This is a genomic window from Brucella pecoris (assembly GCF_006376675.1).
Taxonomy (GTDB): domain Bacteria; phylum Pseudomonadota; class Alphaproteobacteria; order Rhizobiales; family Rhizobiaceae; genus Brucella; species Brucella pecoris.
The window spans coordinates 399,867-457,537 of the sequence record NZ_VEWK01000003.1 but is presented as its reverse complement, the minus strand read 5'-3'; the positions used below and the strand labels follow the sequence as shown (position 1 = coordinate 457,537).

Below are 57,671 nucleotides of genomic sequence, written 5' to 3'. Positions count from 1 at the left end.
TTCCGGTCGCGGCACGGGTGGTATGCGCTTTGGTGCCTCGGAGAAAGCCGATTCGCTCTTCCATGCTGCACAGCGCCATTCGGTCCGTGTTCGTGTTTTGAAGACAGCTCTTCCGGTCGCCGCGATTATCGTGGGAGCCGTTTTCTCGTGGTACACGTTTCTTGCAACGCCGAACACGCCCATAAAGGTGGAAGTGAATAACGGCGGTGAAAGCGGCAAGCTTGTCATGACGAGCCCGCACCTTAATGGATACACCAAGGACAATCGTCCCTATTCGATGACCGCTTCCAAGGCGACGCAGGATGCGAAGAACAGCGGCGCGATTTCGCTTGAAGGTATCTCAGCCGAGCTGCCGGTCGGTGAAAAGGGCACTGCTAAGGTCGAGGCAACGTCGGGTGTTTACGACAATGCCAACGGACGTTTGCAACTTGATAAGGACTTTACTGTTACGACGGATGACGGTTTACGTGCAGTGCTGCGTTCTGCGGACGTAAACCTCAAGAGTGGGCAGATCACGACCGACAAGCCCGTCGATATCCGCAGCGGCAGCACGCATATTCTGGCCGACAGCATGCAGGTCAAGGACAACGGCAAAGTTCTGATTTTCGAGAACAAGGTTCGAATGACCGTTGACGGCAGCGTTGTTTCGCCCAACAAGGCTCCCTGAAAAGGGTCTTTGATTTGAGAATAGGGGAAGCGTTCGAGCCGATTTATATCTGTGCGGACGCTTGAGCGCATTCTGAATCCGGTTTTCGGATCGAAATGTGCTCGAAAACAAATTGTTAGAGCGTGATTTTGATGCAATCAGAATGCTACACGCTCTAAGCTGCTTTTTTGATCGCATTTTGCGATGCCAAATGTTCCCATTTGGTCGCAAAGTGCTTAAAGTTGCGTCTGACCGCATATCGGCCCAGGGATGGCCGAATGCTTCGGGGAGCTGAAATATATGAAACGCGAGACGGGCAAGATGAACAAGGGTACGATGGCCCGCACTTTGCGGATGGGATTTGCGGTTCTGGCGCTCGGCCTAGCCGCGGCTCCGACAGCCTCTCTGGCTCAGGAAGGCGCAGCCGTAAACGGTCTGAAGCTTTCCAACAGCAAGGCGCCCGTCAAGATTGACGCTGACAAGTTGGAAATGCGCGACAAGGAAGGCATTGCCATATTCACCGGCAATGTTGCCGTTTCGCAGGGCGACGCCCTGCTGAAGGCAGGTCAAATGACGGTCTACTACAACAAGGCCAAGAAAGACGGAGAGGCACAAGCCCCGGAACCGGCAAGTGCTGGTGTGGGTGGCCTCGATTCATCGAGCATTGATCACATCGACATCTCGGGGAAAGTTTATCTCAAGTCCGGTACGCAGGTCGCAACCGGTGATACCGGCCGTTACGACGCGAAAAACCAGGTGATGGTTCTTCAGGGGCAGAAAGTGGTCCTGACCGATGGCGACAATATTGTGACCGGCTGCAAGCTGACGGCGCATCTCGATACAGGCCGCGCCAATGTCGAAAGCTGCAAGGGGCAGACCAAGGGTCGCGTATCGATCATCATGGCCCCGAAAGATCAACAGCAGGGCGGCGCCGCGCCCAAGCAGAACTGACCGGAGCAGGCGTGGGATTGTTCTGGAACAAGAAGGCCGACGGGCCGCAAACCGCATCGCAAACTATGAACGCACCATCCGATGTTGCAGGGGGCATGCCCGATCAACCGGGTAAATCAACACGTCTCAAGGGCACGCTGGTAGCACGCGGTCTTTGCAAGAGCTATCGCGGTCGGCAGGTCGTCAATGGCGTATCGTTCGGTGTGCGCGCCGGCGAGGCGGTCGGCATTCTGGGCCCCAATGGCGCAGGCAAGACGACGTGCTTCTATATGGTGACCGGTCTCGTTCCGGCCGACGCCGGTTCCATCGAGATCGACGGTTTCGACGTCACGTCGATGCCGATGTATCGTCGTTCTCGTCTCGGTATCGGCTATCTGCCGCAGGAAGCGTCCATTTTTCGCGGCCTTTCGGTTGAGAACAACATCAAGGCCGTGCTGGAAGTGGTGGAGAAGGATCGTTCCAAGCGTGCCTCCGAGCTGGATGCGCTGCTGGAAGAGTTCCATATTGCCCATCTGCGCAAGGCACCAGCCATTTCTCTTTCCGGTGGTGAACGCCGTCGCCTCGAAATTGCGCGTGCGCTTGCCTCGCGTCCGAACTTCATGCTGCTTGATGAACCCTTTGCTGGTGTCGACCCGATTGCCGTTTCGGATATCCAGCAGCTCGTTCGCCATCTGACGAGCCGTGGCATCGGCGTTCTGATTACCGACCATAATGTGCGTGAAACGCTCGGCCTTATCGATCGCGCCTACATTATTCACGCCGGTCAGGTGCTGACGCATGGCCGTCCCGCTGAAATCGTTGCCAATCCCGACGTGCGCAGACTCTATCTCGGCGACCAATTCACACTTTGATATCCAGGCATTTTCAGATTGTCAGATATTTTCTGGAAATGCCTTCTTGCTGCCGGTTCAGCCCTGCAATGTTTTGTACAAAGTTGCAGAACGCGCCGTTTAGGCGCGACTTTTTTCCCTTTCAGGCCAAATTCCGCACATTCTGAATTGACAAGCAAGGTTCATACCAGTTTTCATTGAAGTGAACTTTCAGCTTGAAATGGCTGTAAGCGGGACGGCTTATTCTTCTGCGTCGGCTCGGGGCTGATGTTGATGTAATGCCGTTGGAAGTTGAATGAGGCTGTCAAAAGGTAGCTTGGTGTTGACCATGTGCTCCGCAGTTATTGGCAGGGATTAACTGGGGGATAATAACGCGTCGCATGGCTCTGTCGCCCAAGCTCGATTTCCGTCAATCCCAATCGCTGGTGATGACACCCCAGCTAATGCAGTCGATCAAGCTGCTGCAGATGACGCATGTCGAGCTGGAACAGTTTCTCGACGTTGAAATCGAGAAAAATCCGCTGCTGGATCGAATTGAGGCAGCAAATGATGATTTTGCGGGCGTTGATCCTGCACGAGACAGTACCGACACCGACGGGGATGAAGCCGCGTCGGACGATCTATCGGATAGCGACTGGTTCAAAACGGATGTTTCGGATGACGCCGAGGATCTCTCATCCACTTTCGATAGCTCGCTGGAAAACATCTTTCCAGATGATCCGGGGCGCTTTGACGAGATCGGTCCCGATCTTGCGGCTCAATGGAAATCGTCGGTCGGCGACGGATATGTTTCAGGCAGCGGTTACGACATTGATCAGGTTACAGCCAGCCGGGTCTCGCTGAACGAACATGTGACAGAACAGATTTCGCTGTCTTTTCCCAGAGCAGCGGAACGGTTTATTGCGTCAGCGCTTGCTGACGCGCTGGATGAGAGCGGCTATCTGCGTATCGATATAGTTGCACTGGCCCAGAACCTGGGTGTGGAAACGGTTGAGATCGAGCGTATTCTTGGAGTAATGCAAACCTTTGATCCACCTGGACTTTTTGCCCGTGACTTGCGAGAATGCCTGGCAATACAGTTACGTCTCAAGGATAGGTTCGATCCGGCCATGGAAGCGTTGATCGACCATCTCGATCTTCTGGCGCGACGAGACTTCGCGACGCTCAAGAAGCTGTGTGGTGTCGATCAAGCCGACATTCTTGATATGCTGACTGAAATCCGCATGCTCGACCCCAAGCCTGGTACATTGTTTGAGATATCCGTGGCCGATGCCATTGTGCCGGATGCGCTCGTGACACCGTCGCGCGACGGTGGCTGGGCTATTGAGCTGAATGCAGCAGCAATGCCGCGCCTCATCGTCAACAACGAATATTATGCCGAGGTGAGTACCTCGGTAAAAGCTGAGGAAAAGGCGTTTCTCTCGGACTGCATGCAGACTGCGAACTGGCTCGTACGCAGCCTCGACCAGCGTGCGCGCACTATCCTCAAGGTCACACAGGAAATCGTCCGACAGCAGGACGGGTTTCTGCGCCATGGGGTGACTCATTTAAAGCCTCTTAATCTGCGCACAGTCGCGGATGCGGTCGGCATGCATGAATCGACAATCAGCCGTGTGACCGCGAACAAGTTCATGGCCACGCCACGGGGCGTGTTTGAATTGCGCTATTTCTTCACTGCGTCGATCGCCTCTTCCGAGGGCGGCGACGCCCATTCGTCGGAAAGCGTGCGCCATCGTATCCGCCAGATGATCGACGCCGAAAAGCCGGACGATGTACTTTCCGATGATGCCATTGTGGATGCCTTGAAGAAGGACGGTGTGGATATCGCGCGAAGAACGGTCGCAAAATATCGGGAATCGATGAATATTGCTTCATCAGTTCAGCGCAGGCGTGAAAAGAAGGCAAGACTGTCGGCCTCTTGATTGCTTAGAGCGCCGTGCGTCCTATGGGACGCACAAAGGACGCTCTAATCTATTGAATCTACGCATCGTGCTTTCCGAAAATCGATTCCGATTTTCGGGCCGATGCGGTAGCCAGGGCAACTCCACCGATTGCGCTGCGAAGGGGTTGTTTTAAATTACAGATTGTACCTCTGGAGCTTCATTCGCGTATTCGAATACGGAGAGATGCTCTAAAATTTTGGATCTGCAACACTGCTCTTTCAGAAAAATTCGATCTCGATTTGTGGAAAGAGCGGCATTGCAAGACGATCAACTGGCAGGAGGACCAATTGACAAGCGCCAATTCACCCAATAGAAGCCCCGCTCGCGCTGCGGCACATGCTAGGAAGCCCTGGTTTCCTGGGGTCGACGACAGGTTGTCAGCGTGCCGTTGGCGTGATGTTGGCAAAAACACCCGGTGTTTTTGCAAGAAAGACGCGTCGAAGCAGAGTGAGGGCATGTCTCCCAAACGTGGAACCGGCATTGGGGATAAAGGCATGGATAGGGCGTTTCCAGCGAATGTGTTTTTGCAGGTAACGCTTGATAATTTGACTGTAATTTCGGGAAGAAATTGCGGTTGTTCATATGCTTGAAGGAAGGGCAATGTGAGGTTCCGGAAAAATCCGGGCAACGGACCGGCTACTGGGGCGTTACGTAAAAGAGCGATGTGCGGCAACCATCCCGTTAAGGGGCTATCTATGGGAACGGCCACGACTTCGGAGGCTTTCTGGAAGGTGTTTCAACGCCTCGCCGGAGAGTGCGCTTGGGAAGTGTGCTTGCACCACAAATTAGTTGGAAAACGCACAGGACGAAAAGCATCTTTGATGCTGGTTCGCTTTGCGCTTCGCTCGCCTTGTGATTAGACTGGGTCCTGTGGTGTAACGCAAATGAGGTGTGCCAAATGACTCTGCGTGTATCTGGAAAGCATATGGACGTCGGTGAAGCTTTCACAACCCGGATCGTTGATCGGGTGAATGAAGCTGTCGGCAAATATTTCGATCATGGCTTTTCCGGACAGGTTACGGTCACCAAGTCCGGTTCGCGTTACAGTGCGGATTGCACTTTGCACCTCGATAGCGGTGCAACCCTGCAAAGCACTGGCGACGCGCAGGATCCGCAGTTGGCTTTTGAAGCGGCTGCAGACAAGATCGAAACCCGCCTTCGCCGCTACAAGCGCCGTCTGAAGTCGCGCCCGGCTACGCAGCCCGATGCGATCTATGACGACGTTGCATATCGTGTTATGGCACCGCTGTCGGAGGAAGAGGAGGATCTTCCGGCGGATTATGCACCAACTATCGTTGCGGAATCGTCCGTCGCTCTGCGCACCATGTCGGTGGCGTCGGCGGTCGTGGAACTGGATCTGATCGAGAACCCGGTTCTGGTATTCCGCAATGCCGGCAATGATGAAGTTAATATCGTCTACCGTCGCGCGGACGGCAATATCGGCTGGGTCGATCCATCGATGGTCACCCGCCAGGCCGCGCCACGCGCCTGACGGCAAACCTGAAGCGCACGCAGCGGATCGCGATTAGGCGGCCGCGTGCGCTTCCCAAAACCGGGCTTCAAAGGCCTGATTGAAGAAGGAACGGAGAGAATGGATCTTAGTGATCTGATTCAGCCCGGGGCGATTATCCCGGCGCTGAAAGCCAGCTCCAAAAAACAGCTTTTGCAGATTTTATCTGAGAAGGCTGCGGAACTGACCGGTCTCCCTGAGCGTGAAGTTTTCGAAACAATTCTCCAGCGTGAGCGCCTCGGTTCTACCGGGGTAGGCAATGGCGTTGCCATTCCACACGGCAAGCTGGCGAATATCAACAAAATAGCCGGAATCTTCGCTCGTCTGGAAACACCGGTCGATTTCGAGGCGCTGGACGATCAACCCGTCGATCTTGTTTTTCTGCTTCTCGCGCCGGAAAATGCCGGTGCGGATCATCTGAAGGCACTTTCGCGCATAGCCCGCATGCTGCGCGATGCCGACACTGTTGCCAAATTGCGCGGCACACATGACGCGCAGGCACTTTATTCATTCCTGACCGCTCAGCCGGCTTCCAACGCCGCCTGAGTTCAAAGAGTTTCTCGTAAACAAAACCGCCGTTCAGCTCGAACGGCGGTTTTGTTTGTTTGCTCGCAGAAACGATTTGCAGGGAAGAGAAACAGTGCAAGCAGAAACATATTCTGCCTCAAGACAACTCGCTATATTTGCGTGCGCCACAATCTTCCACACTGATTTCGTATGCGCGCGATACCGGCGATGGCCGGTATCGCATTAAACCTTAATGCAGCATCACCGTGCGCAGTTCATGGTCTTGAGCACCCTGTAGCGCGGTGGCACGAACATCGGAAAGGACGATTGGCTCACCGTTGGCGCCAAAAAGCGCCCAGAGTTCCAGGCCCGGCTCGATCGGTGGGAGGGCAGGGAAGCTGCGGGCAAGCTCATCAGAACGGATCTTGCGTACGTAGGCAACTTCACCTTCGCCGAGATGGGCGAATTCATTTTCGGTGAAAATATGTCTGTTCATGGTCTTAGCCTCCATTTCGTCGGCATGTCATTTGCGACCACGCCGCATCAGAGCTTCACTTCTTCAATATAGCTGTATTGTGCTGAACAAAAACTGAACAAGTTCAGTCCTTCACCGCTATGTTGATTCGTTTAACCAGTCGTTCGGGTTCTGGGCGGTCGAGATCGATGGCCAGAAGACCATTCTTCAGATCGCAACCAAGAACCCTCATACCGTCTGCCAGAACGAAAACGCGCTGGAATTGTCGGGCAGCGATGCCGCGATGCAGAAATTCGCGTTCGGTATCGTCGGTCTGGCGTCCGCGGATGACGAGCTGATTGTCTTCCGTCATGACTTCGAGGTCTTCGCTGGCAAAACCGGCCACCGCCAAAGTGATGCGCAGACGTTCGGAACCCGTCTCGCCGCGCAGGCGTTCGATATTATAGGGCGGATAACCGTCGCCGGATTTAGCAATCCGTTCCAGCGTCTTTTCCATCGTGTCGAATCCGAGCAGCAAAGGGCTCGAAAACGGTGTCATTCTTGTCATTGCATCAGTCCTTGATGAGAAGCGACCGTTAAGAAGAGAACCCTGACGGCGTATCTCTTCGCTAACTGATATGGCTTGTGAAAAGCCTGACTTCAAGGGCCAATCCGGATTCCCTCGTTGCAGCCTAGAACGAAGTACGGATGCGATATACCCGGAAATATTAGGAGTATTGCTATCGACGTGCCTCGGCGAGCGCTGTACCGAAAGCCGTCGCAAAGCTTTCACGATCATCCGGGGTAAGGAAGCTTCCGATCGCGACACTCTTTTCACGGCTCTCGATGCTCATGCCGGTAATTCCGATATCCGGTTTCCGCGCGACCTTGAACCGTGTCCAGAATGGATTGAAGCGATGCACGGTCATCTTGCCGGAGGCAGCGTATTTGCGAACATGCAAGACTGAGCGCGACACGGAGATTTCCTCGCGAGCGCGGGCTGCACGGTAATTCCAACGAAAGGCCAGATAAATCAGCAGCACGTCCAGACCGAAAAAGCCGAAGATCGGCCAGGCACCAATGGACCAGAAAAGAATACCGACGCACATCCAGCAGCCGATCAGGGCGCTCATCAAGATGGTAAAACCAGTCCGCCCCAGTGAACGATAGGGGGTGAGCAGGGCTTCGAAAATAGGTTTGTCGAACCGGTCAGGTTCCGCGCCGTCTGGATGATGCATAGCATTCAAGTCATCTGGCAGATTGTCCGCATCGTCTCGAGGGGGCTGCGTCAAGCTGCTGATTGTTTTGTCGATAGGGAAACCATTATAGAGGCGGAATGGAAAAGGCCAAAATCAAATCGCCTGTGAACGCTTCTCCCGCTGCCCGCCCTCAACGTCGGGTGCGTGGTACGCTTTATACGGCGGATGAAATTCATGAGATATTTCGCCGTTTCTCGATCCAGAGGCCGGAGCCCAAGGGTGAGCTTGAGCATGTGAATGCGTTCACACTTCTTGTTGCCGTGGTTTTGTCGGCACAGGCCACGGATGCGGGAGTTAACAAGGCGACGCGCGGGCTCTTTGCAATTGCCGATACGCCGCAGAAAATGCTGGCGCTCGGCGAAGAAAAGGTCGGTGACTACATTCGCACCATCGGTCTTTGGCGCAACAAGGCAAAGAACGTCATTCTCCTGTCTGAAGCCTTGATCCGCGATTATGGCGCTGAAGTGCCGGGGGACCGGGAGGAACTGGTGAAGCTGCCGGGTGTTGGCCGCAAGACGGCCAATGTGGTGCTGAATATGGCTTTCGGCCAGCCGACCATGGCAGTGGATACGCATATTCTGCGTATTGGAAACCGGATCGGTCTTGCGCCCGGCAAAACGCCGGAGGCCGTGGAAGCCATCCTCGTCCGGGTTATCCCGGCGGAATACATGCTTCACGCACACCACTGGCTGATCCTGCATGGGCGTTATGTTTGCAAGGCGCGCAAGCCGGAATGCGAGAAATGCGTGATTGCGGATATCTGCAAGTATCCGGCGAAAACCTGTGATGTCCCTGCGCCGCTTATCCTCTTGCCGCCGCAGGCGTGAGCCGGGCCTCGCGCTGCGAGACCGCCTTGTGAAGATGAACCATCATGGTTGCGGCAAAGAGCGGCGTCAGAAGATTGACGATGGGGATCGCCATAAAGCCCGCAATCAGCAGCCCGGCCAGAAAAACCGTTACGCCATAATGCGACCGTAGCGCCTTCGCCTCGGCCTCGGATCGATAGCGCATGGCTGCAAATTCGAAAAACTCCCGCCCGAGCAGATAGGCATTGATGACGAAGAAGGCGATCAGATTGACGCCGGGTATGAAGAGCATCAACAGCGCGACAATGTTGCCGAGGATGACGATGCCGAGAAACTTAAGCGAAACGAGGATGGAGCGACCGGTCGGCAATGGTGTGCCGAGGGGATCGTTCGGATAGTCTTCGCGCTCGACTACATCGGCCACGTCGTCGAGAAAGAGGCCCGCCACAAGCGCCGTGACGGGTGCGATCATCAATGCGAGCACGAGCGCCAGACCGAGGCCGGCGACAATGGCGGCAACGATACCGAGCCAGCCAGCCCATTCCGGCATGCCAGGCAGTATTTGTTCCATCCACGGCCAGGCAAAAGCAAAGAAGATTTGACGGACTGCGGCCCAAAGGCCGGTCAGAAGCAACAGTGTCAATCCGAGCGTCTTCCAGAAAACCGAACGCAACTCTGGTGTGGTCAGACGTTTCAGGGCTTTCAAGGCAGCATCTAAGATCATTTTCGACCCAGTTCTGAGTGTGGACGAAGACGGAAATAGGTATGTCTCCACCTTGGCGCAAGCTGCACTACCCACAATGCGGGAGGCGTGCAGGGTAGCCAAAGGGGTTGCAAACGGCTAAACCCGCACCCGAATATCTATCCGATCGTATCATGCTAAAGATAGATAGCTGGCGCCAAAGCCTCCTCCCGCCAAATAGTTGGGTGGGCTGGAGAATTGAAAAAAAGGGAGCTTCTCGCGCTCATGGCCACATTCGACGTTCTTTGCATCGGCAATGCCATTGTCGATATTATTTCGCGCACTGATGACTCTTTTCTGGAAACGAACGGTATCGTCAAAGGCGCGATGAACCTGATCGATGCGGAGCGTGCGGAATTGCTCTATAGCCGGATTGCGGGCCCGGCGACGGAAATGTCGGGTGGCAGTGCCGGAAATACGGCAGCAGGCGTAGCAAGCCTCGGCGGGCGCTCGGCCTATTTCGGCAAGGTGGCGACCGATCATCTGGGGCGTGTTTTTGCGCATGATATCCGTTCACAGGGCGTCGCCTTCGACACGCGCCCGCTGGAAAAAGGGTCACCGACCGCTCGCTCCATGATTTTCGTGACGCCGGATGGCGAGCGCTCGATGAATACCTATCTCGGCGCCTGCGTTGAGCTGGGACCGGAGGACGTCGAAACCTCGAAGGTATCCGATGCGAAGGTAACCTATTTCGAAGGCTATCTGTGGGATCCGCCGCGTGCCAAGGAAGCTATCGTCATGGCATCGAAAATCGCGCACGAGAAGAATCGCCAGATGGCGATGACGCTTTCTGATCCGTTTTGTGTCGACCGGTATCGCGAGGAGTTTCTGGAACTCATGCGCTCGCGCACCGTCGATATGGTCTTTGCCAATGAGGAAGAGGCCAAGTCGTTGTATAAGACGAAATCGCTTGAAACGGCGATTGCCGCCATGCGCATGGATTGTGCGCTTTCGATTGTCACCCGTTCCGAAAAAGGCGCGATCGTCGTCACGCCGGACCAGACCTTGACTGTTCCTGCCATCGAAATCGATACGCTGGTCGATACGACCGGAGCTGGTGATCTTTACGCAGCCGGTTTCCTTTATGGCTACACGAATGAGCGTTCGCTTGAAGATTGCGCTCGTCTTGGTTCGCTGGCGGCGGGTCTCATCATTCAGCAGATGGGACCGCGTCCGCAGCTCAGCTTGCAGGCTGCTGCGAGCCAGGCTGGTCTCGTATAAGGTTTACTCCGGCCTGATGATCCGGTCGCGCTGGAGCTCTTCTTCCGTGCGTCCGGGTCGGCTTTTATAAACGGGCAGCGTCCAGCCGAAATAAAGTGCGCCCCCGCGAATGACAAACGCGGTCAAAGCTGCGGCGATTGCACATATGGCTGGTTCAAGCTGCAGCCAGGCAAGCAGAACATAAAGACACGCACCAGCGAGCGACGCCGTGACATAAATTTCACGGCGCATCAGCACGGAAGGTTCGCCAGCCACCATATCGCGCAGTATGCCGCCAAGCGTGGCAGTGGAAATACCGGTCACGATAGCGACGGATGGCCCGAAACCGAGCGCGAGCCCCTTGGCCGCACCCAGTACCGTATAAGCCGCCATGCCGATGGCATCGAGCCAGAGAAGGACGCGGTAGCGCGACTCGACCATATGAGCCGTGAAATAAACGAAGATGGCTGCCAATGTACCCGCAAGCAGATAAGTGGGTTCGACAACCCAGAAAACCGGCGCGCCGAGTACAAGATCACGCAGCGTTCCGCCACCAATGCCGGTGATATTGGCAAGGAACAAAAAACCGATAATGTCGAGTTGGCGGCGCGAAGCGGCAAGAGCGCCGGTCGCAGCGAAAACGAAAACGCCTGCGAAGTTCAAAAACTCAGGAATCGTCACGCTGCCGGTCTCCTCCATACATCCAGTGACAATTTTTCACCGGTTCGCTGCAATAGCAATATGCACTTCATTGCAAATTGGACCGTAGATATGAAAAGAGCGGCAGACAAAGCCGCCGCTCCAGGTTCATCAGTTATTACTGAAATCAGGCATTGCCCTCAGAAACAGCTCCGCCATTATCGACGGCTATCTTCGGGCCTCCCTTTGACACACCGACCATAGCGGGGCGCAGAACCCGGTCGCCAATGGCGTAACCAGCCTGCACAACCTGCACGACTGTGTTGTTCGGCAGATCTGGATTTGGCACTTCGAACATGGCCTGATGGAAGTTCGGGTCGAACTTCTGGCCTTCCGGCTCCAGCTTGGTGACGCCGTGGCGTTCCAGAGCTTGCAGCATGGCGCGTTCGGTCATCTCGACGCCTTCCGCCAGAGACTTCAGGCTGGCGTCAGTTGCCAGCGCATCGGCAGGAATAGCCTCGAGTGCACGGCGCAGATTGTCGGAAACCGACAACATGTCACGTGCGAAATTGGTCACGGCATAGGTGCGTGCATCCTGCACATCACGCTGGGTGCGCTTGCGTAGATTTTCCATCTCTGCCGCAGCGCGCAATAGCTGGTCCTTCAGTTCGCCGTTGTCTGCTTCGAGCGCGAGAAGCCGGTTTGTGGTTTCATCAGCCGCGTTTTCCGCTTCGTCTTCCGCAACCTCGGCGCTGGCTTCCGCCTTGCGCGCTTTCAGGAAATCGGCGGCAGCCCGATTCAGCGCCTCACGATCCCTTGGATTGTTGATGTCGCGCTGCTCAAGATCGGGGTTCTGGGTTTTGTTCTTTTCGTCAGACATAATGCTTCTTCCGTCTTGAATATCTTCTGGGGCGGATATCGAGTTTCATACCATTAAAATCAAGGCTTAATTTCTGCTGACCCGGTAAGATTGACATCTCACCGCAACAGCCTGGACACGATCTGCGCCGTATAGTCCACCATCGGAACGATACGTGCGTAATTGAGACGGGTCGGGCCAATGACGCCGAGCGCCCCAACCACCCGTTGTTCGCTGTCGCGATAGGGCGCGACCACCAGCGACGAGCCTGACAGCGAAAACAGCTTGTTTTCCGAGCCGATGAAAATGCGCACACCCGAACCGGTTTCGGCCAAATCCAGAAGCTGGACCATGCCGTCCTTGGTTTCCAGATCGTCGAAGAGATGGCGCAGACGCTCGATATCTTCCTGGGCGTGAATGTTTTCCAGAAGATTGGCGCGGCCGCGCACGATCAGCCGTGACGGCTGGTCAGAGCCGGTACCGCCCCAGACGGCAAGGCCCTGTTCGACAAGTTCCTGTGAAAGCTGGTCCAGCTCCTGACGGGTTTCCTCCATCAGCACCTTCAGCTCGGCCTTGGCTTCGGAAAGCGTATGGCCGTGAATATGGGCGTTGAGGAAATTCGAGGCTTCGACCAGTTGCGATGCGCTGATGCCGACCGGCAGATTGATGACGCGGTTTTCCACATCGCCATTCTGCATCACCAGCACGGCAAGCGCACGGGTCGGCTCCAGCCGCACGAATTCGATATGCTTGAGCGCGCCTTCCGTCTTGGTAGCGAGCACGAGGCCGGCGCCACGCGAAAGGCCCGACAGAACCTGACTTGCCTCGGTCAGCACACTTTCGACCGAATTGCTGTTGCCGGCGGCGCGCACCTGCGCCTCGATGGACGAGCGTTCCCCTGGCGCCAGATCGCCGACTTCCATAAAGGCATCAACGAAAAAGCGCAGGCCGATTTGCGTCGGCAGACGGCCCGCCGATATATGCGGCGCATAGATCAGGCCCAGATGCTCCAGATCGCTCATCACATTGCGAATGGTGGCAGGCGAGAGCGAATGCGGCAGCAGGCGGGACAGATTGCGGGACCCGACCGGATCGCCGTCGTTGAGATAGCTCTCGACGACCAGCCGGAAAATTTCGCGCGACCGTTGGTCGAGCGAATTCAGAAGCTGATGTTCAGGCGATTTCATCATGATATGGCGGCGAACCTGTTGATTGGTTGCCCTAAATATAAGGTTGCTGCGCGAAGCGTCAAAGCCTTTAGCTTCACACTGGCATTCCTCTCAACACTTCTCGACATGTCTTTGGGCTATCGAAGCGCAAAATTCCTTTCTATTTGCGCTCGGGGAGCCTAAAAAGCCGCACGGAAAACTTTGAATCCCAAAAAACTCGATCAAGGAATTTGATATATGCGTCCATCCAAGCGTGCTGTCGACGAAATGCGCGCCGTCTCTTTCGAGCGCGGCATCTCCAAACATGCGGAAGGCTCCTGCCTGGTCAAATTCGGCGATACGCATGTTCTGTGCACGGCAAGCCTTGAGGAAAAGGTGCCGGGCTGGATGCGCAACACCGGCAAGGGCTGGGTCACGGCGGAATACGGCATGCTGCCGCGTTCGACTGGCGACCGCATGCGCCGCGAAGCCGCCGCTGGCAAACAGGGCGGACGCACGCAGGAAATCCAGCGTTTGATCGGACGCAGCCTGCGCGCCGTCGTGGACATGCAGGCGCTTGGCGAAGTACAGATCACGGTGGACTGCGATGTCATTCAGGCCGATGGCGGCACGCGTACGGCAGCCATCACCGGCGGCTGGGTGGCGTTGCATGAATGCCTGAGCTGGATGGAAGCGCGCCAGATGGTGCGGGTCGAGAAGGTGCTGAAGGACCATGTCGCCGCCATTTCCTGCGGCATCTATGAAGGTGCACCGGTTCTCGATCTGGACTATGCGGAAGATTCCGTCGCGCAGACCGACAGCAATTTCGTCATGACCGGCACGGGCGGCATCGTTGAAATTCAGGGCACCGCCGAAGGCACGCCTTTCTCGGAAGAAGAGTTCCTGAACCTGATGAAGCTGGCGCGCAGCGGTGTCGATCGCCTCGTGTCGTTGCAGAAGATGGCGGTAGCTTAAGAGCCCGAATCAAAAAAGCGTATTTGCAGCCGCACAGGACGACTTTTGGAACAGGCTCTGATAGGACAGTGTCCGCTCCATCTGAATGAGGAGACCTGATCCATGCGCGCTGCACGTATTCTTGAAACGGCACTCTATGTTCGCGACGTCGCGGAAGCGGTAAAATTCTATCGCAACACGATGGGGCTGGAACCGGTAGGCCAGATCAGCGAGCGCAACGCTTTCTTCCGCTGCGGCGAGGGCATTTTGCTGCTCTTCAAGGCGGAAGAAACCTTGAAGCCGCCTTTGCCCGGCCACTTGCCTGTGCCGCCGCATGGCACGACGGGGCCGGGTCATGTATGTTTTGCCGCAAGCCGCGCTGAGATCGAGGGCTGGCGGGAACATCTGGAAAGGCATGGCGTCGCCATTGAGGCCGATTTTGATTGGCCTAATGGCGCACATTCGATTTATTTCCGCGATCCGTCCGGCAATTCGCTGGAGATTGCCGAACCCAAACTATGGAATTGAAAATGAGAACGCTGGAAAAGGGCAAGCTGATTGTCGCCTCGCACAATGCGGGCAAGCTGAAGGAATTCGACGGGCTGATCGGCCCGTTTGGTTTCGATGTCAGCTCTGTTGCCGCTCTTGGCCTGCCGGAGCCGGACGAGACCGGCACCACGTTTGAGGAAAACGCCTATATTAAGGCCCTTGCAGCGGCTGAAGCCACCGGGTTGCCCGCATTGTCCGACGATTCCGGCCTGATGGTCGATGCGCTGGACGGCGAGCCCGGCGTCTACACCGCCAACTGGGCCGAGACCGAAGACGGCACGCGTGATTTCGACATGGCGATGCGCAAGGTCGAAGATCTTTTGCAGGAAAAGGGTGCCACGGGCCCAGACAAGCGCGGCGCGCGTTTCGTCTCCGTCATTTGCCTTGCATGGCCGGACGGCGAAGCGGAATATTTTCGCGGAGAGGTGGAAGGCGTGTTGATATGGCCTCCACGCGGCACGACCGGTTTCGGCTATGATCCGGTGTTCCTGCCGGACGGCCATGACAAGACCTTTGGCGAAATGACCGCCGATGAGAAGCACGGCTGGAAGCCGGGCGATGCCGAGGCCCTGTCGCACCGCGCCCGGGCCTTCAAGCTTTTCGCCGAAAAGGCGCTCAACGTGGAGCAGGCTTCCGTAAAATGAACAAGCTTTTTCCCCCTTTGCAGGCAATTGATGCTGCCAGCGCGTTTCCTATCGCGCGGGTAAACGGGGAAAATGCGTTCGGCGTTTATGTGCATTGGCCGTTCTGTCTGGCCAAATGCCCTTATTGCGACTTCAACAGCCATGTCCGTCACAAGCCGGTGGATCAGGCTCGTTTTTCCGAAGCGTTCCGGCGCGAGATGGAAACGCTGCGCGAACGCACCGGCCCGCGCACCGTCACGAGTATTTTTCTGGGCGGCGGCACGCCATCGTTGATGCAGCCCGAAACGGTGGGCGCGCTACTCGACAGCATTGCATCGCATTGGACTGTCGCACCGGACATCGAAGTGACGCTGGAAGCCAACCCAACCAGTGTGGAAGCCGACCGTTTTCGCGGCTATCGCGCGGCAGGCGTCAATCGCGTGTCGCTCGGCATTCAGGCGCTAAACGACCCCGACTTGCGCCGTCTTGGGCGCATGCATTCGGTCGAGGAAGCGAAGGCTGCCATTCGTCTGGCGCGTGAGATTTTCCCGCGTCTGTCCTTCGATCTGATCTATGCGCGTCCGAACCAGAGCATCGAGGCATGGCGCGAAGAGCTGAAGGAAGCCATCGGACTGGCTGCCGATCACCTTTCGCTCTACCAGCTCACGATAGAGGAAGGCACGCAGTTCTATAATCTCTGGAAGGCTGGCAAGCTGACCACGCCGGAGCCGGATCACGCCGCAGCGCTCTACGAGGAAACACAGAGGATTACGGCAGAGCACGGTCTTCCGGCCTATGAAGTTTCCAACCATGCGGTACCGGGGCGTGAGTCCCAGCACAATCTCGTCTATTGGCGCTATGGGCAATATGTCGGGATCGGTCCCGGTGCGCATGGCCGTTTCGTGGAAAATGACGTTCGCACCGTAACGATTACGGAAAAGCATCCGGAAACCTGGCTCGACAAGGTTGAGCGACACGGCCACGGCATTATCGAGGAAGAATATCTCAATGGCGAGCAGGAGGGCGACGAGTTCCTGATGATGGGGCTTCGTCTGCGCGAAGGCATCGATCTGGATCGCTACAAGCGGCTATCGGGCCATGATGTTGACCAGAAGCGTCTGACGAAACTGATCGCTGAGGGCATGATCGAGCCGATGGGTGGCAGCATCATTCGCGCAACGCCGGATGGTGCACTGGTGCTGGATGCGCTGGTGGCCGATCTGGCCGCATAAAGGACGTAGAATGACGGAAGAAACAAGCGCCCAGAATATTGGCGACGCACGGCGCGATTATGTGGTGGGCGGCACAGCCATGCGCGCCCGTCCGCTGGAGCCCGCGCTTTATATCGTGTCGACGCCGATTGGTAATCTTGGCGACATGACGTTGCGCGGGATCGAAACGCTGGCTTCCGTCGATATTTTGGCCTGTGAAGATACGCGCGTGACCCGCGTTCTTCTCGACCGCTACGGCATTTCCCGCCGTCCGATCAGCTATCACGAGCACAATGCCGCAGAAGCCGGTGAAAAGCTGATTGCCGCGCTGACAGCGGGCAAAAGCGTTGCGCTGGTGTCCGATGCGGGCACGCCGCTCGTTTCCGATCCGGGCTTTCGTCTGGTCGGTGAGGCGCGCGAGGCCGGTATTCGTGTCGTCCCCATTCCGGGTGCTTCCGCCGTTCTGGCCGCACTTGCCGCTTCGGGCCTGCCGACCGACGCCTTCATGTTCTGCGGCTTCCTGCCGTCCAAGCACGGGCAAAAACAGACGAAGCTTGAAAGCCTCAAGGGCATCGACGCAACGCTGGTGTTTTATGAATCGCCAAACCGGACAGCGGCGACGCTGGCCGAAATGGCCCAAGTGTTCGGGCCGGATCGTCTGGGCGCGCTTTGCCGCGAACTGACCAAGGCTTATGAGACCATTCGCACCGCGCCGCTGGGCGAACTGGCGAATGAATTCGACGGCGAGGATCGCATTCGTGGCGAAGTCGTTCTGCTGGTCGGCCCGCCGACGGGCAATACTATTCCGCAAAGCGAGGAAGACATCGACAAGCTGCTTCTGTCGCTTGCCGCCGAACTGCCGCCATCCAAGGCCGCAGGCGAGGCCGCGCGCATGACGGGCGGACAGAAATCGGTTCTCTATCAGCGCCTCATGCAACTGAAATCGGATCAGCGATGACAGACCTCCGCGAGAAAAAGCGAATTGCTTTCTTTCGCGGACACAGCGCCGAACGCTTTGCTTCCGTGCTTCTTCTTCTGAAAGGCTTTCGGATTGTCGCGCGGCGCTATCGAACGCGACTTGGCGAAATCGATCTGATCGCCCGGCGGGGCAATCTGGTGCTCATCGTCGAGGTCAAGGCGCGCAGCAGTCTGGAAGCAGCGCAATTGGCCGTCACGCCGCCGGCCATGCGCCGTATCGAAGCCGCAGCCGATCTCTGGCTGCAACGCCAGCCCGACCATGCCCGCTTGTCGCTGCGTTTCGATCTGATTGCCGTACTGCCGCGCCGCTGGCCCAAACATGTTCCGGCCTTCTTTACGAGCGGCGATTATCGGTAACCGATATCTATAAGCCTATGTAAACCCTATAAAAATTGTGGGATATATTTCCGGCCTTATGGGAAATTAAAATCCCGCAATCGACTGTTTTGAGAAAAAGTGATGCTCGCCGTGATTTTCACGCGCAAGCCCGTTTCTTATAAATCTTTCGCTCTCCATGGATAATGGCGCCATCTTAAAAGGATGGTCTCCGTGTCTTTACCGCAAAAGCGTTTACTGGCTGATTTTCCTGCCTTCTTCCGGGTGTCGGAAGAGGTGGTTGTCGTCGTTGGCGGCGGCGAGGAAGCTTTGAACAAGGCGCGCCTCGTGGCGCAGACATCCGCACGCCTTCGCATCGTTGCCGAAGAAGCGGAACATCATCTGGCCGATTTCATCGCGAGCCATGGTGCGGAGCATGTGGTTGCACCTTTTGCGCCGGAACATGTTGAAGGCGCAAAGCTTGTTTTCGTGGCGACCGGCGATGAAGCGCAGGATCGCGCCATTGCTGCCATGGTCAAGGCCGAGAAGGTTCCGGTCAATGTTGTCGACCGTCCCGCACTTTGCGACTTCCTGACGCCTGCCATCGTCAACCGCGCGCCGCTGACGATTGCGATTGGTTCGGAAGGAAGCGCTCCGGTCCTGGCGCAGATGGTTCGCGCGCGTATCGATGCCGCCTTTTCGCCGCGCCTTGGCGAGCTTGCGCATTTTGCCGAAAGCTGGCGACCGCTGGTCGAGCGCGCATTACCCAAGGGGCTGGCGCGCCGCAGTTTCTGGCGCGGGTTCTTTTCGGGCCGTGTTGCCAGCGCCATCGAAAATGGCGACCGCGTTGAAGCCTACAAGGCTGCGAGCGACCTGATCGAGCAACGTGACAATGCCGCTGGCTATGTCTGGCTGGTCGGCGCCGGTCCGGGTGCTGAAGACCTGCTGACCTTGCGCGCGCATCGCGCTCTGATGGAAGCCGATGTCATCGTGCATGATGCGCTGGTGCCGGAAGGCGTCATTGCCATGGGCCGCCGCGATGCCGAGCGTCTTGCCGTCGGCAAGCGCAAGGGCTGCCATTCCAAAAGCCAGGAAGAGATCAACCGCCTGCTGGTTTCGCTGGGGCGGGAAGGCAAGCGCGTTGTGCGGCTGAAATCCGGCGATCCGCTGGTGTTCGGACGCGCAGGTGAAGAAATGGCAGCGCTGCGTGCCGCCGGTATCGGTTTCGAAATTGTGCCCGGCATCACTTCTGCCTTTGCCGCCGCTGCCGATATGGAATTGCCGCTGACGCTGCGCGGTGTCGCCTCGTCGCTGGTGTTCACCACCGGTCATGACATGACGGGCGATGTGCTGCCAGGTTGGGCGAAGCTCGCCGTCTCCGGTGCAACCATCGCCGTTTATATGGGCTCCACGGTCGCGGCATCGGTTGCCGCGCGCCTGATTGGTGCGGGCCTGCACGAAGATACCGCCGTGGCGGTGGTGGAAAATGCGAGCCGACAGGACAAGCGCCTGTTTCACGGCACGCTGAAGGATTTGCCGGATCTGGAAAGCCGCAGAGAGCTTTCCGGCCCGGTCATGGTGATCATTGGCGATGCGGTCGCCGGTGCTGCAATCGATAAAGCCGAAGCGCTGGCTCTCAAGCCGGTTTCCGTCGCAGCCTAAACCCGCAGGATGCGCGGTTAACAAAAGTTTGGAGTTTGGAAATGGTCGTAAAAGTTCTCACTGCAAACCGGCTGATCGACGGGCAGGCTGTTTGGCTCGGTGCCGATGGTTCGTGGCAGGTGACCATCGACGGCGCGTTGATCGCCCGCCATGCGGAAGCCGTGACGGCGCTTGAAGAGGCGGGCAAGGTTGCAGCGAAAGCCAATCTTGTCGTCGATGTGAATGTGATTGATGTCGAGGAGCGAGCAGAGGGGCTTTACCCGATCCGCCTGCGCGAACGCATCCGCCTTTCCGGCCCGACCATCGTGACCTTCGGTGATCTGCCCCTTGATAAGCCTGCTTTGAAGCGCGCCTCCTGAACCTGGAATTAGACTATGTACCGTTATGATGAATTCGACCGCGATTTTGTTGCGGCCCGCGTTGCCCAGTTCAAGGATCAGGTCGAGCGCCGTTTGACGGGGGAGCTGACAGAAGACCAGTTCAAGCCGCTGCGTCTGATGAACGGTCTTTATCTGCAATTGCACGCCTATATGCTGCGCGTGGCTATCCCCTATGGTACGCTGTCGAGCCGCCAGTTGCGCAGGCTTGGATCGATTGCACGCGACTATGATCGCGGCTTCGGCCATTTCACCACGCGCCAGAACATACAGTATAACTGGCCCGCCCTGAAGGACGTGCCGCGCATTCTGGAAGAGCTGGCGGAAGTCGAGATGCACGCTATCCAGACCTCGGGCAATTGCATTCGCAACGTAACCGCCGACCATTTCGCGGGCGCTGCCGCCGACGAAGTGGCTGATCCGCGTCCGTTTGCAGAAATTTTGCGCCAGTGGTCGTCGCTGCATCCGGAATTCTCCTATCTGCCGCGCAAGTTCAAGATCGCCATTGTCGGTTCGGAGCATGATCGCGCCGCCATTCAGGTGCATGACATCGGCTTGCAGCTCAAGAAGAACGAGGCAGGCGATCTGGGACTGGCCGTCTATATTGGCGGCGGTCAGGGTCGCACGCCGATGGTGGCGAAGAAAATCCGTGACTTCCTGCCCATCGAGGACTTGCTGACCTATGTGACGGCCATCGTGCGCGTCTATAATCTGCATGGCCGTCGCGACAACAAGTATAAGGCGCGCATCAAGATCCTCGTCCATGAAACGGGCGTCGAAGAACTGACCCGCGAGATTGACGCCGAATGGGAAAATATTCGTGATAGTGAGCTGAAGCTGCCGCAGCGCGACGTCGATGCCATCGAAAGCTATTTCCGCATGCCGAACTTGCCGCAACGGCCGGAAGGCTGGGAAGTGCTGGCGGTCACCCAGAAGGCCGACGCGGAATTTGCAAGTTGGGTGGCGCGCAATGTCACGCCGCACAAGAACCCGGATTATGCGGTCGTCACCATTTCGCTCAAACCCATCGGCGGTATTCCAGGCGACGCAAGCGCCGAGCAGATGGAGCTGGTGGCGGATATTGCCGAAACCTATTCCTTTGATGAAATCCGCGTCAGCCACGAGCAGAATCTGGTTCTGCCGCATGTGGCCAAGGCCGATCTCGCAGCCGTCTACGATCTGCTGCAATCGGATGGGCTGGTGACGGCAAATGCCGGTCTCATCACCGACATCATCGCCTGCCCGGGTCTCGATTATTGCGCCCTTGCCAATGCTCGCTCCATTCCGGTGGCGCAGCGTATTTCCGAGCGTTTTGGCGACCAGCAGCGCCAGCTTGAAATTGGCGATCTCAAGATCAAGATTTCCGGCTGCATCAATGCCTGCGGCCATCACCATGTAGGCCATATCGGTATTCTGGGCGTCGAGAAGAAGGGCGAGGAACTCTATCAGATTACGCTTGGCGGTTCGGCGGACGAGCATTCGACCATCGGCGACATCACCGGTCGCGGCTTCTCGTCGGAAGAGGTGGTGGATGCCATCGAAACGGTCGTGGACACCTATCTGTCCTTACGGGAAAGCCCGGAGGAAACTTTCCTCGCCGCCTATCGCCGCGTTGGCATGGAGCCGTTCAAACGCGCGCTTTATGGAGAAATAAGCCGTGCAGCTTGATGCTGAAGAAAGCGCTAGCGCTGAAGCCCGCCTTCTGGAGGCCAGCCACGGCGCGTCTACCCCACAGGAAGTGATAGCGCTTGTCACGCGCGAACTCTATGAGGGGCAGATTGCGGTCGTGTCTTCCTTCGGGGCGGAATCGGCAGTGCTTCTGCACATGATCTCGGAAATCGACCCGACGACGCCGGTTCTGTTCCTTGATACGGGAAAGCACTTTCGGGCAACGCTCGATTATCGTCATGATCTGGTGGACCGGCTGGGTTTGACCGATGTGCAGGATATCCTGCCGCTGGACGACAGCCTCAAGGCGGACGATCCATTCGGCGCGCTGTCGATGACCGATAAGGATCGCTGCTGCTTCATCCGCAAGGTCGAGCCGATGGCGCGCGCCGTGGCCCCTTATCGGGCCTGGATGACGGGCCGCAAGCAGTTTCAGGCATCGACGCGCGAAAGTCTGGCAACGTTCGAATCGGTCGGCCCGCGTATTCGTATCAATCCGCTGGCGCGGTTGCAGGCAGCCGATCTCAAGGCCTATGCCGAAAAACATGATCTGCCGCCGCATCCGCTGATCGCGCAGGGCTACCGTTCCATCGGCTGCATGCCCTGCACGCGGCCCGTGAACGACGGCGAAGATCAGCGTGCTGGACGCTGGGCGGGATCGGAAAAGACAGAATGCGGCATCCACCTGTCGGGTCTGTCCGACAGCTTGAAGAATTTGGGAGCAGGTGACCGGAAATGAGCGATATCAACGAAACCAAACTCTGGTCTGCCGATGGCTTTCGCGAAGACGATTATGTCTTTGCCGACGATCTGGAAGCTGCTGGCGATGCCCCGGCGATCATCATTCCGCTGGCCGTCTGGCTTGGACTGGATGAGGAGCGCCGCCGCGCCTCCAATCGCCGGATCGGCGTTTCGGTTGCGCCGGGCGAAGCCATCGAACCGCTGCTGGATGATCTTGGCAGCGTGCCGCTGATCGCCTTGCAGTTCCCAGCTTTCAATGACGGTCGCTCCTATTCCAAGGCCGAGATATTGCGCCGCGAGGGGTTTGCGGGTGAATTGCGCGCCGTTGGCGATGTGCTGATCGATCAGGCCGCCCTGATGCTGCGGACCGGCTTCGACAGCCTACAGGTGACGAACAAGGTTGCCCAGAGCCGTCTTGGCGAAAATCGTCTGGTCGATACGCCCGGCTATTACCAGCCGGGACGTGGATCAGTACCGGAGGAGGCCGGGTTTGCCTGGCGTCGTGTCAAGGCAAGTTAGGCACATCGCTCAAATTTGCCATTTTTCTGAGCGCTTTGATGCGCTAGACACGCCTCACCAAATTCAGGGAGTCGCGGCGTGATCCGGCATATTGTTTTCTTCAGCGTCAAAGAAGGTCAGGATATAGAGACAGTCAAAAAGGGGTTGGAGCAACTCGGCACCATTCCCCATGCTGACCTTTTTGAAGTTCTGCCAAATTCCAGGGTCGATCCGATGTGCGACCGCATTGATCTCGTGGTCTATGCCGAGTTCAAAGATGAGGAAGCGCTTTTCGCTTTCAAAAAGCATCCGACCTATGACGCGACGACGCAACTGGTGCGTCCGATGCGCGAATTGCGCTTTTCAGCCGATGTTGTGACGGACAAGCGCTAAAGCATTTTCGAGCCAAAAGCGCAAAGCGGTCTTGCGTTCGGAAATGCGTAAAAATAGCTACCAGTCGGTCAGTGGTTTTTCCTGCAGCGGCAGGCCGCCGAACAGATCAGGCTCGCTGGACGTTTTTGCTCGCTCGATATTGAGAAGCTTGAGCTTGGTTGCAGTTCCGCCAGCCGCCGAAAAGCCGCCTACTTTACCATTGGAGCCGAGAACCCGATGGCATGGTACAATGATCGGGAACGGGTTTTTGCCCAGTGCATAGCCGACAGCCTGCGAGAGGCTGACATCACCAAGTCGCCGGGCAATCGCACCATAGGTCGTCGTCTCGCCCGGTTTCAGCTCAAGGATGATTTCATAGACCTGTCGGTTGAGATCGGGTTGGGTATCTAGCGCCAGCGGTGTACCTGAAAAATCGACATCGGCGCCTGTCAGAAGCGCGCGCACACCCCGAATTGCATTGCTGACGAAGGAGGGCAGGTTGATATCTTCGGCACCAGGGAACCGCTCGCCCAGCCGGTAGCGAGTTTCCTTCTCGTCGGCATCTCCGATCTCGACACCCACAATCTTCTGGCCGCGCCAGGCAATGCCGCACGGTCCGATCTCTGTTTCGAAAATGGTGATGCCTGACGATTCCATGGAAATAATATTAGCATGGTTTTGAATGGAACAAATGCCGGTTAACGGGCAACGATAAGAACGTTCAAGTGAAAAGTCGTAACAATTGCGGAAATTGGCGCAGTGAAATGGTTGAAGAACGTCACGAATAATGATTGTGTGATGGCAACCGGCCAATGCCCTTAAATGGCCAAACGGATTGACGAGAGTTTCCGGCACCTGTCACGGTGGGAGCGGAACCGAGGAATTTAAATGGACGATTACGAGCGATATGCCACAGGGTTGATGATCGTTTTTGGTGCGCTGATTATCGGCGGCCTCATGGCGGCAAACCTGTATCACGGTGACAAGCCGGGCTTTTTATTCGCGCTGGGCGCTGCGGTTGTCAGTTGGTTCGCGGCGTTTGCCGTCCTGTTTGACAGGCCGCGCGTTTATGGTGTGATGATCGCGGTTGCGATCGGTCTGGTTGCGGCTTCAATCGGTGCCTACGTCACCTGATTTCTAAATTATTTCATTCAGGAAAAAGCCCCGGACTATCCGGGGCTTTTTTGATTCAGAGATATGGCGAGTAGCACTGGCGCCGCGGCCCGTAATTGGGCTGGAACGTGTTATCGTAGGCTCGATAAGAGCGATAACGATTGTAGCACCAACGCACATGCGGGTTGCCACCCCGATAGACCGGAGCTGGACGGTAGCGATAGGCGGGAGGTGGCCCCCAATAACGACGATCATACCGATGGTAAGGACGGTCGTGCCGCCAGTAACGACGCTGTTCACGCCAATAGCGATGGTCGTCGCGATGGTCGTAATATTGAATATTCTGCACATTCGGTGCCGAAGTCTGTGCGGATGGTGTCGCCATCAGAGACGGCTGTGCCGCATTTGCAGTCCCGGCAACAGCGGACAATCCCATGCCGAGTGACAAACATGCGGCAAACAGGGAATAAGTAAACCTTTTCATAGGTCTCTCCTCACAGCGCATACCGAAAAGTGTGAAACGGTTTTCGGATAAGATGCGCGTAAAAATGAACAGCACATATCGTCCCCAGCCTTATTTTGCCCGGATATTGTGGCGCAGCGGTGGCCCTGCGAAGTCACGATTTCTTCGAGCTGGCAACAGATGGGTGATGCTCGATTACAGGATGGAGAATGGCTTCGCCGAATTGACATAAAGATATGTTTATGTCATTAAACGACTTTCGCAGTGTGCGTATGACAGGCAATTTAGGCCGGTTTGTCTCAAACAGACCTATTGTCTGATAACAGATTGAATACAGGCGGTGTTTTATGGCCTCTTCCCTCGATGGTCTTTTTGGTGCAACGGCAGCGCAGCCGGATGGTTCCGAAGTACTGGCAGCTCTCACCAAGGCAGCGCGCGAGCGCATCCTGATCCTTGATGGTGCGATGGGAACGCAGATTCAGGGGCTCGGTTTTCATGAGGAGCATTTCCGCGGCGAGCGCTTCGGTGCTTGCGACTGTCAGCTTCAGGGGAATAACGACCTTCTGACCCTGACCCAGCCCAAGGCTATCGAAGAAATCCATTACGCCTACGCCATTGCGGGCGCGGATATTCTCGAAACGAATACCTTTTCTTCTACGACGATTGCCCAGGCCGATTACGGCATGGAAGAGCAGGTCTATGAGCTGAACCGCGACGGTGCGCGCCTTGCGCGTCGCGCCGCCTTGCGCGCCGAGCAGAGGGACGGCCGCCGCCGTTTCGTCGCAGGCGCTTTGGGGCCGACAAACCGCACGGCTTCACTGTCGCCGGATGTCAACAATCCCGGTTACCGCGCTGTTACCTTCGACGATCTGCGCATTGCCTATGCCGAGCAAATCCGGGGGCTGATCGATGGCGGTTCCGACATCATCCTGATCGAAACCATCTTCGACACGCTGAATGCCAAGGCGGCAGTCTTTGCATCGGAACAAGTGTTCGAGGAAAAGGGCATCTTCCTGCCGGTGATGATTTCCGGCACGATCACCGATCTTTCCGGCCGCACCCTGTCCGGCCAGACGCCAACGGCTTTCTGGCACTCGCTGCGTCACGCCAAGCCGTTTACTATCGGTCTCAATTGCGCGCTCGGCGCAAACGCCATGCGCGCCCATCTCGACGAATTGTCGAACATCGCTGATACGTTTATCTGCGCCTATCCGAATGCCGGCCTGCCGAACGAGTTCGGCCAGTATGACGAAACGCCGGAAGCAATGGCTGCGCAGATCGAAGACTTTGCGCGTGATGGTTTGGTCAATGTGGTCGGGGGGTGCTGTGGCTCGACGCCGGAACATATCCGCGCCATTGCTGAGGCTGTTGCAAAACACCCGCCGCGCAAGCCTGCCAAGGTCGCGCCGCTGATGCGCCTTTCGGGTCTTGAGCCCTTCACGCTGACCGAGGATATTCCCTTCGTCAATGTCGGTGAGCGCACCAACGTCACCGGCTCGGCCCGGTTCCGCAAGCTGATCAAGGCCGGTGACTTTGCCGCCGCTCTTGATGTCGCGCGCGATCAGGTGGTCAATGGCGCCCAGATTATCGATATCAACATGGATGAAGGCCTGATCGATTCCGAAAAGGCGATGGTCGAATTCCTCAATCTGATCGCTGCCGAGCCGGATATCGCCCGCGTGCCGATCATGATCGACAGCTCCAAATGGGAGGTGATCGAGGCCGGTCTGAAATGCGTTCAGGGCAAGCCGGTGGTCAATTCCATCTCGATGAAGGAAGGCGAGGAAGCCTTCATTCATCATGCAAAGCTTGTTCGCGCCTATGGTGCGGCGGTCGTGGTGATGGCATTCGATGAAACCGGACAGGCCGATACCGAAGCGCGCAAAATTGAAATCTGTACCCGCGCGTACAATATCCTGACCGAACAGGTTGGTTTTCCCCCGGAAGACATCATTTTCGATCCGAACATCTTCGCAGTGGCGACGGGTATCGACGAACACAATAATTATGGCGTCGATTTCATCGAAGCGACCCGGCAGATCATGGCGACCTTGCCGCATGTCCACATCTCGGGCGGCGTGTCGAACCTGTCCTTCTCGTTTCGCGGCAACGAACCTGTGCGCGAAGCGATGCACGCTGTCTTCCTGTATCACGCCATTCAGGCGGGGATGGATATGGGTATCGTCAATGCCGGTCAGCTCGCGGTTTACGATGCCATCGATCCGGAGTTGCGTGAGGCCTGCGAGGATGTAGTGCTGAACCGCCGTTCAGATGCGACGGAACGTCTGCTGGAACTCGCCGAGCGCTTCCGCGATTCAGGTTCCAAGGAAGCCAGGGTGCAGGATCTCACCTGGCGCGAATGGCCGGTGGAAAAGCGCCTTGCACATGCGCTGGTCAACGGCATTACCGAATATATCGAAGCCGATACGGAAGAGGCGCGTCAAGCCGCCGCGCGTCCGTTGCATGTTATCGAAGGCCCGTTGATGGCTGGCATGAATGTGGTCGGTGACCTGTTCGGCGCGGGCAAGATGTTCCTGCCCCAGGTGGTCAAGTCCGCCCGCGTGATGAAGCAGGCTGTGGCCGTCCTCCTGCCCTATATGGAGGAGGAAAAGCGCCGCAATGCTGAAAATGGGGTCAGCGGCAGCGAACGTCAGAGCGCCGGCAAGGTGCTGATGGCGACCGTAAAGGGCGATGTGCACGATATTGGCAAGAATATCGTCGGCGTCGTGCTTGCCTGCAACAATTACGAAATCATCGATCTCGGTGTCATGGTGCCATCGCAGAAAATTCTGCAAGTTGCACGTGACGAAAAGGTGGATATCATCGGTCTTTCCGGTCTCATCACGCCTTCGCTTGACGAGATGGCGCATGTCGCGGCTGAAATGGAGCGCGAGGGTTTTGACATTCCGCTTCTGATCGGCGGCGCGACGACCAGCCGTGTCCATACGGCGGTGAAGATTCATCCGCGCTATGAACGCGGACAGGCAGTCTATGTCATCGATGCCAGCCGCGCTGTTGGTGTCGTATCCAGCCTGCTCTCACCGGAAGGCAAGCAGACCTATGTCGACGGTCTGCGCGGGGAATACGCCAAGGTCGCAGCCGCTCATGCGCGCAACGAAGCGGAAAAGCAGCGTCTCCCGATCGCTCGTGCCCGTGCTAATGCACATAAGCTCGACTGGGAGAGTTTTGTTCCGACAAAGCCGACTTTTACCGGCACCAAAACCTTCGATGGTTATGATCTGGCAGAGATCGCCCGCTATATCGACTGGACGCCGTTCTTCCAGACCTGGGAGATGAAAGGGCGTTATCCGGCGATTCTTGAGGACGAAAAGCAGGGTGAGGCCGCACGCCAGCTCTGGTCCGATGCGCAGGCCATGCTGAAGAAAATCATCGACGAAAAATGGTTCACGCCGAAAGCCGTGGTCGGCTTCTGGCCAGCCAATGCGGTGGGCGACGATATCCGGCTGTTCACCGACGAGAGCCGGAAAGAGGAACTTGCGACCTTCTTCACCTTGCGCCAGCAGCTTAGCAAGCGCGATGGCCGTCCGAATGTCGCCATGTCCGACTTTGTGGCGCCGGTCGAAAGCGGAAAGCAGGATTATGTCGGCGGTTTCGTCGTTACGGCAGGCATTGGCGAGGTGGCCATTGCCGAGCGTTTCGAACGCGCCAATGACGATTATTCCGCGATTCTGGTGAAGGCGCTGGCCGACCGTTTTGCCGAAGCCTTTGCGGAACTGATGCATGAGCGCGTGCGTAAGGAGTTCTGGGCCTATTCGGCTGACGAAACCTATACGCCCGAAGAACTGATCGGCGAGCCTTACAAGGGTATTCGTCCGGCTCCGGGCTATCCCTCCCAGCCGGACCATACCGAAAAGACCGCGCTGTTCCGCCTTTTGGACGCCACCGCGAATACGGGCGTGGAACTGACGGAAAGCTATGCGATGTGGCCGGGCTCGTCGGTTTCGGGCCTCTATATAGGACACCCGGAAAGCTATTATTTCGGTGTGGCCAAGGTCGAGCGCGATCAGGTCGAGGATTACGCAAGCCGCAAGGGAATGGCGGTTGAGGAGGTCGAGCGCTGGCTTGCGCCGATCCTCAACTACACACCGGGTGCGGCTGCCGAAGAGGCTGCGGCATGATGAATGTCGCGGCTCAATTAACTTAATCTCATATACTCGTATTTCTGACAGATGCGCCGCGTGCGTTCGGCTGGTTTGTAGTTGTTTATCGACTGCAGATCAGCAGACGTGGCGGCGTCAGCCTGTTATTTTATGTTGTGGAGCGCTGATTTAGTTGTCGTTTAGAGCGCATTTCGATCTGATTGGATCAGATCGGTGCGTCTCAACTGTTTGTTTTGATGCGTATATTGTTCCGAAAATCGTTTCATATTCTTCGGGATGCGCTTTAAGATTGATGTTGTTCTATGTAATTATTAAGTATTTATTAAAGTAAATCATAATTTAGTTCACTGTAATATTTACATGGTGGAGATTTGTATATTTCACAATAGTATATAGAGAAAAATACAGGGATGTGTTAGTGATTTGTTGGCGTTTTATTTAAGTGCGTCGAATTTCAATAATCATCAATAGTTATATTTTTCGTTGGGAAGTCTGCAATGAAATGGGAACAAATCTATGAGTCCATGCAATCTGCTGACGATGCCGGACAGCTCCTTGAATACATAAATGCCTATGCCAAGCAGTGCGGTTTTGCACACACGGCCTATGTCATGCGCGTTCCTTTGTTAAACGGTGTGGTTAAATGGCTTAGCTTTGGTTCATTGCCGCAAGAATGGATCGATCACTATGCGGCCAGAAAATATGCGGATCTGGACCCATTGGTTCGCAAGGGATTGAACAGCATCGAGCCGCTGGTCTGGTCAGCAAAGCTGTTTGCAGATGCGCCACAGATCTGGGCGGATGCACAGCGCTTCGGTCTGAGGTTGGAATTTCCCAGCCGTGCTGGGCGGCGCAGGGCGTGTTCGGAATGCTTTCTTTCCTGAGAAATGGCCCGGCATTATCTTCCGGCGAGATTTCAATGTTGCGGCGTCAGATGCAGATCGCAGCCAATCTTTTGCATCTTTCGATGTATGAACATCTCGATGTTCCGACGATGAATTGCGTTTCGGAAGTGAACCTGACGATGCGTGAACGGGAAATTCTGCGTTGGACGAGTGAGGGAAAGACTGCCGAGATCATCGGCACCATCCTCAACATTTCTACACGCACGGTGAATTTTCACATCAGCAACGTGCTTACAAAACTGGTCGCGGTCAATAAGGTTCAGGCGGTCGCCAAAGCCCGCACGTTTGGTCTTCTCTAAATCTCTTCCAAGTCCCTCGGCGGTTTGATCCGAAGGGCAATTTTCAGCGGCTTTCCGGTTTGCGCTTTTTCTGAAACGGGCTACTAATTCATTATCTTTCCCGGAGGATTAATGAATGACTGCTCAGCCAAACTCTCTAGAAGCCCGCGATATCCGTTATCATCTCCATTCTTACACTGATGCGGTCCGCCTTGAAGCGGAGGGCCCGCTTGTCATCGAGCGTGGCGATGGCATTTACGTCGAGGATGTTGCTGGCAAGCGCTACATTGAAGCGATGTCAGGACTGTGGAGCGTCGGCGTGGGCTTTTCGGAACCACGTCTGGCTGAAGCCGCCGCACGGCAGATGAAGAAGCTGCCCTTCTATCATACATTCTCCTATCGTTCGCACGGTCCGGTTATCGACTTGGCTGAAAAGCTCGTCTCGATGGCTCCAGTGCCGATGAGCAAGGCTTATTTCACCAATTCAGGTTCTGAAGCCAATGATACTGTCATCAAGCTGATCTGGTATCGCTCCAATGCGCTGGGCGAACCGGAGCGCAAGAAAATCATATCGCGCAAGCGCGGCTATCATGGCGTGACGATTGCCTCCGCCAGCCTGACTGGTCTGCCCAATAATCACCGCTCCTTCGATCTGCCGATCGACCGCATTCTGCATACGGGTTGTCCGCATCATTATCGAGAAGGGCAGGCAGGCGAGAGCGAGGAACAGTTCGCAACGCGACTGGCGGATGAACTGGAACAGTTGATCATCGCGGAAGGCCCGCACACCATCGCCGCTTTCATCGGAGAGCCGGTGATGGGCGCTGGCGGCGTGGTTGTGCCGCCGAAAACCTATTGGGAAAAGGTGCAGGCGGTTCTCAAACGCTACAATATTCTTCTGGTGGCTGACGAAGTCATTTGCGGTTTCGGACGGACGGGCAACTTGTTCGGCAGCCAGACTTTCGACATGAAACCGGACATTTTGGTCATGTCGAAGCAGCTTTCATCATCCTATCTGCCGATTTCAGCCTTCCTTATCAATGAGCGTGTCTACGCACCGATTGCCGAAGAAAGCCACAAGATCGGTACGCTTGGTACGGGCTTCACCGCATCAGGCCATCCGGTGGCAGCAGCAGTCGCGCTGGAAAACCTTGCCATTATCGAAGAGCGTGATCTGGTCGCCAATGCGCGTGACCGCGGAACCTATATGCAGAAGCGCTTGCGCGAACTGCAGGATCATCCTTTGGTCGGCGAAGTGCGTGGTGTTGGTCTCATTGCCGGTGTCGAGCTTGTCACCGACAAGCAGGCCAAGACAGGTCTTGAACAGGCTGGTGCACTGGGCGCTCAGGCAAATGCAGCGCTTCAGGAGCGGGGTGTCATTTCGCGCGCAATGGGCGACACGCTTGCCTTCTGTCCGCCGCTCATCATCAACGATCAGCAGATCGATACGATGGTGTCCGCGCTCGAAGCGACGCTGAACGATGTTCAGGCGAGCCTCGCCAGGTAATAATTTGCTCAGGAGCTGTCCGAATGACGGGCAGCTCCTGAGCGAAAACCCGTTAAATATCACAAAAATTGTATGATTTTCCGTGACTTGACCAAAAATCAGCTTTTTCCAGCGCGCGCAAGTTTGTTCCGGTCCGGCTTGCAAATACGGTAAGTTTTTCGCGCAAGCCGGTCGCAATACGCGATAGGGTTCTTTCACTTTTCCGCATCATTTCACGACAATGCGCGCACCGTGGCTTTTGCCGCATCTGCGCCGGATGAAGGCCATCTCCTGACCTTGGGCCATCCCTCCCGCCAGTATCGAGTCCCCATCCGGTTGCCGGGAGTAATTAGTCGTGCATCATGCATCCCTGACCAAGAACCTGACGCATCTGCAGCGCCTTGAGGCGGAAGCGATCCATATTTTTCGTGAGGTTGCAGCAACCTTCTCCAATCCGGTGATGCTTTACTCGGTCGGTAAGGATTCGTCGGTGATGCTGCATCTGGCGATGAAGGCATTTTATCCAGCGCCGCCGCCCTTTCCCTTTCTGCATGTTGATACGACATGGAAGTTTCGCGAGATGATCGAGTTTCGCGATGCTCAGGCACGTGAAAAGGGTTTTGAGTTGCTCGTTCATATCAACGAAGATGGCGTGCGCGAGGGTATTGGTCCTTTTAGCCATGGATCGAATGTCCACACGCATGTGATGAAGACCGTCGCTTTGCGGCAGGCGCTCGACAGGTACCAGTTCGATGCCGCCTTTGGTGGTGCCCGTCGCGACGAGGAGAAATCGCGCGCCAAGGAGCGCATCTTTTCTTTCCGTAACGCGCAACATGGCTGGGACCCCAAGAACCAGCGTCCGGAAATGTGGAAAATCTACAATACGCGTGTTTCCGCCGGGGAGTCGATCCGCGTGTTTCCGCTGTCGAACTGGACTGAACTCGATATCTGGCAATATATCCTGCAGGAGAATATCCCCATCGTGCCGCTTTATTTTGCGGCGCATCGTCCGGTGGTCGAACGCGATGGCATGCTGATCATGGTCGACGATGACCGAATGAAGCTGCGTCCGGGCGAGCAGGTGGAAAACCGTCTGGTGCGATTCCGCACGCTCGGCTGCTATCCGCTGACTGGCGCGATTGAATCAAGTGCTGCGGACCTTTCCGATATTGTCGAGGAAATGCTGATTGCCCGTACATCCGAGCGGCAAGGCCGCGCCATTGATCGTGATGAAGCCGGATCGATGGAGAAAAAGAAGCGCGAGGGCTATTTCTGATGAATGTGGTAATCAAGCCTGTTGCGGCCAACGCCGCAGTCAGCGATTTTCTGGCCGATCAGGAGCGAAAGACACTTCTGCGCTTTCTCACCTGCGGGTCAGTAGATGATGGTAAGTCGACGCTCATCGGGCGTCTGCTCTACGACACGAAACTGATCTTCGAGGATCAACTTGCTTCATTGAAGAACGATAGCCGCAAGTTTGGCACCACGGATGACGACTTCGATTTTGCGTTGCTGGTCGACGGGCTGGAAGCCGAGCGGGAGCAGGGGATCACCATTGATGTCGCCTATCGCTTCTTTTCGACGCCACGCCGCAAATTCATCGTCGCGGACACGCCGGGTCATGCGCAATATACGCGTAACATGGCAACCGGCGCATCGACGGCCGATCTTGCTATCGTGCTCATCGATGCCCGTCAGGGTGTGCTGACTCAAACGCGCCGCCATTCCTTCATCGCTTCAGCGCTTGGCATTCGTCATATCGTTCTGGCCGTGAACAAGATTGATCTGGTCGATTTTTCGCAAAAAGCCTTCGAGCGCATCGTTGCCGACTATATGAGCTTCGCCAAAGAACTAGGCTTTGTCAGTATCCAGCCGATCCCGCTTTCGGCGCGTTTCGGCGACAATGTCACCCTGCCATCGCCACGCATGGACTGGTATGAGGGACCGCATTTGCTCGAACATCTGGAAACCGTGCGCATCGATACGGAGGCGGCTGCGAAACCTTTCCGTTTTCCGGTGCAATATGTGAACCGGCCCAATCTTGATTTCCGCGGTTTCTCCGGCACCGTGGCATCCGGTTCGATCAGCGCCGGTGATCCTGTCGTGGTTGCCAAATCAGGCAAGACATCCCGCGTAAAGCGTATTGCCACCTATGACGGTGATCTGCCGCGTGCGTCCGAAGGGCAGGCTATCACACTGGTTCTGGAGGACGAGATCGAGGTTTCGCGCGGCAATATGCTGGTGGGAACGGAAGCTCGGCCCGAAGTGGCCGACCGGTTCTCTGCCAATATAGTCTGGTTCGGTGAGGAGGCATTACAGCCCGGTCGTTCCTACATCCTGCGTACCGAGACGGATCAGACGCCGGTAACGATCAACGAGATTGTATACAGAACCGATGTCGACAGCTTCACCCGTCAGGTAGCGTCTCGCCTCGACCTCAACGAGATCGGACTTTGCCATCTCCAGACGGTGGATCAGATTGCGTTCGATCCTTACGCCGACAATCGTGTGACTGGCGCATTCGTCTTGATCGACCGGCTTACCAACACGACTGTAGGCGCTGGAATGGTCGATAGCGCTCTCAGGCAGGCGACAAATGTGCACCTGCAATCCTTCGACCTCGACAAGCAGATACGTGCAGCACAGAAATTCCAGAAACCCGCTGTGCTCTGGTTCACGGGTCTGTCCGGCTCCGGTAAATCTACCATCGCAAACCGGCTGGAACAGCGTCTCCACGCGCTCGGTAAGCACACTTATTTGCTGGATGGCGACAATGTCCGCCATGGTCTCAACAGCAATCTGGGCTTCTCGGAGGAGGATCGGGCAGAGAATATCCGTCGCGTGGGAGAGGTCGCCCGGTTGATGACCGATGCGGGTCTAGTGGTGCTGGTCTCCTTCATCTCGCCATTTCGAGCCGAGCGGGATCGTATTCGCTCCCGGTTGCCGGAAGGTGAGTTTGTGGAGATTTTCGTGGATACACCGATAGAGGAATGCATCGCCCGCGATCCGAAGGGGCTTTATGCGCAGGCTTTGCGCGGCGAGATCAAGGCTTTTACCGGCATTGATTCTCCTTATGAAGCACCTATTTCGCCGGAGCTTCGCCTGACTACGACAGGTCGTGACGTTGACGAACTCGTCGCGGAAGTAGAAAAGTATCTTGCCGAACGTGGTATCATCGGCAGTTATGGCAGCGATTCCTGGTCAATCTGAGCAATGAAGATTTCAGCCTTCCCGAAAACCGATCCAAACGGCAAAGCGATGCTTGGCGTCCTGCAGGAAGCTGCGCTGGAGGCGGGGCGCGTTATCATGAGGCACTATACCAATGGTTGCGCGGTTCAGAGCAAAAAAGATGCTTCGCCCGTCACGGAAGCAGATCGCGACGCGGAGGCCATCATTCTTGCGGCAATCGCTTCAGTTGCCCCAGATATTCCTGTTGTGGCGGAAGAAGAAGTGGCGGCGGGACGTTTGCCTTCGCAATTGGGCCGGCGGTTTCTATTGGTTGATCCTCTGGACGGCACCCGTGAGTTTCTGCTGCGAAACGGCGATTTCACGGTGAATATCGGTCTGATCGAGGATGGCGTTCCAGTTCTCGGCATTGTCTACGCGCCAGTTCGCAATCGCCTGTTCATCGGACACAGCAATGGTGCTGAAGAAATAACAACGACCAAAGATCATGCGGTCGGAACACGGCGTCGGATAGCAGTGCGTGTTCACGGGCCGGAGCGCGTGGCCGTCTGCAGCCGGTCCCATAAGAACCCGGAGACGGAAAAATTTCTGAACGACAATGGGATCAGCAGTTGTGTTTCCATTGGCTCGTCGTTGAAGTTTTGCCTGATCGCTAGTGGAGAGGCCGACATCTATCCGCGTTTCGGCCCGACGATGGAATGGGATACGGCAGCGGGCGATGCCGTTTTGCGCGCCGCTGGCGGTCTTACCACGACATTCGAGGGTGCGCCGCTCTTCTACGGTCAACGCATTAGCGAAGGCGTCGCTGGTTTTGCCAACCCTAATTTTGTCGCTTTCGGCGGTGGAGCATTGCCTGTTTTTGCCGCTGTGTGACGCTTATCGATAACAAACTGAAAAAGCTCCTGTTTTCATATGCAGAGCGCCTGAAAGCCGTTTCCGACTTTTCAAGTCAGGCATTTAAAAAAACGGCAAGATGCACTTGCAGCTTGAAATTTGGGGAGTTATAAGCCGCCTCAATGGTTACGGCCAAATGGTCACGGAGTGTAGCGCAGCCTGGTAGCGCACCTCGTTCGGGACGAGGGGGTCGGAGGTTCGAATCCTCTCACTCCGACCATTTTCTTGAGAGATGCAGGCGCTCTTTCATCTGATGTTTCACTTACAGTTCTGTGGTATCAAAGAATATTGGCTTGCAATAAGTCGTTGTATGCGAATTGCATGACGCAATTCCTGCAACAGAACTTCAGTGTGGGCTACCTTTGCAGTTGATACTATGTTATCGCTTCCTCGAAGAGCATTGGCGCATTGAGGTAGACTTTGCCTAATTAATACCGGTCTCAATCCAGTTTCACCTGTGCAACCTGAAAGCAAGAAGCTTTCGGGTATGTGAACTTGTTCATCGGGTGTCGGTTAGAGACCGGTTTGGCATTGTCAAATGTGCCAGACAGCTTGTGCTGTCTCTGCTCTTCAGCCACTCAAAACACCGCCATACCGCGCCCGAAACGGGCACCTCATTCGCCGTCTTGGTGAACTTCCAAAATGGAAGACCGAGATACTATGAGCAATACTCTTCGGGTACGGTGGACCGTCACACCGAAAATTGCCCCTCAGCCTTGGATTGCGTGCAGCGGGTGCGGCAAGTTGAAGGCTTTTCAATCGAGCGGAAAGGTTCGACTGAATGCCAATGGCCGCAAGCTGGATGCGTGGCTGATCTATAAGTGTCTGACATGTGACAAAACATGGAACCGGCCGATCTTCGAACGACAGAATGTTCGCGAGATAGACCCAAAGATATTGGAGGCACTTCAGTCCAACGATCCGCAATGGATCTGGACGGAAGCATTCGATATCCAAGCACTGAGACGTAAATCGCAGCGCGTTGATGAGTTTTCAGAGTGCGAAGTCGCGAAAGGCATCGCGCGTGGCACTGCAAGCTCCAAGGCAATCGAGATCGAATTGCACGTGGCCTTGCCGGTAAGCATACGGCTCGATCGTCTCTTGGCGACAGAGCTTCAAATGTCTCGTGCCAGTCTTCAGGCGCTTTGCGATAGGGGGGTAATTCGGATTGAACCGGATGAAAACAGCATCTTGCGGCGACGCATCAAGACTGGTGTCGTGATCTCGATAAATCCGGGGGAACTGGATCGTGAGACCGGGTGGCAGTCGCTTGTCACGGGAAGCGCGTTAGAACGCGGATCTGATTGAATCAGATCCGCGTTCTGGGTATTTTTTAACGCGCACCTTATCCGAAAACCGTTTCACACTTTTCGGGATGCGCTCTCATAAAACAATGAAGGCCCGGCTTCGGGTCTTCTATCGCTCTGGGACAGATGAATGAGGGTGGCACTCACCCCCTCTAATCCTTCTTTCCGAAAACCGACATGCGCATGAACTCGCCGTCATATTCGGCGAGAGCAACCACGCGTTTGCGATCCAGTATTTCCACACGATTTGAACGAAACAGGATCAATCCCTCCTCCCGCAGGTCACGCAGCATCCGATTGAGATGAATCGGTGTCAGCCCCAGAGCATCGGCAAGCTGATATTGCGTCAGGGGGCAATGGAAGGAGTTTGGATCGCCCATCCCACACGATTGCACACGGTCGGAAAGCTCAAGAAACAGGTGTGCGGTTCGGACGAAAGCGGCGCGACATCCGATGTTGGTAAGGTGTTCGATCAACATGGACCGTTGACGTGCAAGAAGCTCGATAAGGATCAGACTGAGGCGCGGTGCGCGTTCAATAGCGGCTTCAAGCGAGGCGAGCGGAATCTCGAAAACCGACATCGGTGTGATGGCCGCGATCGTGTTGTAGCTGTATCCATCGGCGGTTCGAAGGCCGAGAAAATCGCTGCGCATGGGGAAGTCGATAATCTGCCGTTCGCCACTCGACAGATCGCGATAAACGCACCCCCAGCCGGAACGCACGAGATGGATGCTTCTGACACGCGCACCCTGCTCGATGATAGTGGCATCGGCGGCAAAATCGTTTTCAATCACCGTGAGCGAAGAAAGCGCGTCTGTTTCCCGCGCTTCAAGCTTGGCCAGAATTGGAGCCGTCTCCAATAAACCAATAAGCGCTTCAATCGATGGGTCTGTGGTCTGCCTGCCACTATGCATTTCTAACCCACTAGAACGTATTCCGAGACGCATGAAATAGCTTTTCGGAAAAGATGCGCGTTAAAACGAACAGTTAGAGCGCGATTTGATTCAATCAAATCGAAATGCGTTCCCAAGCATTTCCGGCAGGATCACAATGCGATCTTGCATTTGGAAAAACGGATAAACCATCAAATGGTTTTCCGTCAGAATTTTGAGTATTCTTGAATTTAGGAATACGCAACTGCCCCATGCTACGTCGGTAAATTCTGTAAGCCCGAAAACCAACTAAACGAAAGATATAGAGGCTATATCCTCCCGCTCTGCAAGTCGTTCTTATGGACGGTCATAATTTTTCTGCATTGCTAACATAAGTTAATGACACGATTATTTCCCGATTGCAATATTTACCCCAGTCAAGGCCATAGGTCTATCCAGCCAGGCACAGGAAATCACTCGTCTCTGACGAAAGTAATAGTTGGGTGCATAAACATAGAGCAACTTGAGTAGCGCCGGGAGTATCACATGTTGGAAACAAGAGGGGATAGCCTTTGGGCCGCTTCGGAGAGCATCGGCGATAGGGGCAACGCCGCAAGCATTGAGGCAGCGCGTGGACGGCGTATGTTGCTCGTATGCAAAAGCAACCTTGAGCGGCAGTGCCTTTATAATGGGCTTGTGCTGAATGGCCTCAAGCTTCCTGTGGAGACACAAGCGGCGGTAGAGCTCGCGGATCCGACGGACGATATTGCTGTTGTTCTCATCAATATCGGCTCGAAACGATTGGCGGATCCATTTTTCTCGGAAAAATTGCAGGCTGTGATCGAACTCTGGCGTCCGGTTCCGGTGGTCTTTCTTGCTGAACGCGAGGAGTGGGCGCAGGTTGTGCGCGCCATGGAAATCGGCGCTCGCGGCTATATCCCCACTTCAGTCGATATAAAAGTCTGCGTCGAGGCCATTCATCTTGCAACTGCTGGCGGCATGTATGTGCCCGCTTCGATGGTTTTCCAGACCGCGCCGACCGATATCGATGATGATGTTCTGGGTGAACTGCTTACGGCGCGAGAAATCGAAGTCGTCCATGCCATTCGGATTGGCAAGTCGAACAAGATCATCGCATTCGAACTTGGTATGAGCGAAGGCACGGTCAAGGCGCACGTGCACAACATCATGAAGAAGATCGGCGCCGCGAACCGCACGGAAGTAGCGTGCAAACTGCACAGAATGTACGGCGAGAAATTCGATCTCGATTGAACCGTCCGATTTTCATTGGTTCGGTGCCGTTCGCCTAAAAAATTTGGAGAAGCGAATTGGTTATCGCCTCTCCATAATAAATGAGAGCGGGTGTTCCTTTATCGGGTTCTTATTCCGGCCCTGCCGGAGACGCCGCCCCGCCTTCCGGAGCCCATCACAAACCCGGCCTGTTACGCATCAACACCGCACACCACTCCCCGCATTCCTTTACCTGAATTGAACAGCTCGATAGTCTTGCTTGTATGTTTACGTCGAGCTGGCATCAATGCATCATACTCTATTTACACTCTTATCCCTTGCTTTATTTCATTCTTTTCGAAGCAAGGGATGATTGAATTAATACGTATTCTTGTGTTTTTAGTGAATGTAGATATTATGTTTCCCTATAACCATTAGGTTTATGAGGATTTTATGGAGCCCATCGAAGGGGTTGCTCAGGTTTAAGCATTGATCATCGAAATATCTGTTTCGTCCAGAATGTAAACGAAGGTTATACTTGAGATTATACTGATATTTCGTAAATCGTGAGCAAGGGGTGATGAATGGCAAAAACTTCTGGAAAGGAAGCGCAGTCAATGCCATTCGAACTGAAGCGGTTGCTTTCTATTGAAAAACCGCGAAATTACCCGAACGCAATCAGAAGAATTCCAGCTCTGGGATAAAAATGCAGCTCACTCCTCGTCACAACGCAATTCTTGAGCTCGCTCGCAAGCAAGGGCAGGTTCTGGTGGACGACCTTGCCACGGCTTTCGAGGTGACGCCGCAGACGGTGCGCAAGGATTTGAACGATCTTTGCCGCGCCCGGATGCTGCGTCGTATCCATGGGGGCGCACTCTATCCGTCCGGCGTCGAGAACATGGAATATGAAGCGCGACGCCGCATCGCCGCATATGAAAAGGAATCGATTGGACGTGCTGCCGCAGAGATCATTCCGGACGGTGCTTCCTTGTTCATCAATATTGGCACTACGACCGAAGCTGTCAGTCAGGCGCTGGTCGATCACAGCAATCTGATGGTCATCACGAATAACATCAATGTTGCCAATACGCTGCGTGTCCACCCTTCGATAGAGGTGGTGGTCGCAGGTGGTGTCGTGCGCCCGTCTGATGGGGGAATTGTCGGCGAAGCTGCCGTTGATTTCATCCGGCAGTTCAAGGTTGATTACGCGATCATCGGCGCTTCCGCCATGGACGAGGACGGAGCCCTGCTCGATTTTGATTTCCGCGAAGTGAAAGTGGCGCAGGCCATTATCGCCAATGCCCGACATGTAATTCTCGTGACCGATTCCACAAAGCTGGAGCGGACCGCGCCGGTGCGTATCGGCCACATATCGCAGATTGATACCTTCATCACCGATCACTGCCCGTCGAAGCAGTTGCGGGAATTGTGCCGCGAAAGCGAGGTCGAACTGATCGAAACCCTTGGAGAAAGTCCGGCGGAAGAAAAACGAATGTAGGTTCGTTTCATTTTCGGTTTGCTTTCGTATTAAATGAATTATATTCGCTTTGGTTTTCGGAGACTGGTCTTCGGGGTTCGCCATGGCGCAAGAGAAACTATTCGACATTTTTGTAATCGGCGGCGGCATTAACGGCTGCGGTATTGCACGTGATGCGGTTGGCCGGGGATTTTCAGTTGGCCTTGCCGAAATGAACGATCTGGCAAGCGGCACCTCGTCGCGAGCAACCAAGCTTATTCATGGTGGTTTGCGTTATCTGGAGCACTACGAATTTCGTCTGGTGCGTGAGGCGCTGATGGAGCGCGAGGTGCTGTGGGCCAATGCACCACACATCATTCATCCGATGCGGTTTGTGCTGCCCTATCATAAAGGCGGAATGCGTCCCGCATGGCTGTTGAGGCTCGGATTGTTCCTCTATGACCATTTGGGCGGGCGTAAAAAGCTTCCTGCAACGCGTACACTCGATATGCGCTCCGACCCGGCAGCGCAGCCCCTGAAGCCGCTTTTTACAAAGGCATTCGAATATTCCGATTGCTGGGTAGACGATGCGCGTTTCGTCGCTTTAACCGCTAGGGATGCAGCAGATCGCGGTGCGATGATCCGAACCCGCACAAAAGTCGTGGCGGCGCGCCGTGACAGGGAATACTGGACCATTACGCTGGAAGATACCGCTACATACGAGCGCGAGGAAGTTCGCGCTCGCCTGCTGGTCAATGCTGCCGGTCCCTGGGCTGACAAAGTTCTGCAGGGTGTCGAGGGAGATCGACAGCTTCACAATGTCCGCCTTGTTCAGGGTAGCCACATCGTGGTGCGCAAGAAATTCTCCGATCCTCGTTCCTATTTCTTCCAGAACAATGACGGGCGCATCATATTTGCCATTCCCTATGAGGACGACTTTACTCTGATCGGCACGACCGATCAGGATTATCAGGGCGATCCGGCCAAGGTTGCGATCACCGATGGCGAGACCGATTATCTCTGCGCGGCAGCCAGCGAATATTTCAAGGAGCCGATCAGGCGCGAGGATATCGTCTGGACATATTCTGGTGTGCGCCCGCTTTATGATGACGGCGCAAGCAAGGCACAGGAAGCGACCCGCGATTATGTGCTGAAAGAAGATGCGCCCGATGGGCTTGCTCCTCTGATCAATGTCTTTGGCGGCAAGCTGACCACGGCGCGGCGGCTTGCCGAACATATGTTGGAGAAGATCGAGCATCGGTTAGGCAGAAAGGGGACGCCGTGGACCCATGCCGCACCGTTGCCCGGTGGTGATTTCGTGGATGTCGAGTTTGAGCGTGAGCTGCAAAAGGTAAATGTCGCTTATTCTTTCCTGACACCTGCTCATGCCCGGCGCCTGTTCCGACAATATGGAACGCGTATTGATGTTTTGCTCGGGGAGGCCGTTTCACTCGCCGATCTCGGACAGCATTTCGGTGCCGATCTTTATGAAGCCGAAGTGCGTTATCTCCTTGAGAATGAATGGGCAGTGAGCGCCGAGGATATTTTGTGGCGGCGTACGAAGCTTGGGCTTCGTCTCAATGCGGAGGATGTTTCCTCACTTGAGCAATATCTGAAGCCAGCACGCGTCGCCTAAACCGGCCTTCAATCTGTCGTCACACTTGCCAGTTGTGTTCTGAGCAGTCATTATTCTTCCAGACAGCGGGTTCCAGCCTTCCTGGGAGGAAAAGATGGGCACACCGCAAGACCGAATACATGCGGATCGGATTCAATCCGCAATCATGACAGCCGGTGGCGCTGCCAGATCGGCTCTGGTCGCCTCATGGCGGCGCTCGGCGGAACTGCATGGGCTTGATCCTGCCGAACTGGGGGCCGTGCGCACGCTTTCCGACGGTGAGTTCAGGACTGCACATCAGCGTGTCGAACGCCTTGTCAGTATAGCGCAAGCCAGCATGGACCGCCTTTATCTGGCCGTTGGCGGGGTTGGCTGTTGTGTGCTTCTGGCCGATAGCGAAGGCGTGCCGGTCGAACGTCGCGGCGCGCCGGGCGATGACGACACCTTCTATCGCTGGGGGCTCTGGACCGGTGCTGTCTGGAGCGAACAGAGCGAAGGTACGAATGGCATCGGGACCTGTATTGTCGAGCAGCGACCACTGACAATCCATCGCGACCAGCATTTTCACACGCGTAATATCGGGCTTTCCTGTACGGTCGCCCCGATCCACGATCATCAGGGGCGTTTGATGGCAGCGCTTGATGTGTCCTCGTGTCGTGCCGATCTGACCGAGGCATTCGCGCAGCTTATATCTGTCGCTGTAATTGATGCTGCACGGCGTATCGAGGCCGAAAATTTCCGGCAGGCTTTTCCCGAGGCTCGTATCATGCTGGCGCCAAGCCCCGACAGAACCGGCGGAGCACTGATCGCGGTCGACAAGGATGATCTGGTCATCGGCGCCACACGTGCGGCGCGTCTGGCAATGGGGCTTGACGATGCCGCTATTGCAGTTCCGTTGCCTGCAGCCGATCTTCTCGGCTGGCACGCTGACCCTCGTGAAGATATGGCAGAGTCAGAGCGCAGCGTTATTCTGCGCGCTCTTGCGCGTGCTGAAGGAAATATTTCGGCCGCAGCCGGTCTTTTGGGCATCAGTCGCGCCACGCTTCATCGCAAGCTCAATCGCTTGAAGATCATTCGTCCGCACTAATCAGCAATAAGCGGGCGCAACTGTCTCAATATTGCGACACATAACCTTGCGAGCTTGAATGCACGGGATGACTCTTTCGTGCTGCCGCGCGATCCTCACTCATGAAGCGCTGTAGGAGCAGCGTTGTTTTGGGAGGATGTCATGAACAAGGTTGAATTCAGCCGGACAGTGAAGCCGGCTTTTGCAAAGCGCTATGGAAATTTCATCGGGGGCAAATGGGTCGAACCCAAGTCGGGACGCTATTTCGAGAACACCTCGCCTGTGAACGGCCAGGTGCTTTGCGAAGTAGCCCGTTCGGATGCTGCCGACGTTGAAGCGGCTCTCGATGCAGCGCATGCCGCCAAGGATGCCTGGGGCAAGACGAGTGCGGCTGAACGTGCACTCATCCTCAATCGCATTGCTGACAGGATTGAGGAAAATCTGCCTGCGCTCGCTGCCGCCGAAACTTGGGACAACGGCAAGCCGATCCGCGAAACCACTGCAGCCGATCTTCCTCTGGCCATCGACCATTTCCGCTATTTCGCCGGTGTGATCCGCGCCCAGGAAGGTGGCATTTCCGAAATTGACCACGACACGGTCGCCTATCACTTCCATGAACCACTCGGCGTTGTCGGCCAGATCATTCCATGGAACTTTCCACTCCTCATGGCGACATGGAAGCTTGCTCCGGCCCTTGCGGCAGGCAACTGCGTGGTTCTGAAACCGGCTGAACAGACACCGGCATCGATCCTCGTGCTTATGGATCTGATCGGCGACCTTCTGCCGCCCGGTGTGATCAATGTCGTCAACGGTTTCGGCCTTGAGGCAGGTAAACCACTGGCATCCAGCCCGCGCATCGCCAAGATCGCCTTCACCGGCGAAACGACGACGGGTCGACTGATCATGCAATATGCCAGCCAGAATCTCATCCCGGTTACGCTGGAACTCGGTGGCAAGTCACCGAATATCTTCTTCAAGGATGTTGCTGCCGAAGATGACGACTTCCTCGACAAGGCCATCGAAGGCTTTGTCATGTTCGCACTCAACCAAGGTGAAGTCTGTACTTGCCCAAGCCGCGCGCTTATCCATGAATCGATCTACGACAAATTCATGGAAAAGGCGCTAAAGCGTGTGGAAGCCATCGTGCAGGGCGATCCGCTCGACCCGGCAACGATGATCGGCGCGCAGGCTTCCAGCGAGCAGCTTGAAAAGATTCTCAGCTATCTCGACATCGGTCGTCAGGAAGGTGCCGAAGTGCTGACTGGCGGCGAACGCAATGTTCTGCCGGGCGATCTGGCGGGCGGCTATTACGTAAAGCCGACGGTGTTCAAGGGCCACAACAAGATGCGTATTTTCCAGGAGGAAATCTTCGGACCGGTTGTGTCCGTCGCGACCTTCAAGGACGATGCGGAAGCGCTGTCGATTGCCAATGACACGCTCTACGGTCTCGGTGCCGGTATCTGGACCCGCGACGGGACACGCGCCTATCGCTTCGGCCGCGCCATTCAGGCAGGACGTGTGTGGACCAATTGCTACCACGCCTATCCGGCGCATGCAGCCTTCGGTGGTTACAAGCAATCGGGTATCGGTCGCGAAAACCATCTGAAGATGCTGGACCATTACCAGAACACCAAGAACATGCTGGTGAGCTACAGCCCGAAGAAACTCGGCTTTTTCTGAGCCCTTAGAGCATAATCCGACCGGAGTGAAACGAGGACGATCAAGATTATGCTTGAAATAGAAGAAGTTAGAGCGCCGATCTGATCCAATCAGATCGAAACGCGCTCTAACGCGCGAAAGCGATGTGGAGGAATAGCGTTTCCGCATTGCGTCTAATCAAAGAGCATTCCCGTCTTCCATGCCAGTATTGCGTTGGAAGAACGGCATTGGTTCACCCTCCCAAGGGGACCGTGAAGGGGCCTGGGCGAAAATGCCCAGGCAACCCTTGAAGGTATTATACCAAGTCTCGATGAGCTTGACTCATCGAGACTTGGTTAAGCCCGTGCGGCGACTGAGCATTTTCAGGGCGTGATGCGTTAGCATCTTAGCGCCCTGGTATTAGAGCACATCCCGAAAAGTGTGAAACGGTTTTCGGAAAAGATGTGCGTTAAAACAAATACTTAGAGCGTCGATCTGATTCAATCTGATCGGCGCTCTAGAACAGCCGTTGCGCGGTAGGCTTGGCGCGGTATCCCGGCGCTCCATATTCCTGTTCTCATTTCTTCCGTCCCGTTTCGGGAAACAGCTTGAAAGAAACTCAATTCGATAACGAAGGAGAGACTTTATGGCCAAGACAATGAAAGCGGCAGTGGTACGAGCGTTTGGCAAGCCGTTGACAATCGACGAAGTGCCGATACCCGAACCGGGACCAGGACAGATTCAGGTTGCCATCCAAGCTTCAGGGGTCTGCCACACTGACCTTCATGCCGCCGAAGGCGACTGGCCGGTAAAGCCCAATCCGCCGTTTATTCCCGGTCATGAGGGCGTGGGTTTCGTGTCCGGCGTCGGCGCTGGCGTCAAGCATGTGAAGGAAGGCGACCGCGTCGGCGTTCCGTGGCTCTATACGGCCTGTGGTCATTGCCGCCATTGCCTCGGCGGGTGGGAAACACTGTGCGAGGAACAGCTCAATACCGGCTATTCGGTTAATGGCGGCTTCGGGCAATATGTGGTCGCCGATCCGAATTTCGTTGGCCATCTGCCGAAGAATATCGATTTCAACGAAATCGCGCCCGTGCTTTGTGCCGGCGTCACGGTCTATAAGGGCCTCAAGGTAACGGACACCAAACCGGGCGACTGGGTGGTGATTTCCGGCGTCGGCGGTCTCGGCCATATGGCGGTGCAATATGCCAAGGCGATGGGGCTTAACGTTGCCGCCGTCGATATCGACGACAAGAAACTCGAACTGGCGCGCAAGCTCGGTGCGACGGTGACGGTCAATGCCAAGACGAACAAAGATCCGGCGGCCTACATCAGACGAGAAACCGATGGCGGCGCGCAAGGCGTACTGGTGACAGCGGTTTCGCCTGTCGCCTTCGAACAGGCACTGGGCATGGTGTCGCGTGGCGGCACTGTATCGCTGAATGGTCTGCCGCCCGGCGACTTCCCGCTCTCAATATTCAACATGGTGCTGAACGGCGTTACCGTGCGCGGCTCGATCGTCGGTACGCGGCTCGATTTACAAGAATCATTGGACTTTGCCGGTGATGGTAAGGTGCGCGCTACTATCCGCACTGAAAAGCTGGAAGATATCAACTCCATCTTCGATGATATGCGTCAAGGGAACATCGAAGGGCGCGTCGTAATGGATATGACACAATAATATCCAGGCATTAATCTTAGAGCGGGCATTGGAAAAGTGCCCGCTCATTTTCTTGGGAGGACGATATGGTGGAGGAAAACCCAGGTGAAGGTCGAGGTCAGGTCAGTGCTACACCGCCAGCGCTCGCTCTCATCCGTGAATTGCAGGCCGAATATGGGCCGATCATGTTCCACCAGTCGGGCGGCTGTTGCGACGGGTCATCGCCGATGTGCTATCCGCAAGGAGAATTCATCGTCGGGGATACGGACGTAAAACTTGGAGAAATCGGTGGCGCTCCAGTCTATATCAGCGGTCCGCAATATGAAGTCTGGAAGCATACTGAACTCATCATCGATGTCGTTGCGGGACGTGGAGGCATGTTCTCTCTCGACAATGGACGCGAGGTTCGGTTTCTGACGCGCTCACGGGTCTGCTCGGTTCCATGATTTCGCTTTTCGTTTTGCGGCGAAGCGGTTAGTTAGATCGGAGGGGAGGGAGACGATCCAACATGGCCGCAGCAGGAAAACGAGCAACCATTCATGATGTGGCGCGTCTTGCCGGCGTGTCGATCAAGACAGTTTCGCGTGTCTATAATGACGAACCGAATGTTCGCGAAGCCATTCGCGAAAAGGTCAGGCAAGCCGGAAGCGAATTGCGTTACCGACCCAATGTTGCCGCCCGTAATCTTGTTGAACGGCGTTCACATCTGATCGGGCTATTTTTCGAGAATCCGAGCGCCAGCTATGTCACCGAACTGCAGATGGGGGCGTTGGAACGGCTGCGTGATACGCGTTACCGGCTGCTTATTTTCCCTGTCGAAAATCGTGAAGATATTCGTGGTTCGCTGATCGAAACAGCTCACGCTTCCGGTCTTGACGGCATCATCGTGACGCCGCCCATGTCGGACGATCCTGAAATTCTGGCCGAATTGACCGCCTCGGCAATGCCTTTTGCTCGTGTCGCAGGCGATGTGAATGTGCATCCGACCGACAGCGTCACAATCGATGACGAGGCGGCTTCCGCCGATCTCATGGAGTATCTTCTGAAGCTCGGTCATCGTCGCATTGCAATCGTCATTGGCGATCCAACCCACCGCTCAGCGGAGCTGCGTCTCGCGGGCTATCGGCGTGCGCTGGAAGATGCCAGGATCGAGCGTAATCCCGATTATGAGGTGCAGGGTGGCTTCAGTTTTGCGAGCGGCCTTGCTGCGGGAAAGAAGCTACTCTCGCTTGAGGAGCCACCGACCGCCGTGTTTGCGTCGAACGACGATATGGCGGCTGCCGTCATGCAGATCGCCTATGATCGTAATATCGCTATCCCTGATCAGCTAACGGTGGTCGGCTTCGATGACAGTGCAATTGCCAGCATGGTTTCGCCACAGATTACCACCGTTCGCCAGCCGATTTTCGAGATGACCCGCGATGCGGCAGATATGCTTCTGAACCAGATCGAAACCGGTCATTTATCGGCTTCACGACGGATCGAATATAAACTCATCATCCGCCAATCGTCAGGCAAGGTTCCCGCCTGACACTGCAGATCAGCTTTGTGAATGCGGGCCGGGGAAGAACCGCTCGCGGGCAAAATTACGACCGAAGATCATATCGTATTGCAGCATCTGATAATCGCGCAGGAGCGGAGGGAATGGCGGCTTCTGTTGCCAGCCTTCCTCGGCATTCTCCGACCGGTCGAAAACCGCGTGATTGTCAACGACCCGGTATTGTTCGTGCAACTGACGCAGGAAGCCTGTGTAATAGGGATGCTGCATCCCAGCCATGTCCAGTATGTGCAATGGGAGGAAGGCAGGGCTGATTGTGCCGGTTCCCTGCTCGGCGCCACGCTTGTTTGACCAGAGAACAAGCGGCGTTTCGTGCTGCAGCAGCATATCGGCGGCAGGAGCCGTGCGGCTTGCGACTCGGTTTGCCATAAATCCGGTCTCGACATAGACAGGACCGAGTGGTGGCAGATGATCCCCGAAAAAGACCAGAATAGTTTCGCGTTCGCGCCTGGACGCCCATTCCATCAATCGTGCAAGGCTCGCATCGGCATCCATGGCACCTTGCGAATAGGAACGGATCGACTGGCGCGTATGCTCGCTGGCGTCAGTCTGCACCTCAAGTTTGGAATCCGGGTAACGATTGGCTTCGTAAGGGCCATGCCCCTGAAGGGAAACGGCGAAGAAGAAGAATGGCGCATCCATGGAATCTGCTTCGCGGATGATTTCATCGGTCAACGCCGCGTCGGAGGCCAAGGCGCCGCGCTTTTCCAGTGGCGGCATGTTTTCTTCCGACATGAACCGGTCGAAGCCCATGCTTTCATAGACGGGGCCACGATTCCAGAACCACTGGCGATAGGGATGGATCGCCCGCGTCGCATAACCCTGATCCTTGAAGAAGCTTGCAAGCGAGGGAAGCGGGCGACGGATATATTGCTGATAAGGGATGCTGCCGGAGGGCAGGAAGGCTTTGGAAAAGCCGGTCAGGGCCTCGAACTCGACATTGGCGGTCATGCCGCCGAATTCTGGAGAAAAGATATGGCCGGATTGTTCCGCCCGGACCGTCGGAATCGGATCGGCGCTGAAAGCCACACCCGGAAGGCGCGTCGGATCCCAAAAGGATTCGCTCATCACCATGATGACGTCAGGCTTGCTGGCGTCGAAGGCAGCAGGAATCAATTGCGCGGGCGGTTCGATAGCGGCAATCGCTTCCGGCGAATAGCCTTCAGGGGCGAAGACGGTAGCCATGGGCACATTCAGGATGAAAGCCATGGTAAAGCCGTTATGGGCGTAGTTTTCCTTTTGATCCCACATGATAGGCAGAATACGCAGGCGGTCGCGTGCAAGCGAAAAGCTGGCATAGTCTGAAATCACTGCGAACCAGGCAAGCAGTGGTAGCGCGAAGGCGAGACGCAACATCCGCCCTTTTCGTGGGATTGGATCGAAGCGTCGCCACCAGAACAATGTCACGGTTATCATCACTGCTGCCGAAGCAATGAGAAGCAGGGCTATGCCGACCGCGCTCCACGGGCGATCACGCACCAGAAGCGGCAGAAGATCGACGATCTGACGGGCGTAGAGAAAGTCGCTTGGATAAAGCGGGTCGCCGAGATAAAGGCTCTTTTCGCGTGCAGTCGTGGCCGCAATCAGCGCCAGCGGGCCGATAACAAAGAAGCCATAGTGAATGCGTCCGAAAATGGCGTCGCTTGCTGTCAGCACCACGACGAAAAGTGCAACGGTCGTCCAGGCGGGTTTGTGTGGTGTGCGGAAGAACTGCATCGTATCTGTGAATGAGCCACGTACGATCCATTCGATGGAAAAAACGAGCAGGGTTGAAAGCACGATGGAAGCAAGCGCGATTGCTGCGAGGCGCAGCGGCCAGGCGATACGGGCAGGCCCGAAAATCGCAGCATCGCTCCAACGACGCGCATCAGCGTTTTCCATCACACCCGGCATGTTCTACTCACTCACTCCCGAACTTCCACAAAAATCCTGTCACATTTCTGTCATGGAAATGTCAAGGCACGCTTGGGCCACGAGTGATACGCACCGTGATCTGAATGGATGATGAATGGAGCATTTAAAGTGAGAACAGGGCCGGAATTGATCCGGCCCTGTTCATGGCTATATAGGAGATTGGATTACGAAAAGACGTCTTCCAGTCCCTTGGTCAGTTCCAGCGCCTGACGCTCGAACAGGCGGCGATAGATGCCACCTGGCTTGCGAATGAGCGCGTCGTGATCGCCCTCTTCAAGGATTTTTCCCTTGTCGAAGACCAGCAACCGGTCAAGCGCACGAACAGTCGAAAGCCGGTGTGCAATGACAAGCGTTGTACGACCCACCATCAGCCGTTCCATTGCCTGCTGGATCAGCACTTCCGATTCTGAATCGAGGCTCGATGTGGCCTCATCCAGAATAAGAATCGGTGCATCTGCCAGAAACGCACGGGCAATAGCCACACGCTGACGTTCACCGCCCGAAAGCTTCACACCGCGTTCACCGACAAGCGTCGCGTAGCCCTTCGGCAGGCGCATGATGAAGTCATGCGCACTTGCAAGCTTTGCAGCTTCTTCGATCTCCGCTTGTGTCGCGCCGGGGCGGGCATAGGCGATGTTCTCGGCCAGCGTCCGGTGAAACAGGATCGGCTCCTGCTGCACGATAGCGATTTGCGAACGCAGCGATGCCTGTGTGACTTCGGCAATGTTCTGCCCGTCGATCAGGATGGCGCCGCCGCTGACATCGTATAGCCGCTGGATCAGCTTGACGAAAGTTGTCTTGCCCGAACCCGAATGACCGACCAGACCAACCCGTTCGCCAGCTTCGATCTTGACCGAGAAGTCGCGATAGAGAGCGGCTTCGTGGTTGCCATAGTGGAAAGTGACGTGATCGAAAGTGATCTCGCCGTTTCCGATCTTAATCGCCGGTGCACCTGGCTTGTCGGCAATGCCGTAAGGCTGCGCCTCGATGTCGACCAGTTCCTCCATGTCGTTGACGGAACGCTGCAAGTTGCGGATATGCATACCCACATCGCGCAGATAACCCTGCAACATGAAGAAGGCCGTCAGGACGAAGGTGATGTCCCCGGCCGTCGCCTTGCCCTGGCTCCAGAGGTAGAGCGCAAAGGCGATAACCACGCCGCGCATCACCAGCAGGTTCGCACCCTGAATGAAGCCATTCAGCGTACCGATCAGCCATGTGCGGCGTGTGCGGCCGCGCCACTTGGTGACGACCTTTGCAAGGCGCCCATCTTCACGACCTTCCGCACCGAATGCCTTAACAACCGCGTTGCACGAAATGGCATCGGCCAAAGCACCACCCATACGCGTGTCCCAGCTATTGGCAAGCGTTGCCGCTGGCGCAACAAAGCCAAGCGAAATCACAATCGTACAGACGATGAAAAGCACCGAGCCGATTGCAACCAGCAGTCCCATCAACGGCCAGTACCACGATAGAAGCACCACGGAGCCAACCAGCATCAGGATCGATGGCAGCAGCGCCACGATCAGCGTATCGTTGAGCAGGTCGAGGGCCCACATGGCGCGCGAGACCTTGCGCACCGTCGATCCGGCAAAGGCATTGGCATGCCAGTCGGTGGAAAAGCGCTGCAGCTTGCGGAACGAACTCGCCGCCATGTCGCTCATGATCTTCAAGGTGAAATCCGTGATGACATAGAAGGTCAACTGACGCGTGATCAGCGCCAGCGCACCCAGCGCAAGCAGGATGATCAGGGCGTGGATGGCAGCATCCCATGCTCCGTCGTTACCTAACGAAAGCGCGTCGACCAGCCGGCCGGAATAAAGCGGCGTCAAAACATCTGCGGCTGTTGCAAGCAGCATACCGATTATCATCAGCGTCAGCCGCAAGGGCTGACTTCGCCAATGGCCGAAAGTGTAGCCGAGGACGTTGCGGAAGGCAGGTCCCCGGAAATCTATGCGAAACCGAGTCATATCGATAATACCAGGCCGTGTTTAAACGGACTCTGGTTCCTGTAAAAATATTTCCAGCAAAAGTGCGAAGCGGTTTTGCGTCGGACAATGCGTGAAAACAAAGACAAAACAAACAGCCGGTGACGGCTGCGGCAAATTGGGAAGTTGTTAGGAATATGCCCTTTTAGGGAGGGCGTTCAGGCCTCAGCCTGCAATGCGGGCCAAAGACTTAAAGCTTGGACGCGCCCGCATTAACACTGGGCACCATGGGGAATGGGTAATAGACACGCATCTCATACCTCTTGCCAGTGTTGCAGATGGATGCACAATAAATGAGCAAAAATTTTTGCCAAGACGCAAAATGACGAATTTTCTATCCAATCATTTGACTGTGACAAATTTGCAAGCCTTGTTCTGAACCATGCCGATGCAGTCTTTCAGACCTGTGACGAGCTCGTATTTTCACTTTTTTCGTTACAAGGCGGCTCCGGCCTTGCAATTCCACGGCTCATGGGTGATGGGTCATTTTGAGATATATCAGAGCCGTGCGGCGCACAGGGAGAGTTCATGACAATTCATCAAAATCTGATTGCGGGCGAATGGGTCGGCGGCGACGGGATCGCCAACATCAATCCTTCGGACACCAATGATGTCGTGGGAACCTATGCGCGGGCAACCGCCGAAGACACCAAGGCAGCGATTGCTGCCGCAAAGGCCGCTTTCCCGGCCTGGTCGCGTTCCGGCATTCTGGAGCGCCATGCCATCCTGCGCAAAACTGCCGATGAAATCCTGGCACGCAAGGACGAGCTTGGCCGTCTCCTGTCTCGCGAGGAAGGCAAGACGCTGGCTGAAGGCATCGGCGAAACCATTCGCGCCAGCCAGATTTTCGATTTCTTCGCGGGCGAAGCCCTGCGTCTGGCCGGTGAAGTCCTGCCTTCTGCACGTCCGGGTATTGGTGTCGAGATCACCCGTGAGCCGGTCGGCGTGGTGGGCATCATTACGCCATGGAACTTCCCGATCGCCATTCCCGCCTGGAAGATCGCGCCAGCCCTTTGCTACGGCAACACGATTGTTTTCAAACCGGCCGACCTCGTGCCGGGCTGCTCCTGGGCGATTGTCGATATTCTGCACCGCGCCGGTCTTCCGAAGGGCGTTCTCAACCTCGTCATGGGCAAGGGTTCGGTTGTCGGCCAGACCATTCTGGACAGTGCGGACGTCAACGCCGTCACCTTCACCGGCTCGACCGGTACGGGCAAGCGCGTTGCAGCGGCATCCATTGAGCACAACCGTCGCTTCCAGCTCGAAATGGGCGGCAAGAATCCGGTTGTCGTCCTTGATGACGCCGATCTCGATGTCGCTGTCGAATCCGTGGTTAATTCGTCCTTCTTCTCGACCGGCCAGCGTTGCACCGCGTCCTCGCGTATCATCGTGACGGAAGGCATTCATGACAAGTTCGTCGCCGCCGCCATCGAGAAGCTGAAGGGCGTCGTGGTGGACAATGCCCTGAAGCAGGGCACGCATATCGGCCCGGTCGTGGATGAAAGCCAGCTCGCGCAGGACATGGATTATATCGAGATCGGCCGCAAGGAAGGCGCGAAGCTTGCCTTTGGTGGTGAGCGTCTCAATCGCGAAACGCCGGGCTTCTATCTCCAGCCAGCACTCTTCACCGAAGCCACCAACCAGATGCGCATCAGCCGCGAGGAAATCTTTGGCCCGGTCGCTTCGGTCATCCGCGTCAAGAATTATGAAGAAGCGCTTGCCACAGCTAATGATACGAGCTTCGGCCTGTCGTCGGGCATCTGCACGACGAGCCTGAAATATGCCACGCATTTCAAGCGCAATTCGGAAGCGGGCATGGTGATGGTCAATCTGCCGACGGCAGGTGTCGATTTCCACGTGCCATTCGGCGGGCGCAAGGGTTCGAGCTACGGTCCGCGCGAACAGGGCCGCTACGCCGCGGAATTCTACACCACCGTCAAGACAGCCTATACGCTGGCCTGATGACCATGTAAGCGAATACCAAACCGGCGGTTTCCCCGCCGGTTTTTTTATGCGGCTTTTTTCGGCCAGGCGGCAAGCTTGCGGGCGAAATGCGACACCGTGCCATGTAGCAGCATAGTGAAAGCCGCCAGAACGAACAGGCACGCGAACATCAGATCCACCTTGGCGCGTCCATTGGCGAGCAGCATCAGATAGCCGAGGCCCTTCGATGCACCGACCCATTCCCCTACCACAGCACCAATTGGCGCATAGACGGCGGCGAGACTCAGGCCCGACGCCAACGATGGAAAGGCGGAAGGTATGCGGATGCGGAACAGGATCGCCATGCGTCCAGCTCCCAGAATTTCCGCCGCGTCGATCAAGCTGTTATCGGTGCGACGCATACCGTCGAAGAAGGTCGAAACGACGGGAAAGAAGATCATCAGTACCGTGACCGCGATCTTCGACGCCGGTCCATAGCCGAGCCACAAAGTCAAAATGGGGGCGAGCGCGAAGATGGGAATCGCCTGACTGAAAACCATGGCAGGCATGACAAGCCGCTGCGCCAGCGGCGACATCATCAGTCCGATGGCGGTGGCGATGCCAACCGCGCTGCCAAGGACAAGACCGCCCAGAACTTCGCCGATGGTAGCGGCAGCGTTTTCGGCAATCAGCCCGGCGTTGCCGATCAGTGACTGCACCACATCCAGCGGGCCGGGCAGGATGAAGCGCGGCATCTGGCCGATGCTCACCACCGCCTGCCAGATGGCAAGCGCTATGGCTGCCGACAGCAAGCCGTCGGCAGCGCGCTTTTTCCGACTTCGGTTCGAGAGTGCTTCGTTCACTATCCGGCCTTCAAGCCCATAGACCAGAAATCGGCTTCGAGCCTGCTTGCGGTGGCAAAAATCTGGCAGAGTCTCGGCCAACGCGGGCTTTTCTCGAAGTCGTTGCCGATGCGGTCCTTTGCGGCCTGATCGAACAGCTTGCCGACCGTGTGGCACATGTCCTGATATTCAGGCCCCGCATAGGTGTCGATCCACTCCTGATAGGGTGTGCCGGGCAGGGCGGTCACCGCGAGGTTGAGGCCGATTTCGCCATAGCCATGCGCGCAGGGCACAAGCGCGGTCAGCAGATCGAGGAAATCGCCCGCCTGTCCGCAGTCGAGCACATAGCGCGTATAAGCAAGGTTTTCCGGCTCCTCCTTCGTCGCATAAAGCTCGTCTTCGCTGATCCCCTCGCGGGCGCAGATGCTGACATGCAGCGGCAATTCCATATGGGCGAGACCGTGCATGATATCGGCGCAGAGCCTTGTTTCCTGCAGCGTATTGGCCTTGACGACGCCGAGCGCAAAGGCACGGGCATAGTGGTGCAGATAGACATAATCCTGACGCAGATAATGCAGGAAGGCCGCTTTGGGTAACGTGCCGTCACCCAATCCGCGCACGAACTCATGATCGATATAGGGCTTCCAGTCGTCAAGCGTTGCGGCGCGCAAGCGCGTGAACAGTTCGGATGAATAATGCGGTTGCGGCTGGCTCATGACTTGCTCCCTTCCGCGTTGACATCGATGGCGAATTTCTCGACAGGCAGGATGGAGGGCACCAGATTGTGCTCCTTGAGATAGGCTTCGTAACGCCGCCAGCGGCCATAATCGAGGCTCGCAGGTGCGCGCGAGAAGCGGGCAACGGTGTCTTTCCAGGCACGCTGGTTCAGCTCGTCCTTGAGTTCCGTGCTGTAGGAGGAGAACAGCTCGTAGCCCTTGTCCGGGTGATTGACGATATATTGAGCGGCCTTCTCGGTGGCCGAAAGGAAGCGCGAAATCTTTTCCTTCTCCGCCGCGTCCAGTTTGTCGGAAGCTGCGACATAGATGAGCTCGTCATAGACTGGCACGCCTTCTTCCTCGACGAAGAAACATTTGCCGGGCACACCTTCGACGGCCATCTGGTTCAGTTCGACATTGCGATAGGCACCCATAACGGCATCGACCTGCTTCGACATCAGCGACGGCGCGAGTGAGAAATTCACATTGATGAGTTCCACATCGGAGAGTTTGACACCGTGCTGACCGAGAATGGTGGCGAGCAAAGTTTCCTCGGTTCCGGCGACCGAATAGCCGATCTTCTTGCCCTTGAGATCGGCGATGGAATTCACCGATCCATCGTCGCGGGACATCAGGCAGTTGAGCGGCGAGTCGATCAGTGTGCCGACGCGGATAAGCGGCAGGCCTTCATGCACCTGAAGATGCACCTGCTGCTGATAGGAAATGGCGAGGTCGGCCTGTCCTGCCGCCACCATCTTGGTCGGGGTCGAGGCATCGGCGGGCGCGACGATATCCACGTCAAGCCCGGCATCCTTGAAGTAGCCCAGCTTGTCGGCGACGATGATCGGGCCGTGATCGGGGTTCACATACCAGTCGAGAATGAGCTTGAGCTTGTCGTCGGCGTGAGCGGTGGTGGCAGCGGTGGCAGCGGTGAAAGCGAGGCCGAACAGGGCGGCGAAGGCAATCTTTTTCATTGGGTCTGCTCCAGAGCTTTTCCGGCGAACGCGCGCGTGGTTTCGATCCACTGGCGCAGGCGGCTTTCGGGGTCAGGATTGAGGGTGATGTCGGTGACGACGGAAACGATATCGGCACCCGCTTCGAACACGCCCGGCGCGCGCTCGACGCTCATGCCGCCGATGCCGACGAGCGGAATGTCGCCTATCCGCGCCTTCCATTCTCCAAGACGCGGCAGACCCTGTTCGTGCCATTTCATCTTTTTCAAAATAGTCGGGTAGATGGGGCCGAGCGCGATATAGTCTGGCTTTACCGACAAAGCGCGGTCCAGCTCGGTCTCGTCATGACTTGAAACACCCAGTTTCAAACCACCGGCGCGAATGGCGCTGAGATCGGCCTCGTCGAGGTCTTCCTGTCCGAGGTGGATGAAGTCGCAACCTTCCTCCAGCGCTAGCTTCCAATAGTCATTGACGACCAACTGGCAGTCATGTGCAAGGCAGATTTCCCGTGCGGCGCGGATTTCACTGCGCAGTTCCGGCTCGGTCTTATCCTTGGCGCGCAGTTGCACCAGCTTGACGCCGAGCGGCACCATGCGCTCCAGCCACTTGGCGCTATCGAAAATCGGGTAGAACGGATCAAGGGCCATTACAAAAACGCCTTTCCGAGAAGAGGGGTGGACGGTGCCGCCATATCGCGCGCTTCGATAGCGTCCGCTTCGAAAGCGAGCCGCCCGGCTTCAACTGCAAGCGCAAAACCGCGTGCCATGGCGACGGGATCGCCAGCCTTGGCGATAGCGGTGTTGATGAGCACGGCGTCGAAGCCCAGTTCCATCGCCGCAGCCGCATGGGACGGCACGCCGATGCCTGCATCGACGACCAATGGAATGTCGGGGAAATGCGCCCGCATGGTTTTCAGCGCATAGGGGTTGTTGAGGCCACGGCCCGAGCCGATAGGCGCGCCCCAGGGCATCAGCACCTTGCAACCGGCTTCGATGAGCTTTTCCGCGACGACCAGATCGTCATTCATATAGGGAAAGACCTCGAA

Annotated in this window: 52 protein-coding genes, 1 tRNA gene and 2 pseudogenes (2 of these 55 cut by a window edge); 38 read left to right on the top strand and 17 right to left on the bottom strand. The window is 56.1% G+C overall.

Annotated features, from left to right (window positions below; all coding sequences use genetic code 11):
• The 6 genes and pseudogenes from lptC to ptsN all read left to right on the top strand — a co-directional run.
• A protein-coding gene (gene lptC / locus FIB18_RS08745) for an LPS export ABC transporter periplasmic protein LptC (RefSeq protein WP_140020321.1) crosses the window boundary here: on the top strand, positions 1–667 show its 3' portion. 47 nt of this gene lie to the left of the window's left edge; 667 of the gene's 714 nt are visible here — the last part of the coding sequence; the start codon falls outside the window, past its left edge; its stop codon occupies positions 665–667.
• A gap of 279 nt (positions 668–946) precedes the next feature.
• Complete coding sequence (locus FIB18_RS08740) at positions 947–1,597, top strand: LptA/OstA family protein (protein WP_140020320.1); 651 nt, start codon at positions 947–949, stop codon at positions 1,595–1,597.
• Between the two features lie 113 nt (positions 1,598–1,710).
• A pseudogene (gene lptB, locus FIB18_RS08735) lies at positions 1,711–2,448 on the top strand (LPS export ABC transporter ATP-binding protein); the annotation flags it as partial.
• Positions 2,449–2,807: 359 nt separating this feature from the next.
• Positions 2,808–4,349: an RNA polymerase factor sigma-54 gene (rpoN, locus tag FIB18_RS08730; protein WP_140020318.1), complete on the top strand. Its 1,542-nt coding sequence runs from the start codon at positions 2,808–2,810 to the stop codon at positions 4,347–4,349.
• Between the two features lie 919 nt (positions 4,350–5,268).
• Positions 5,269–5,862 (top strand): ribosome hibernation-promoting factor, HPF/YfiA family, encoded by a 594-nt coding sequence (gene hpf / locus FIB18_RS08725; protein WP_105540902.1) that lies wholly within the window; start codon positions 5,269–5,271, stop codon positions 5,860–5,862.
• Positions 5,863–5,961: 99 nt separating this feature from the next.
• A complete protein-coding gene (gene ptsN / locus FIB18_RS08720; protein ID WP_006465889.1) occupies positions 5,962–6,426 on the top strand; it encodes a PTS IIA-like nitrogen regulatory protein PtsN in 465 nt (154 codons plus the stop codon).
• A 211-nt stretch (positions 6,427–6,637) separates the two neighbouring features.
• Here the strand turns inward: ptsN and FIB18_RS08715 are convergent, their stop codons facing one another.
• From FIB18_RS08715 to FIB18_RS08705, 3 genes are all read right to left on the bottom strand, one after another.
• Positions 6,638–6,883 carry a BQ00720 family protein gene (locus FIB18_RS08715; protein WP_140020317.1) on the bottom strand — a complete coding sequence of 82 codons (246 nt, stop codon included), beginning with the start codon at positions 6,881–6,883 and terminating at the stop codon, positions 6,638–6,640.
• Positions 6,884–6,986: 103 nt separating this feature from the next.
• Entirely contained in the window at positions 6,987–7,409 is a 423-nt protein-coding gene (locus tag FIB18_RS08710; protein ID WP_105540905.1) for an Hsp20 family protein, read from the bottom strand.
• 172 nt (positions 7,410–7,581) lie between these two features.
• On the bottom strand, positions 7,582–8,079 hold the full coding sequence (locus FIB18_RS08705) for a DUF2244 domain-containing protein (RefSeq protein WP_140020316.1): 498 nt from the start codon (positions 8,077–8,079) through the stop codon (positions 7,582–7,584).
• Between the two features lie 98 nt (positions 8,080–8,177).
• Here FIB18_RS08705 and nth point away from each other — a divergent pair, with 98 nt between their 5' ends.
• Positions 8,178–8,927, top strand: a complete 750-nt coding sequence (nth, locus tag FIB18_RS08700) for an endonuclease III (RefSeq protein WP_140020315.1) — start codon at positions 8,178–8,180, stop codon at positions 8,925–8,927.
• Here nth and FIB18_RS08695 read toward each other — a convergent pair.
• Positions 8,902–9,630 (bottom strand): sulfate transporter family protein, encoded by a 729-nt coding sequence (locus tag FIB18_RS08695; protein WP_140020314.1) that lies wholly within the window; start codon positions 9,628–9,630, stop codon positions 8,902–8,904. The two genes, nth and FIB18_RS08695, sit on opposite strands and share 26 nt — an antisense overlap.
• A 243-nt stretch (positions 9,631–9,873) precedes the next feature.
• Between FIB18_RS08695 and FIB18_RS08690 the strand changes: the two genes are divergently transcribed.
• Positions 9,874–10,869 carry an adenosine kinase gene (locus FIB18_RS08690; RefSeq protein ID WP_140020313.1) on the top strand — a complete coding sequence of 332 codons (996 nt, stop codon included), beginning with the start codon at positions 9,874–9,876 and terminating at the stop codon, positions 10,867–10,869.
• A 3-nt stretch (positions 10,870–10,872) separates the two neighbouring features.
• On the opposite strand, the gene FIB18_RS08685 is transcribed toward FIB18_RS08690, so the two are convergent.
• The 3 genes from FIB18_RS08685 to hrcA all read right to left on the bottom strand — a co-directional run bounded on the left by FIB18_RS08685 (position 10,873) and on the right by hrcA (position 13,536).
• The gene (locus tag FIB18_RS08685; RefSeq protein ID WP_140020312.1) at positions 10,873–11,529 is read right to left on the bottom strand and encodes a trimeric intracellular cation channel family protein; all 657 of its coding nucleotides are present in this window, start codon (positions 11,527–11,529) and stop codon (positions 10,873–10,875) included.
• Between the two features lie 145 nt (positions 11,530–11,674).
• Positions 11,675–12,367, bottom strand: coding sequence for a nucleotide exchange factor GrpE (gene grpE / locus FIB18_RS08680; protein WP_140020311.1), 693 nt, complete (start codon positions 12,365–12,367; stop codon positions 11,675–11,677).
• 98 nt (positions 12,368–12,465) lie between these two features.
• Complete coding sequence (gene hrcA / locus FIB18_RS08675; RefSeq protein WP_140020310.1) at positions 12,466–13,536, bottom strand: heat-inducible transcriptional repressor HrcA; 1,071 nt, start codon at positions 13,534–13,536, stop codon at positions 12,466–12,468.
• A 216-nt stretch (positions 13,537–13,752) separates the two neighbouring features.
• On the opposite strand from hrcA, the gene rph reads away from it, so the two are divergent.
• The 12 genes from rph to FIB18_RS08615 all read left to right on the top strand — a co-directional run bounded on the left by rph (position 13,753) and on the right by FIB18_RS08615 (position 23,463).
• Positions 13,753–14,469, top strand: coding sequence for a ribonuclease PH (gene rph, locus FIB18_RS08670; RefSeq protein WP_140020309.1), 717 nt, complete (start codon positions 13,753–13,755; stop codon positions 14,467–14,469).
• Between the two features lie 102 nt (positions 14,470–14,571).
• On the top strand, positions 14,572–14,976 hold the full coding sequence (locus FIB18_RS08665; protein WP_140020308.1) for a VOC family protein: 405 nt from the start codon (positions 14,572–14,574) through the stop codon (positions 14,974–14,976).
• Between the two features lie 2 nt (positions 14,977–14,978).
• The gene (gene rdgB / locus FIB18_RS08660) at positions 14,979–15,641 is read left to right on the top strand and encodes an RdgB/HAM1 family non-canonical purine NTP pyrophosphatase (RefSeq protein WP_140020307.1); all 663 of its coding nucleotides are present in this window, start codon (positions 14,979–14,981) and stop codon (positions 15,639–15,641) included.
• A complete protein-coding gene (gene hemW / locus FIB18_RS08655) occupies positions 15,638–16,852 on the top strand; it encodes a radical SAM family heme chaperone HemW (RefSeq protein ID WP_140020306.1) in 1,215 nt (404 codons plus the stop codon). Before rdgB ends, hemW begins: the two co-directional genes overlap by 4 nt.
• Positions 16,853–16,862: 10 nt before the next feature.
• Positions 16,863–17,789: a 16S rRNA (cytidine(1402)-2'-O)-methyltransferase gene (gene rsmI, locus FIB18_RS08650; RefSeq protein WP_140020305.1), complete on the top strand. Its 927-nt coding sequence runs from the start codon at positions 16,863–16,865 to the stop codon at positions 17,787–17,789.
• Positions 17,786–18,166 (top strand): YraN family protein, encoded by a 381-nt coding sequence (locus FIB18_RS08645; RefSeq protein WP_140020304.1) that lies wholly within the window; start codon positions 17,786–17,788, stop codon positions 18,164–18,166. The genes rsmI and FIB18_RS08645 overlap by 4 nt, the downstream gene beginning before the upstream one ends.
• A 183-nt stretch (positions 18,167–18,349) precedes the next feature.
• The gene (gene cysG / locus FIB18_RS08640; RefSeq protein ID WP_140020303.1) at positions 18,350–19,786 is read left to right on the top strand and encodes a siroheme synthase CysG; all 1,437 of its coding nucleotides are present in this window, start codon (positions 18,350–18,352) and stop codon (positions 19,784–19,786) included.
• 41 nt (positions 19,787–19,827) lie between these two features.
• Positions 19,828–20,145 (top strand): DUF2849 domain-containing protein, encoded by a 318-nt coding sequence (locus tag FIB18_RS08635; RefSeq protein ID WP_140020302.1) that lies wholly within the window; start codon positions 19,828–19,830, stop codon positions 20,143–20,145.
• A gap of 15 nt (positions 20,146–20,160) precedes the next feature.
• The gene (locus tag FIB18_RS08630; RefSeq protein WP_140020301.1) at positions 20,161–21,831 is read left to right on the top strand and encodes a nitrite/sulfite reductase; all 1,671 of its coding nucleotides are present in this window, start codon (positions 20,161–20,163) and stop codon (positions 21,829–21,831) included.
• A complete protein-coding gene (locus FIB18_RS08625; RefSeq protein ID WP_140020300.1) occupies positions 21,821–22,570 on the top strand; it encodes a phosphoadenylyl-sulfate reductase in 750 nt (249 codons plus the stop codon). The genes FIB18_RS08630 and FIB18_RS08625 overlap by 11 nt, the downstream gene beginning before the upstream one ends.
• Positions 22,567–23,091, top strand: a complete 525-nt coding sequence (locus FIB18_RS08620; protein WP_140020299.1) for a DUF934 domain-containing protein — start codon at positions 22,567–22,569, stop codon at positions 23,089–23,091. The genes FIB18_RS08625 and FIB18_RS08620 overlap by 4 nt, the downstream gene beginning before the upstream one ends.
• Positions 23,092–23,169: 78 nt before the next feature.
• Positions 23,170–23,463 (top strand): Dabb family protein, encoded by a 294-nt coding sequence (locus FIB18_RS08615; protein ID WP_125300560.1) that lies wholly within the window; start codon positions 23,170–23,172, stop codon positions 23,461–23,463.
• A gap of 57 nt (positions 23,464–23,520) precedes the next feature.
• Here the strand turns inward: FIB18_RS08615 and FIB18_RS08610 are convergent, their stop codons facing one another.
• Positions 23,521–24,099 carry a methylated-DNA--[protein]-cysteine S-methyltransferase gene (locus FIB18_RS08610; RefSeq protein ID WP_140020298.1) on the bottom strand — a complete coding sequence of 193 codons (579 nt, stop codon included), beginning with the start codon at positions 24,097–24,099 and terminating at the stop codon, positions 23,521–23,523.
• Between the two features lie 231 nt (positions 24,100–24,330).
• Here FIB18_RS08610 and FIB18_RS08605 point away from each other — a divergent pair, with 231 nt between their 5' ends.
• On the top strand, positions 24,331–24,576 hold the full coding sequence (locus FIB18_RS08605) for a hypothetical protein (protein WP_140020297.1): 246 nt from the start codon (positions 24,331–24,333) through the stop codon (positions 24,574–24,576).
• A gap of 55 nt (positions 24,577–24,631) precedes the next feature.
• Here FIB18_RS08605 and FIB18_RS08600 read toward each other — a convergent pair whose 3' ends face one another.
• Complete coding sequence (locus FIB18_RS08600; RefSeq protein ID WP_140020296.1) at positions 24,632–25,039, bottom strand: BA14K family protein; 408 nt, start codon at positions 25,037–25,039, stop codon at positions 24,632–24,634.
• Positions 25,040–25,365: 326 nt separating this feature from the next.
• On the opposite strand from FIB18_RS08600, the gene metH reads away from it, so the two are divergent.
• From metH to FIB18_RS08560, 8 genes and pseudogenes are all read left to right on the top strand, one after another.
• Positions 25,366–29,157, top strand: a complete 3,792-nt coding sequence (gene metH / locus FIB18_RS08595) for a methionine synthase (protein ID WP_140020295.1) — start codon at positions 25,366–25,368, stop codon at positions 29,155–29,157.
• Positions 29,158–29,636: 479 nt separating this feature from the next.
• Positions 29,637–30,343 (top strand): annotated as a pseudogene (locus FIB18_RS08590) (LuxR family transcriptional regulator).
• Between the two features lie 115 nt (positions 30,344–30,458).
• The gene (locus tag FIB18_RS08585) at positions 30,459–31,829 is read left to right on the top strand and encodes an aspartate aminotransferase family protein (RefSeq protein WP_140020294.1); all 1,371 of its coding nucleotides are present in this window, start codon (positions 30,459–30,461) and stop codon (positions 31,827–31,829) included.
• 334 nt (positions 31,830–32,163) lie between these two features.
• The gene (cysD, locus tag FIB18_RS08580) at positions 32,164–33,084 is read left to right on the top strand and encodes a sulfate adenylyltransferase subunit CysD (protein ID WP_140020293.1); all 921 of its coding nucleotides are present in this window, start codon (positions 32,164–32,166) and stop codon (positions 33,082–33,084) included.
• Positions 33,084–35,018, top strand: coding sequence for a sulfate adenylyltransferase subunit CysN (gene cysN, locus FIB18_RS08575; RefSeq protein ID WP_140020292.1), 1,935 nt, complete (start codon positions 33,084–33,086; stop codon positions 35,016–35,018). The genes cysD and cysN overlap by 1 nt, the downstream gene beginning before the upstream one ends.
• Before the next feature lie 3 nt (positions 35,019–35,021).
• On the top strand, positions 35,022–35,867 hold the full coding sequence (gene cysQ / locus FIB18_RS08570) for a 3'(2'),5'-bisphosphate nucleotidase CysQ (RefSeq protein ID WP_140020291.1): 846 nt from the start codon (positions 35,022–35,024) through the stop codon (positions 35,865–35,867).
• A 164-nt stretch (positions 35,868–36,031) separates the two neighbouring features.
• Positions 36,032–36,108: transfer RNA gene (locus FIB18_RS08565), tRNA-Pro, on the top strand.
• A gap of 440 nt (positions 36,109–36,548) precedes the next feature.
• Positions 36,549–37,196: a DUF1062 domain-containing protein gene (locus FIB18_RS08560; protein ID WP_140020290.1), complete on the top strand. Its 648-nt coding sequence runs from the start codon at positions 36,549–36,551 to the stop codon at positions 37,194–37,196.
• 151 nt (positions 37,197–37,347) lie between these two features.
• Here the strand turns inward: FIB18_RS08560 and FIB18_RS08555 are convergent, their stop codons facing one another.
• Positions 37,348–38,109 carry a Crp/Fnr family transcriptional regulator gene (locus FIB18_RS08555; protein WP_140020289.1) on the bottom strand — a complete coding sequence of 254 codons (762 nt, stop codon included), beginning with the start codon at positions 38,107–38,109 and terminating at the stop codon, positions 37,348–37,350.
• A 504-nt stretch (positions 38,110–38,613) separates the two neighbouring features.
• Here FIB18_RS08555 and FIB18_RS08550 point away from each other — a divergent pair.
• The 8 genes from FIB18_RS08550 to FIB18_RS08515 all read left to right on the top strand — a co-directional run bounded on the left by FIB18_RS08550 (position 38,614) and on the right by FIB18_RS08515 (position 48,263).
• Positions 38,614–39,339, top strand: a complete 726-nt coding sequence (locus tag FIB18_RS08550) for a response regulator transcription factor (RefSeq protein WP_140020288.1) — start codon at positions 38,614–38,616, stop codon at positions 39,337–39,339.
• Between the two features lie 664 nt (positions 39,340–40,003).
• Positions 40,004–40,795 carry a DeoR/GlpR family DNA-binding transcription regulator gene (locus FIB18_RS08545; protein WP_140020287.1) on the top strand — a complete coding sequence of 264 codons (792 nt, stop codon included), beginning with the start codon at positions 40,004–40,006 and terminating at the stop codon, positions 40,793–40,795.
• Between the two features lie 82 nt (positions 40,796–40,877).
• Positions 40,878–42,389, top strand: coding sequence for a glycerol-3-phosphate dehydrogenase (gene glpD / locus FIB18_RS08540; RefSeq protein ID WP_140020286.1), 1,512 nt, complete (start codon positions 40,878–40,880; stop codon positions 42,387–42,389).
• A gap of 94 nt (positions 42,390–42,483) precedes the next feature.
• Complete coding sequence (locus tag FIB18_RS08535) at positions 42,484–43,455, top strand: GAF domain-containing protein (RefSeq protein WP_140020285.1); 972 nt, start codon at positions 42,484–42,486, stop codon at positions 43,453–43,455.
• Positions 43,456–43,596: 141 nt separating this feature from the next.
• Positions 43,597–45,114 (top strand): aldehyde dehydrogenase, encoded by a 1,518-nt coding sequence (gene adh / locus FIB18_RS08530; RefSeq protein ID WP_140020284.1) that lies wholly within the window; start codon positions 43,597–43,599, stop codon positions 45,112–45,114.
• Between the two features lie 604 nt (positions 45,115–45,718).
• Entirely contained in the window at positions 45,719–46,753 is a 1,035-nt protein-coding gene (gene adhP, locus FIB18_RS08525; protein WP_140020283.1) for an alcohol dehydrogenase AdhP, read from the top strand.
• Between the two features lie 65 nt (positions 46,754–46,818).
• On the top strand, positions 46,819–47,178 hold the full coding sequence (locus FIB18_RS08520; RefSeq protein ID WP_140020282.1) for a DUF779 domain-containing protein: 360 nt from the start codon (positions 46,819–46,821) through the stop codon (positions 47,176–47,178).
• A 62-nt stretch (positions 47,179–47,240) separates the two neighbouring features.
• Positions 47,241–48,263 carry a LacI family DNA-binding transcriptional regulator gene (locus FIB18_RS08515; RefSeq protein ID WP_140020281.1) on the top strand — a complete coding sequence of 341 codons (1,023 nt, stop codon included), beginning with the start codon at positions 47,241–47,243 and terminating at the stop codon, positions 48,261–48,263.
• Between the two features lie 9 nt (positions 48,264–48,272).
• Here the strand turns inward: FIB18_RS08515 and FIB18_RS08510 are convergent, their stop codons facing one another.
• Positions 48,273–50,183, bottom strand: coding sequence for an LTA synthase family protein (locus FIB18_RS08510; RefSeq protein ID WP_140020280.1), 1,911 nt, complete (start codon positions 50,181–50,183; stop codon positions 48,273–48,275).
• Between the two features lie 185 nt (positions 50,184–50,368).
• On the bottom strand, positions 50,369–52,174 hold the full coding sequence (locus FIB18_RS08505; protein ID WP_140020279.1) for an ABC transporter ATP-binding protein: 1,806 nt from the start codon (positions 52,172–52,174) through the stop codon (positions 50,369–50,371).
• Positions 52,175–52,720: 546 nt separating this feature from the next.
• On the opposite strand from FIB18_RS08505, the gene FIB18_RS08500 reads away from it, so the two are divergent.
• Positions 52,721–54,154, top strand: coding sequence for an aldehyde dehydrogenase family protein (locus tag FIB18_RS08500; protein WP_140020278.1), 1,434 nt, complete (start codon positions 52,721–52,723; stop codon positions 54,152–54,154).
• Between the two features lie 47 nt (positions 54,155–54,201).
• On the opposite strand, the gene FIB18_RS08495 is transcribed toward FIB18_RS08500, so the two are convergent.
• The 5 genes in view from FIB18_RS08495 to FIB18_RS08475 are tightly spaced (each overlapping or abutting the next) and all read right to left on the bottom strand, a layout consistent with a single transcriptional unit that may run on beyond the window.
• Positions 54,202–54,978 carry an ABC transporter permease gene (locus tag FIB18_RS08495; RefSeq protein ID WP_140020277.1) on the bottom strand — a complete coding sequence of 259 codons (777 nt, stop codon included), beginning with the start codon at positions 54,976–54,978 and terminating at the stop codon, positions 54,202–54,204.
• Positions 54,978–55,673 carry a thiaminase II gene (gene tenA, locus FIB18_RS08490; protein ID WP_140020276.1) on the bottom strand — a complete coding sequence of 232 codons (696 nt, stop codon included), beginning with the start codon at positions 55,671–55,673 and terminating at the stop codon, positions 54,978–54,980. The genes FIB18_RS08495 and tenA overlap by 1 nt, the downstream gene beginning before the upstream one ends.
• On the bottom strand, positions 55,670–56,647 hold the full coding sequence (locus tag FIB18_RS08485; RefSeq protein ID WP_140020275.1) for an ABC transporter substrate-binding protein: 978 nt from the start codon (positions 56,645–56,647) through the stop codon (positions 55,670–55,672). The genes tenA and FIB18_RS08485 overlap by 4 nt, the downstream gene beginning before the upstream one ends.
• Positions 56,644–57,273, bottom strand: coding sequence for a thiamine phosphate synthase (locus tag FIB18_RS08480; protein ID WP_140020274.1), 630 nt, complete (start codon positions 57,271–57,273; stop codon positions 56,644–56,646). Before FIB18_RS08480 ends, FIB18_RS08485 begins: the two co-directional genes overlap by 4 nt.
• Positions 57,273–57,671, bottom strand: the 3' portion of a protein-coding gene (locus FIB18_RS08475; protein WP_140020273.1) for a thiazole synthase. 372 nt of this gene lie beyond the right edge of the window; the window shows 399 of its 771 coding nt (coding positions 373–771); its start codon lies beyond the right edge, outside the window — the gene reads right to left on this strand; its stop codon occupies positions 57,273–57,275. The genes FIB18_RS08480 and FIB18_RS08475 overlap by 1 nt, the downstream gene beginning before the upstream one ends.

Bases quoted from the DNA above. Each gene is read 5' to 3' on its own strand.
- FIB18_RS08740 (WP_140020320.1), top strand. From the start codon at position 947: ATGAAACGCGAGACGGGCAAGATGAACAAGGGTACGATGGCCCGCACT.
- rpoN (WP_140020318.1), top strand. From the start codon at position 2,808: ATGGCTCTGTCGCCCAAGCTCGATTTCCGTCAATCCCAATCGCTGGTG.
- hpf (WP_105540902.1), top strand. From the start codon at position 5,269: ATGACTCTGCGTGTATCTGGAAAGCATATGGACGTCGGTGAAGCTTTC.
- ptsN (WP_006465889.1), top strand. From the start codon at position 5,962: ATGGATCTTAGTGATCTGATTCAGCCCGGGGCGATTATCCCGGCGCTG.
- FIB18_RS08715 (WP_140020317.1), bottom strand. From the start codon at position 6,883: ATGAACAGACATATTTTCACCGAAAATGAATTCGCCCATCTCGGCGAA.
- FIB18_RS08710 (WP_105540905.1), bottom strand. From the start codon at position 7,409: ATGACAAGAATGACACCGTTTTCGAGCCCTTTGCTGCTCGGATTCGAC.
- FIB18_RS08705 (WP_140020316.1), bottom strand. From the start codon at position 8,079: ATGCATCATCCAGACGGCGCGGAACCTGACCGGTTCGACAAACCTATT.
- nth (WP_140020315.1), top strand. From the start codon at position 8,178: ATGGAAAAGGCCAAAATCAAATCGCCTGTGAACGCTTCTCCCGCTGCC.
- FIB18_RS08695 (WP_140020314.1), bottom strand. From the start codon at position 9,630: ATGATCTTAGATGCTGCCTTGAAAGCCCTGAAACGTCTGACCACACCA.
- FIB18_RS08690 (WP_140020313.1), top strand. From the start codon at position 9,874: ATGGCCACATTCGACGTTCTTTGCATCGGCAATGCCATTGTCGATATT.
- grpE (WP_140020311.1), bottom strand. From the start codon at position 12,367: ATGTCTGACGAAAAGAACAAAACCCAGAACCCCGATCTTGAGCAGCGC.
- hrcA (WP_140020310.1), bottom strand. From the start codon at position 13,536: ATGATGAAATCGCCTGAACATCAGCTTCTGAATTCGCTCGACCAACGG.
- rph (WP_140020309.1), top strand. From the start codon at position 13,753: ATGCGTCCATCCAAGCGTGCTGTCGACGAAATGCGCGCCGTCTCTTTC.
- FIB18_RS08665 (WP_140020308.1), top strand. From the start codon at position 14,572: ATGCGCGCTGCACGTATTCTTGAAACGGCACTCTATGTTCGCGACGTC.
- rdgB (WP_140020307.1), top strand. From the start codon at position 14,979: ATGAGAACGCTGGAAAAGGGCAAGCTGATTGTCGCCTCGCACAATGCG.
- hemW (WP_140020306.1), top strand. From the start codon at position 15,638: ATGAACAAGCTTTTTCCCCCTTTGCAGGCAATTGATGCTGCCAGCGCG.
- rsmI (WP_140020305.1), top strand. From the start codon at position 16,863: ATGACGGAAGAAACAAGCGCCCAGAATATTGGCGACGCACGGCGCGAT.
- FIB18_RS08645 (WP_140020304.1), top strand. From the start codon at position 17,786: ATGACAGACCTCCGCGAGAAAAAGCGAATTGCTTTCTTTCGCGGACAC.
- cysG (WP_140020303.1), top strand. From the start codon at position 18,350: ATGGTCTCCGTGTCTTTACCGCAAAAGCGTTTACTGGCTGATTTTCCT.
- FIB18_RS08635 (WP_140020302.1), top strand. From the start codon at position 19,828: ATGGTCGTAAAAGTTCTCACTGCAAACCGGCTGATCGACGGGCAGGCT.
- FIB18_RS08630 (WP_140020301.1), top strand. From the start codon at position 20,161: ATGTACCGTTATGATGAATTCGACCGCGATTTTGTTGCGGCCCGCGTT.
- FIB18_RS08620 (WP_140020299.1), top strand. From the start codon at position 22,567: ATGAGCGATATCAACGAAACCAAACTCTGGTCTGCCGATGGCTTTCGC.
- FIB18_RS08610 (WP_140020298.1), bottom strand. From the start codon at position 24,099: ATGGAATCGTCAGGCATCACCATTTTCGAAACAGAGATCGGACCGTGC.
- FIB18_RS08605 (WP_140020297.1), top strand. From the start codon at position 24,331: ATGGACGATTACGAGCGATATGCCACAGGGTTGATGATCGTTTTTGGT.
- FIB18_RS08600 (WP_140020296.1), bottom strand. From the start codon at position 25,039: ATGAAAAGGTTTACTTATTCCCTGTTTGCCGCATGTTTGTCACTCGGC.
- metH (WP_140020295.1), top strand. From the start codon at position 25,366: ATGGCCTCTTCCCTCGATGGTCTTTTTGGTGCAACGGCAGCGCAGCCG.
- FIB18_RS08585 (WP_140020294.1), top strand. From the start codon at position 30,459: ATGACTGCTCAGCCAAACTCTCTAGAAGCCCGCGATATCCGTTATCAT.
- cysN (WP_140020292.1), top strand. From the start codon at position 33,084: ATGAATGTGGTAATCAAGCCTGTTGCGGCCAACGCCGCAGTCAGCGAT.
- cysQ (WP_140020291.1), top strand. From the start codon at position 35,022: ATGAAGATTTCAGCCTTCCCGAAAACCGATCCAAACGGCAAAGCGATG.
- FIB18_RS08560 (WP_140020290.1), top strand. From the start codon at position 36,549: ATGAGCAATACTCTTCGGGTACGGTGGACCGTCACACCGAAAATTGCC.
- FIB18_RS08555 (WP_140020289.1), bottom strand. From the start codon at position 38,109: ATGCATAGTGGCAGGCAGACCACAGACCCATCGATTGAAGCGCTTATT.
- FIB18_RS08550 (WP_140020288.1), top strand. From the start codon at position 38,614: ATGTTGGAAACAAGAGGGGATAGCCTTTGGGCCGCTTCGGAGAGCATC.
- FIB18_RS08545 (WP_140020287.1), top strand. From the start codon at position 40,004: ATGCAGCTCACTCCTCGTCACAACGCAATTCTTGAGCTCGCTCGCAAG.
- glpD (WP_140020286.1), top strand. From the start codon at position 40,878: ATGGCGCAAGAGAAACTATTCGACATTTTTGTAATCGGCGGCGGCATT.
- FIB18_RS08535 (WP_140020285.1), top strand. From the start codon at position 42,484: ATGGGCACACCGCAAGACCGAATACATGCGGATCGGATTCAATCCGCA.
- adh (WP_140020284.1), top strand. From the start codon at position 43,597: ATGAACAAGGTTGAATTCAGCCGGACAGTGAAGCCGGCTTTTGCAAAG.
- adhP (WP_140020283.1), top strand. From the start codon at position 45,719: ATGGCCAAGACAATGAAAGCGGCAGTGGTACGAGCGTTTGGCAAGCCG.
- FIB18_RS08520 (WP_140020282.1), top strand. From the start codon at position 46,819: ATGGTGGAGGAAAACCCAGGTGAAGGTCGAGGTCAGGTCAGTGCTACA.
- FIB18_RS08515 (WP_140020281.1), top strand. From the start codon at position 47,241: ATGGCCGCAGCAGGAAAACGAGCAACCATTCATGATGTGGCGCGTCTT.
- FIB18_RS08510 (WP_140020280.1), bottom strand. From the start codon at position 50,183: ATGCCGGGTGTGATGGAAAACGCTGATGCGCGTCGTTGGAGCGATGCT.
- FIB18_RS08505 (WP_140020279.1), bottom strand. From the start codon at position 52,174: ATGACTCGGTTTCGCATAGATTTCCGGGGACCTGCCTTCCGCAACGTC.
- FIB18_RS08500 (WP_140020278.1), top strand. From the start codon at position 52,721: ATGACAATTCATCAAAATCTGATTGCGGGCGAATGGGTCGGCGGCGAC.
- tenA (WP_140020276.1), bottom strand. From the start codon at position 55,673: ATGAGCCAGCCGCAACCGCATTATTCATCCGAACTGTTCACGCGCTTG.
- FIB18_RS08485 (WP_140020275.1), bottom strand. From the start codon at position 56,647: ATGAAAAAGATTGCCTTCGCCGCCCTGTTCGGCCTCGCTTTCACCGCT.
- FIB18_RS08480 (WP_140020274.1), bottom strand. From the start codon at position 57,273: ATGGCCCTTGATCCGTTCTACCCGATTTTCGATAGCGCCAAGTGGCTG.